This window comes from Xylanibacter sp. (assembly GCF_057607445.1).
Map to the genome: position 1 here is coordinate 57672 of NZ_DBLZAX010000001.1, position 57671 is coordinate 115342.

Here is a 57671-nt window from a genome sequence, read left to right on the forward strand (position 1 = left end):
GAGGGCACGCCGTCGATAATAAAGTGGCTCGGCCAGAAGCTCTCTTTCGTTTCGAGTCCTGTTGTGGGCATCGACGGCATGGTCAATTCAGAGGCTTCGGTGGCAGAGCTCATTGCCGGACTTAGGAATGAGGGCGGCATAACCGTAAGAACCAACTTTGATCCGCTCGGGCAGATATGGACCGACCGTCCGACGGTGCCGCAGAACAAGATAACAGTCCATCCGCTGGAGTATGCCGGAGAGTCGTGCGCCTCGAAACTGGAGCGCATACGCGCAATGCTGAAGGACATGAACGCCTGCGGAATGCTTGCCGCCGCGCTCGACGACATAGCCTGGACGCTCAACCTGCGAGGCTCTGATGTCCACTGCAATCCTGTGTTTGTGTCTTATCTGCTCATAACGTCACGCCATGCCACGCTGTTCGTTGACGGCGCCAAGCTCGACGACGGCGTGCGTGAGTATCTGAAGGGCGAGGGCGTAGACACCGCAGATTATAATAAGGTGAAAGATGCCCTGGCTGCATATTCTGAATATAATATACTGCTCGATCCGTGCGAGATAAACCATACGCTGTTCAGTGCCGTTAGATGCGAGAAGGTGGCGCAGCCGTCGCCCATACCATATATGAAGGCCGTCAAGAACAGTGCCGAGATAGAAGGCTTCCGCAGCGCTATGCTGCGCGACGGCGTTGCGCTGGTGAAGTTTCTGCGCTGGCTTAAGCCTGCCGTTGAGGCCGGCGGTGAGACCGAGATGAGCGTCGACCGCAAGCTGACATCGCTGCGCGCTGAGCAGAAGCTGTTTAAGGACATATCGTTCGACACCATTGCCGCCTATCAGGAGCACGGGGCCATTGTTCACTATGAGGCAACGCCCGAAACCGACGTGCCGCTGCGTCCCGAAGGACTTATTCTGATAGATTCGGGCGCGCAGTATCTCGACGGAACCACCGACATAACGCGCACCATAGCCCTGGGCGATGTAACCGAGGAGCAGAAACTCGTCTATACGCTTGTGCTGAAAGGCCACATACAGCTGGAGCTTTGCAAGTTTCCGCGCGGCGCCAGCGGCACACAGCTCGATGCGCTCGCCCGCAAAGACATGTGGCGCTACGGCTTCAACTACATGCACGGCACTGGCCACGGCGTAGGCTCATATCTCAATGTCCACGAAGGTCCTCACCAGATACGCATGGAATACAGGCCTGCACCGCTCGTTGAAGGCATGACCGTTACCGACGAGCCGGGCATATATCTTGCCGGACGCTTCGGCGTGAGGATAGAGAACACGCTGCTCACCGTGCCATATCGCGACACCGAGTTTGGCTCGTTCCTCGGCTTCGAGTCGCTTACGCTCTGTCCGATAGACCTCGCTCCGGTTAAGAAAGAGATGCTGCTGCCTGAAGAAAAAGAGTGGCTCAACGCATACCACCGCACCGTCTACGACCGCCTTTCGCCGCATCTCGAAGGCGAAGACCGCGAGTGGCTGGCATCGGCTTGTGCAGAAATCTGATGCCGTGAATCTTGCTCTTTATTGATTTACAGGCTAAAATATGTAACATAACACCTCATCGGCAGTTGTTTTCCTGTAACTTTATAAGCGGAAGTCGTCCTTTAAGGAATACCTTGGGCTACTTCCGCTTATTTTATTTTTACAAGATGTATGGCATAAGACAGACGCTCATGATCTGAAACATTGTCAGCTCATCAGGTATTTTGCCGCTCAAAGTGTCATCACAAAAATGTCATGATTTTCTGCCGAAATAGAAAACGGAGAGCGCTTTTATGGCTTGCATTGGTAAAGTATATTTACATTATCATGCAAAAGGCATGCTTTTGAAAAATTACTCGGCCACTTTTTAGTGGAAAAAGCACCGCTTTTAAGGCGGAAACAGGCCTGTTTTTTTATTGAAATAATAGCTTTTTTGTCCGAAATGGGACAAAAAATGTTGCATATATAGCCAGATTTTGCCGTAACACATTGTAACACACAGGATTACGTTTGCACGCGAGAATTGCCCGAATTTTCGTCCAACAGATTTTAATTTTCAAATATCTCAGTATGAGAGCGTCAAAGAAAATCAAAAAGGAAGCTAAGTCCGTTTTTATTCAGCAATGTGATTTGCTTAGGTTTTCTTCCTTCATGAAATATTATCTTCAGGTTGCTGCATGCTGATGCCGGCAAATAAAAAAATAAAGTGTTTAAAGTTTTGAAGAGACAAAAAATATTTTTATTTTTGTAAAATATTACTAAATCTGCAGTCGGAATCTGTCTTAAATGAAAATCTGAACCCGTGAACGATACCGGAATATCGCCCCATAAGAATGTCGAATGAGCAATGCTGAAGGGGAAAAGAGTGTGAAGAATGGTCTTTTTATACATTTATATAAATGCTGATTCTGTCAGACCATGTGTTCAGACTGCTGGTGTGGAATTTTAATCATTATAAAAATAGTATGAAAAAACTTTTTGCTTTAATTGCTGTTTTTCTTATGCCTCTGACGATGTTTGCGCAGCGTCAGGCAGGCGAATTTTCTTTGCAGCCAAAGATAGGACTAACTTTTTCAGATGTAAGCGGCATTGACAATACTGCGTATAAAGCCGGGATAAAGGCAGGAGTGGAGGCCGAATATATGGCTACAAAATGGCTCGGAGTAACTTTGGGGATTGATTATTCGGAGCGCGGATGCGGTTTCGACAAGTTTACTTGGGGGTATGCTTATCTTAAAGGGCCTTTGGAGGATCCCGGAACCGGACAAATAGACGATGGCATGTATGATAAAGAACTTAAATTCTGGCAAGAAGATGGAGACGGGCATAAAGTGAAGCTTTCTTACCTCAGTGTGCCTGTAATGGCTAACTTTTATATATATAAAGGTCTCGCCGTTAAAGCCGGAGTGCAGGTCGACTTCATGCTGAGCGCAAAATATCCAAGGGGATACAAAGAGATATTTGACGGACAACCATGGGACGGCAAATATACAGACATAAAAGACCGTTGCCGTAAGGTTGATGTTACCATACCTCTGGGACTCTCGTATGAATACAAACGTTTCGTACTTGATGCAAGATATGAAATTGGACTGCTCGACATAAAAGATGACGAGATTGTTGCGAAGAATCTTTCGACCGACGGAACCAGCTATTTTCTGGAGTATTACCTCCTTAACGGCAAATTGAAGCGTTCTTCGGCTTTCACGCTGACGTTAGGCTACAGACTGGGACTTTAACCCGGAGCTGTAGTCACAATTCACAATTCATAATTCATAATTTAAAATTCATAATTTATAATTGGCTACGCCGAACTACGTTTCATATGCTCAATAAAACGTTTTGCATGGGCAATTTAACCGCTGAAAGTCAGGCAGATGTGAAAAATAAATACTTTTTGCTTAAAAAGCCTCTGAATATTTGGAAGATAAAAAAATAAGATGTAATTTTGCAGCCGCTAATAATAGCATGAAATTAAAAAATAAGTTTAACATATAAAATTTTAAGACAAAAAATGATCATTGTACCAGTTAAAGATGGCGAGAACATCGAAAGAGCATTGAAGAAATTCAAGAGAAAATTTGAGAAGACAGGTGTCGTAAAAGAACTTCGTGCACGTCAGCAGTTCGATAAGCCGTCTGTCTTGAAGAGGCTCAAGATGGAACGCGCTATTTACGTACAGAAACTGAGAGCTACAGAGGAATAACCAATATTGAATGGGTATACCGCTTAGGCGTTAAAAAGTAATGATAAGGTCCTGCGAATATTTGCAGCCGATATGATGGTGCGTTCGCAGGACGATGTAATTTTGCCGATAGGCTATTGGGGGGATGTACACGGAGTGACTGTGCCACATCCTTTTTTTATATATAAAAATATGTAGCGTCTGTGTGCCGTTGAGGCATTGCTGTTTTCTTATGGCGCTTTCGTCGTATTTTTTTTGGAAAGCGATAATCAATCATGTTTTTTTGTTATTATTGTTGTTGTGTGTGTAACAGCTTCGGCTGTCTGCATCGTGCTTGTAAGCATCAGCATTGGCTTTTCTCCTGTGCATGCATCCGGAGGGTAGGGCTGTTGGCGTATATGGCTGTTGGGCTTGTTTCGGTATTGCCCTTTGACATCCGGCTCTTTATATGGCGTTTAAAAAATGTGTCGGCGATGTCAGATTTTGTTCAGACTGTCTTGTGGGGCGATTTAAAAAATGTGATTTTTATAAAGTTGGCGTTAAAAAAATAAAAGGGCTGTATTTTGAAATATAATTATTATCTTTGCATATATATGCATTTATGTTAAAGAGTGTAGTCAGGCTGGTATGGCTTACCTTTCTTGGCTATAATCTTTGCAGAGGCTTAAGCCCGAACCTCTTGCGGCAAACAAATTCTATATACCTTGAATATAGTCGGTTTGTAGGGATTGTAAAAACACATTAAACTTTACGCTATGAAAATTAACGGAATTATCAGAGAAATAGGTGATCTGAAAGGAAAACAGCTGGCAAGAACTGACAAGGTTTACACATAACGGATTTGCCGACAAATTGAAAACATTCATAATACATGACCAACTTATAAGTCGAAGTGGCGCAAAGCACGCTGATGCCGCTTGCTCGTGTTTTCCGCAAATATCTGATACAAATAAAAAATTAAACTATGAAACACTTTTTAGCCTTTATAATAGCACTGTTTGCATACACTGCGAATGCCCAGACAGGCAGCACTGTTACCGGACGTGTGACAGACGATGCCGGCAACGCCATAGAACGCGCCACTGTGACGATGACGCGGCTTGACGACGGAACAAAGCTGGCGCCTGTCATTACCGGCAACGACGGCACATTTATGATAGACAGTATATCCGAAGGACGCTACACTCTCGGCATAACGTGCGTGGGCTATGACAAATACAATAAAAAACTGCGCGTAAGCGGCCCTCTCGATTTGGGCGCGGTCGTTATGGGCGGTTCTGCAAAAATGCTCGACGAAGTGACGGTCATGGCGGATTACTCGAGCGTGAAGTCAAACGGCACCATAACGGTCAGGGTAAAAGGCAATCCGCTGGCTAAAGGCCTGACTCTGCTGGATTTTATGAAATTTATGCGCGGTGTCAGCGTGAGGGGTGAGGACGTCAGTGTCTACGGACGACAAAACACCTTGATATATCTTGAGGAGCAAGAAATTACACAGGAACAGATGAAGACCATCGACCCTTCGATGATTTCACACATAGATGTAATAACCAACCCTGATGCCTCTTATGGCTTGGGTATTGGCGGCGTGATAAAAATTTATCTGCGTGACGACGGCGGTGTGCTCGGCACGCTGACATTCAATGGCAGAGCCAGTCAGGATGGTCTTCTGCGTGCCTTGCCGGGGCTGAATCTTCTATATGCGCGAGGCAAGGTGAGGGTAAGCAACCTGCTGACAGGCAGCCTGCACGACAAGTCGGTGCGGTCGCAGGTGCAGAACGATGTGGCGGATAATGTGGAAACGCAAACCGAAACAAACAGCGTAACCAGGGGCAATGGCTATCTTATGGATAATCTTGCGCTGAGATATTCGCCTACTGATCTTGACAGAATCTATGTGTACGGAGGCGTGAGAATGAGTAACGGCGAAACGTCGACCAACAGCCATGACGGCACGGAACTCTTGAATATTAACAGTCTGTCGAAACCACGGTATTATAGTGCCGGACTGCAATACAAACACTTTTTCCGTAAAGACAGTGTCAGCTATTTCTTTTTCAGAGGAAGTTATTCAGGGCAGGATTACAGCGAAGGCTTAAGCTATGTCTTGAACTCCACTGCCGACAATGCCAGACTTGGCTATAATACGAATAACGTATGGATAGACCCGGTGTTGCATGTGGTGCTAAACAAAAAATCGAATTTAAATGCCGGCTTGGTTTACGGTTATATGTACGACAAGCACGACGACACGGGGACAACGCAGCTTGGATACATTCGTGACGGGCGCTATGTAAGCTCAGGCACCGACTATGGTGCATGGGTGGACTATAGCACGAAGATAGGCAAGTTCCTGTATGTGCAGGGAACGCTTAACTATCACGGGACAAAAAGCGTATTTCGTGACCGTATTGACAGTAAAAACAATGTAGATTTATGGGAAGACGGAATATATCCGAGTATCTTTGCGCAATGGAATCTCAGCAAGGAGGAAAATCCGTCGCCGGCAAAAGAATTTTATATTAACTTCAACTACCAGTATTATTACTCCTTGCCGAATTATAATTATACGCTGCCTACCGTTACATGGCAGGGACAAAATCAATACAGCATAGGTAACCCTGACTTGACAAAAGAAAATCGTCACGACTTTTATGTGTGGCTGGCATATCACAGAAAGTGGACCGTGTACTACGACTTCAACTATGGCGACAATTTGGTGAAGGTGATTATGCATGCTGACCCTGACCGTAAGGATACCTATTTTACAAGGCCGGAAAACGCCGGATGGCAGATACAGCACAAGCTGTCGGTGGCATATCAGACTAAAGTCTTTGACTTCTGGTACACCAACACCGAGATGATAGTCAGAAACAGGCGCGAGAGCATGCCGGGAAAGTCTGTCAGTCAGACTTCGTTATATTTTTCAACCAGTAACAATTTTAAAATAGCCAAAAACTATGGCATAACACTCGACTTTGCAGCTTCGACCAAGACAAAGACGCTGTCGTATGAATATGACGGCTGGTTCAACCTCAATGCCCAGGCATATATGTCGCTGTTGAAAAACAAGCTGAACGTAAACCTCAGCTACAATGGCGTGTTCTATAACAGGCCGAAAATGACTGTGTATGGCGACGGATGGATGCTGACGCGCAAGTATCTCAGCCACAACACATCTGTAAGTCTGAACGTGTCGTGGAATTTCAGTATTGGCAAGAAGATAAAAGATAACCGTGATATGCCGTCGATAGGCTCCGCTGGAAGAGCAATTCCTACTTTCTGATTTTAAGCACTACGGATTTATTATGGTCCGGCTCTGATGAAATGTTGACATATAAGGTTTCCTCAGTGCCGGATTTTTCTTTTTCCTGCTCATGATAGTTATTCCCTGTAAAGCGGAAAAGAATTTGGCGGAAAAATTTGGCGGTTCGGTTTTATTTTTGTAAATTCGTTGCCGAATAACATGGTTTGAGCAACTGTATTTATGATGATAAGAGAATTTTTGAACTACCTCCAGTTTGAGCGGAACTACTCCGCGAGAACCGTGAAGGAATACGGAGCAGACTTGAAAGAGTTTGAACTGTACTTCAAAAATTTGGATGCTCATCTCTCATGGGAGTCGGTCGACTCTGATGTCATCCGCGACTGGATGGAGAGTATGATGGATAAGGGAAACAGTGCGTCGTCGGTCAACAGGCGATTGAGCGCATTGCGTTCCTTTTTTCGTTTTGCCCTTTCCCGAAATCTTGTTTGCTCAGATCCGGCCCACGGTCTGACAGGCCCGAAGAAAAACAAACCATTGCCACAATTCGTCAAGGAAAGCGAGATGGACGAGCTGCTCAACGGCAGCATGTGGAATCTCTCTGACTATAAAGATGTGTGCGCGCGTACTATTATAATGACTTTTTATGAGACAGGGATGCGCGCTGCCGAACTTATAGGGCTTGACGATGCCATGGTTGACCTCGAAGCCTGCCAGCTGAAGGTTACTGGCAAAAGAAACAAACAGCGCGTCATTCCGTTTGGCCAAGGGCTGCGCGACGCGCTGTCGGCATATATGGAACTAAGAGACAAAGTCGTGACGAGGCTTGAGCCGGCGCTGTTTGTGTCGGCAAAGGGCCGCAGGCTCACTTATCCGCAAGTGAGAGTCTGCGTGTCGGACAATCTTGCGCGGGTGAGCTCGCTTAAAAAACGCAGCCCGCACGTGCTGCGCCATACGTTTGCTACAGCCATGCTTAATCATGGCGCCGGACTTGAGAGCGTTAAGAAGCTGTTGGGGCATCAGGAGCTGACAACTACTGAGATATATACTCATACCACGTTTGAACAGCTTAAGAAAGTTTACAAATCCGCCCATCCAAGGGCTTAACCCTTAAAATTACAAGGAGGTAACTATGGAAGTTAAAATTCAGTCAATCCATTTTGACGCTACTGAACAATTGAAGGCATTTATCGAAAAGAAAACTGCCAAGTTGGAAAAATCTTATGAGGATATTCAAACTGTAGAGGTTCAACTTAAAGTTGTTAAGCCTGCCACTGCCATGAATAAGGAAACAAGTATCACTGTAATGGTTCCCGGCTCACGTCTTTTTGTTGAAAAAGTGTGCGATACTTTTGAAGAGGGAATTGACCTCTGTGTGGACTCTTTGAAGGTTCAATTGGCGAAATTTAAAGAAAAATTGCGCAATAGATAAAAAAAATCGCGAAAAGTTTTGGAGATTAAAAAATAATGCCTATCTTTGCAGCCGTTTTAGGACACGTCCTTACAACAAGCGCCTAACGGCTGCTTAACGTTGCCTCTTTAGCTCAGTTGGCCAGAGCACGTGATTTGTAATCTCGGGGTCGTTGGTTCGAATCCGACAAGAGGCTCAAAAGAAAAGACGAGTTCTTAAACAAAGGGTGGTTACCAGAGTGGCCAAATGGGGCAGACTGTAAATCTGCTGTCTTTCGACTTCGGTGGTTCGAATCCATCACCACCCACTCAGTAGAAGTCTTGCGGAAATAGCTCAGTTGATAGAGCACTAGCCTTCCAAGCTGGGGGTCGCGGGTTTGAGTCCCGTTTTCCGCTCTCGCTGCTGTAATAGCTCAGTGGTAGAGCACTTCCTTGGTAAGGAAGAGGTCCCGAGTTCAAATCTCGGTTACAGCTCTACGACTTTCTAATTTTTTAAAAACAGAAAAAATACACGATTATTCATTAACAATAAATAAAAAGTAAAGCTATGGCTAAAGAGACATTCGTCCGTACCAAACCCCATGTAAACATTGGTACAATTGGTCACGTAGACCACGGTAAGACTACTCTGACTGCTGCTATCACAACAGTATTGGCAAAGAAAGGTCTTTCTGAAGTTAAGTCTTTTGACTCTATCGATAACGCTCCTGAGGAAAAAGAGCGTGGTATTACTATCAATACAGCACACGTAGAGTATGAAACAGAAAACCGTCACTATGCACACGTTGACTGCCCGGGACACGCTGACTATGTAAAGAACATGGTAACAGGTGCTGCTCAGATGGATGGTGCTATCATCGTTGTTGCTGCAACTGATGGTCCTATGCCTCAGACACGTGAGCACGTGCTTCTCGCTCGTCAGGTAAACGTTCCTCGTCTGGTTGTATTCCTGAACAAGTGCGATATGGTTGAGGATGAGGAAATGCTTGAGCTCGTTGAGATGGAAATGCGTGAGCTTCTCGATCAGTACGAGTATGATGGCGACAATACTCCTATTATCCGCGGTTCTGCTCTTGGTGCACTTAACGGTGTTGAGAAGTGGGAAGAGAAGGTAATGGAGCTGATGGCTGCTGTTGACGAGTGGATTCCGCTGCCTCCGCGTGACCTCGACAAACCGTTCCTGATGCCTGTTGAGGACGTATTCTCAATCACAGGTCGTGGTACTGTTGCTACAGGTCGTATCGAGACTGGTCGTGTTAAGGTTGGTGACGAAGTTGAGCTCCTCGGTCTTGGTGAAGACAAGAAGTCAGTTGTAACTGGTGTTGAGATGTTCCGTAAGATTCTTGACGAAGGTGAAGCTGGTGATAACGTAGGTCTGCTTCTCCGTGGTATCGACAAGAACGAAATCAAGCGTGGTATGGTACTCTGCCACCCGGGTCAGATCAAACCTTACAAGAAGTTCAAGGCTCAGATCTATGTACTGAAGAAAGAAGAAGGTGGGCGTCACACTCCGTTCGGAAACAAGTATCGTCCTCAGTTCTACCTCCGTACAATGGACTGTACAGGTGAAATCTCTCTGCCGGAAGGCGTAGAAATGGTAATGCCTGGTGATAACGTAACAATCACTGTTGAGCTTATCTACGCTGTTGCATTGAACGTAGGTCTGCGCTTCGCTATCCGTGAAGGTGGTCGTACAGTAGGTGCTGGTCAGATTACTGAAATCATCGATTAATCATTATCAATGATATAAGTTTTAGGTTCTCGTCTTCCGGCGAGAACCTATTTTACGGGAATAGCTCAGTTGGTAGAGCACTGGTCTCCAAAACCAGGTGTCGGGAGTTCGAGCCTCTCTTCCCGTGCCAAAATAAAGATAATATGTTTAAAAAATTCGCAAATTACTGCAAAGTTTGTTACGAAGAACTTGTGCATAAAACAACATGGCCGACACGTGCCGAACTTACTCATAGTGCAATGGTTGTATTATCTGCTTCCTTGATCATTGCAGTTGTAGTGTTCATTATGGATTCCGTGTTCCGGTTTGTTATGAGTACGATCTATCCTAATTAATCGTAAAAAGGAAAATGGCTGAATCAGGAAAAAAGTGGTATGTATTGCGTGCTGTCAGTGGTAAGGAGGCTAAGGTAAAAGAATATATCGATGCCGAACTTAAGCACAACACGCTTCTTTCAACTTATGTTTCTCAGGTACTTATACCTATGGAGAAGCATGCTTCTTTGCGTAATGGCAAGCGTGTGGTCAAAGAGAAGATTTCTCTCCCGGGCTATGTCCTCGTAGAGGCAGAACTGAAAGGAGACGTGGCACATACACTGCGCTTCATACCTAACGTACTTGGCTTCTTGGGCGGATTGGATAATCCTACCCCTGTTAAGCAGTCTGATATCAACCGTATCCTTGGAACGGCTGAAGAGTCAGTGCTGACGGAAGAAGTAAATATTCCGTTCTGTGTTGACGAGACAGTGAAGGTTACTGATGGACCGTTCAGCGGCTTTAGCGGTGTCATTGAAGAAGTGAATACCGAGAAGCACAAACTTAAGGTTATGGTTAAGATCTTTGGACGTAAAACTCCATTGGAATTAGGTTTTATGCAAGTTGCAAAAGAATAACGTGTTGTTACGGACACGTGTGTTCTTTTATAAAATCTCAAATTTTTTTAATTAACAAAAGAAATGGCTAAAGAAGTTGCTGGATTAATCAAATTACAGATTAAAGGTGGCGCTGCGAATCCTTCACCACCAGTTGGACCGGCTCTCGGTTCAAAGGGTATTAACATCATGGGATTCTGCAAGGAATTCAACGCCAGAACTCAGGATAAGGCTGGAAAAGTGCTTCCGGTTGTTATCACTTACTACACCGATAAGTCATACAGCTTCGAAATTAAGACTTCTCCTGCTGCTGTTCAGCTGCTGGAGGCAGCCAAGGTTAAGAGTGGTTCTGCCGAGCCTAACCGTAGAAAAGTGGCTTCTGTGACATGGGATCAGATCCGTGCCATTGCAGAAGACAAAATGGCTGATCTTAACTGCTTTACCGTAGAGTCTGCGATGAAGCTTGTTGCTGGTACGGCTAGAAGTATGGGCATCTCAGTTAAAGGGGACTTCCCTGGTAAATAATTTATAACTTCAAGAAAATGAGTAAACTGACAAAAAATCAAAAATCAGTAGCTGATAAGGTTGAAGCAGGGAAAGCATACTCTTTGAAAGAGGCTGCAGAGTTGGTTAAGGATATTACTACTACCAAGTTTGACGCTTCTCTTGATATTGATGTACGCTTGGGCGTTGACCCGCGTAAGGCTAACCAGATGGTAAGAGGCGTTGTGTCTCTGCCTAACGGAACTGGTAAGGTTACACGCGTGCTCTGCCTTTGTACTCCTGATGCTGAAGCTGCTGCAAAAGAAGCAGGTGCTGACTATGTAGGTCTTGACGAGTATATCGAAAAGATCAAAGGTGGATGGACAGATGTTGATGTTATCATCACAATGCCGTCATGCATGGGCAAGATTGGTCCTTTAGGACGTGTTCTTGGTCCGCGTGGCTTGATGCCTAACCCTAAGAGCGGTACTGTAACTATGGACGTTGCAAAGGCTGTCAAGGAGGTTAAGCAGGGTAAGATCGACTTCAAGGTTGACAAGGCCGGTATCATCCATGCATCAATTGGTAAGGTTTCTTTCACTCCGGAACAGATCTATCAGAATGCGAAAGAATTTATCGCTACTGTTATTAAACTGAAACCTTCTGCTGCTAAAGGTACATACATCAAGAGTATCTTTATTTCTAGCACTATGAGTAAGGGTATCAAGATTGATCCTAAATCAGTTGAATAACTCTAAAAGTTTTGTAAGATGAAGAAAGAAGTAAAAGATACTATAGTTGTTGAACTCGGTCAGAAGCTGAAAGAGTATTCTCATTTCTACCTCGTTGATGTAACTGGTATGAATGCTGGTGCTACAAGCAAGCTCCGTCGCGAGTGCTTCAAGAACGAAATCAAGATGGTCGTTGTAAAGAACACTCTTCTTCACAAGGCTTTCGAGGCTTCGGATGTTGATTATGAGCCTTTGTATGGCTGTCTGAAGGGTAACACTGCTGTTCTCTTCTGCAATACAGCTAACGTTCCAGCTAAAATGCTGAAAGGTTATGTAAAAGAGAGTATTCCTGCATTGAAGGCTGCTTATGCAGAGGAAAGCATCTATGTTGGTGCTGACAAGCTGGAAGAACTCGCAGCTCTCAAGAGCAAGGACGAAGTTATTGCAGACATTGTTGCATTGCTGCAGTCTCCTGCAAAGAACGTTGTTTCTGCTCTTCAGTCAGGCGCTCACACCATCCATGGTGTACTCAAAACTTTAGGCGAGCGTCCTGAGTAATTTTAACACCCAAACATTAATATTTAAAAACATTAAAATTTAAAATAAAATGGCAGATATTAAAGCTATTGCTGAAGAATTAGTAAATTTGACAGTTAAGGAAGTAAACGAGTTGGCAACAGTCCTGAAGGACGAGTATGGAATTGAGCCCGCTGCTGCAGCTGTTGCTGTTGCTGCTGGTCCTGCTGCAGGTGGTGCTGCAGCCGCAGCTGAGGAGAAGACATCTTTCGATGTTGTACTCGCTGAGGTTGGTGGTGCAAAACTGCAGGTAGTTAAGGCCGTTAAAGAGGCTTGTGGTCTTGGTCTGAAAGAGGCTAAGGATCTCGTAGACGGTGCTCCTTCTACATTGAAGGAAGGTCTGTCTAAGGACGAGGCTGAGAACCTGAAGAAGGCTATCGAAGAGGCTGGCGCTAAGGTTGAGCTCAAATAATTGAGACAATAAAAAATATTTCGGGTTAAGATTCTCCCAGTCGGAGAGTCTTAACCTTTTTGTGTCTTTTATTAATACCATGCAGTCAACCACCGCTGCAAGGTGTAGGTCAAGATTCATGACTTTGAAATCTGCGGCCATTTATTTTCAAGGTGGCATTTTTAACGGTAATAAAAATCTGTAATGGCTTCAAAAATTGTTGATAACAGAGTGAATTTTGCCAGCGTGAAGAATCCGATGCCGTATCCGGATTTCCTCGATGTGCAGTTAAAGTCTTTCAGAGACTTCTTACAGTTGGATACTCCGCCTGAGGAACGCAAGAATGACGGTTTGTATAAGGTCTTTGCTGAAAATTTCCCTATCACCGACACACGTAATAATTTCGTTCTTGAGTTCTTGGATTACTATATCGACCCGCCCCGTTACACCATCGACGAGTGTCTTGAGCGCGGACTTACATATAGCGTGCCCTTGAAGGCTAAGATGAAACTGTATTGTACAGACCCTGACCATGAGGACTTCGGTACTTTCATTCAGGATGTTTTCCTCGGCACTATTCCTTATATGACTGATAACGGCACATTTATCATAAATGGAGCCGAGCGTGTTGTTGTATCACAGTTGCACAGATCTCCCGGTGTGTTCTTCGGACAGGGCGTTCACGCCAACGGTACGGTGCTTTATTCTGCACGTATCATCCCGTTCAAGGGCTCATGGATTGAGTTTGCAACCGACATCAACAATGTGATGTATGCATACATTGACCGTAAGAAGAAGTTGCCTGTTACAACACTTTTGCGTGCTATCGGTTTCGAGACCGATAAGGATATTCTTCAGATATTCGACCTGGCTGAGGAAGTTAAGGTCAACAAGAAGAATATGAAGGATGCCATTGGCCGTAAGCTTGCTGCGAGGGTTCTGAAGAGCTGGAACGAGGACTTCGTTGATGAGGATACCGGTGAAGTTGTTTCTATCGAGCGTAACGAGGTTATCATGGAGCGTGAGACAGAAATCACAAAGGATAACATCGACGACATTATCGACAGTGGCGCTTCGACAGTTCTTCTCCACAAGGATATTGATTCTGCAAGCAAATATTCAATAATCTTCAACACATTACAGAAAGACCCGAGTAACTCTGAGAAGGAAGCCGTGCTCTACATCTACCGTCAGCTGCGTAATGCAGACCCTGCCGATGACGCAAGTGCACGTGAGGTTATCCAGAACCTGTTCTTCTCTGACAAACGTTATGACTTGGGTGATGTAGGCCGTTACCGTATCAACAAGAAGTTAGGTCTTGATACAGACATGGATGTCCGTATCCTGACTAAAGAAGATATAATCGAAATTATCAAATATCTTATACAGCTGGTTAACTCTAACGCCACTGTAGACGATATCGACCACCTCAGCAACCGCCGTGTACGTACAGTAGGCGAGCAGCTGAGCAACCAGTTCTCTATTGGTCTGGCACGTATGAGTCGTACCATCAGAGAGCGTATGAACGTTCGCGACAATGAGGTGTTCACTCCTACAGACCTTATCAACGCCAAGACAATATCGAGTGTTATCAACTCGTTCTTCGGTACCAACCCGTTGTCACAGTTCATGGACCAGACCAACCCGCTTGCCGAAGTAACTAACAAGCGCCGTCTGTCTGCCCTTGGTCCTGGTGGTCTGTCAAGAGAGCGTGCCGGTTTCGAGGTGCGTGACGTTCACTATACACACTACGGACGCCTTTGTCCTATTGAGAGCCCTGAAGGTCCTAACATCGGACTTATCTCGTCTCTTTGTGTTTACGCTAAAATCAATGAGTTGGGATTCATCGAGACTCCTTACCGCAAGGTTAAGGACGGAATTGTTGATCTCGACAATGACCATATACTTTATCTTACTGCTGAAGAGGAGGAAGACCATATCATCGGTCAGGGCAATGCTCCGCTGAACGATGACGGTACGTTTATCCGTGAAGTGGTTAAGTGCCGTCAGGATGCCGACTTCCCCGTAGTGCCTCCTTCGGAGGTTGACCTTATGGACGTATCTCCTCAGCAGATTGCATCTATTGCTGCCGGACTCATTCCTTTCTTGGAGCACGACGATGCTCACCGTGCGTTGATGGGTAGTAACATGATGCGCCAGGCAGTTCCTCTGCTTCACAATGAGGCTCCTATCGTAGGTACCGGTATTGAGAAGCAGGTATGCGTTGACTCACGTACTATGATCACAGCCGAAGGCGATGGCGTAATCGAGTATGTTGATGCAACTACAATACGTATCCTTTATGACAGAACTGAGGAAGAAGAGTTCGTAAGCTTTGAGCCTGCTCTCAAGGAGTACAGAATACCTAAGTTCCGCCGTACTAACCAGAACATGACCGTTGACCTCCGTCCTATTTGCGACAAGGGACAGCGTGTAAAGAAGGGCGACATCCTTACAGAAGGATATGCTACAGAGGACGGCGAGCTGGCACTCGGACGCAACTTGCTTGTTGCTTACATGCCTTGGAAGGGATACAACTATGAGGACGCTATCGTGCTCAACGAGCGTGTAGTGCGTGAGGATATTCTTACTTCAGTACATGTGGATGAATATTCGCTCGACGTTCGTGAGACAAAGCGCGGTATGGAAGAGTTCACAAGCGACATTCCTAACGTCAGCGAAGAGGCTACCAAAGACCTCGATGACAATGGTATAATCAGAGTTGGTGCTCGTGTAGAGCCGGGCGATATCCTTATCGGTAAGATTTCACCTAAGGGTGAGAGCGATCCTTCACCTGAGGAGAAACTGCTCCGCGCTATCTTCGGCGACAAGGCTGGCGACGTGAAGGATTCTTCACTTAAGGCCAATCCTTCTCTTACCGGTGTCGTTATCGACAAGAAACTGTTCTCACGTGCCGTTAAGACACGTTCTTCTAAGCAGCAGGACAAGATCGTTCTGGCTAAGATCGACGAAGAGTATGCTGCCAAGATAGACGACCTGAAGGATATTCTTGTTGACAAGCTCCTCACTCTTACAGACGACAAGACGTCTATGGGTATCAAGGATTATACCGGAGCTGAGATTATTACAAGGGGAAGCAAGTTCACAATGGCTCAGCTGAAGAACCTTGAATATGACGGAATACAGTCAAACAACTGGACTAACGACGAACATACTAATGAGCTGATACAGAAGCTGATTATGAACTTCATCAAGAAGTACAAGCTCCTGGACGCTGAACTCAAGCGCCGTAAGTTCGCAATTACAATCGGTGACGAGCTGCCCTCAGGCATCCTGCAGATGGCTAAGGTTTACGTTGCCAAGAAACGTAAGATCGGCGTAGGTGATAAGCTTGCCGGTCGCCACGGTAACAAGGGTATCGTTTCTAAGATTGTACGTCAGGAAGATATGCCGTTCCTCGAGGACGGACGTCCTGTAGACTTGGTTCTTAACCCGCTGGGTGTGCCTTCACGTATGAACCTCGGACAGATATTTGAGGCTATTCTCGGTGCAGCCGGTAAGCGTCTTGGCGTTAAGTTCGCAACACCTATCTTCGACGGTGCCAAACTTGACGACCTTCAGGAATGGACCGACAAGGCAGGTCTGCCGCGTCTCTGCTCAACACACCTCTATGACGGTGAGACAGGTGAGATGTTCGACCAGCCGGCAACGGTAGGTATCACATACTTCCTTAAACTCGGCCACATGGTTGAAGATAAGATGCACGCCCGCAGCATCGGTCCGTACTCTCTTATCACACAGCAGCCTCTTGGAGGTAAGGCACAGTTTGGTGGTCAGCGTTTTGGTGAGATGGAGGTTTGGGCCCTCGAGGCATTCGGTGCCAGCCATGTGCTTCAGGAAATCCTTACCATCAAGTCTGATGACGTAGTAGGCCGTTCAAAGGCTTACGAGGCTATCGTCAAGGGCGAGCCTATGCCTACACCGGGCATACCGGAGTCTCTCAACGTGCTGCTGCACGAGCTCCGTGGTCTTGGCTTAAGTGTTACCCTTGATTAATAACGAAACTCTTTACATAACAAATATAAACAAGAATTATGGCTTTCAAGAAAGATTCAAAGATAAAGAGTAATTTCACGAAGATTACTATCGGACTTGCATCACCGGAAGAAATCCTCGAAAGTTCTTTTGGCGAGGTTACCAAACCTGAGACCATAAACTATCGTACATATAAACCTGAGCGCGACGGACTTTTCTGCGAGCGCATATTTGGTCCGACAAAGGACTATGAGTGTGCCTGCGGTAAATATAAGCGCATCAGATATAAAGGCATTGTCTGCGACCGCTGCGGTGTAGAGGTTACAGAGAAGAAAGTGCGCCGTGAGCGCACCGGACATATCGAGCTTGTTGTGCCTGTTGCACACATCTGGTATTTCCGTTCATTGCCTAACAAAATAGGTTACCTGCTCGGTATACCGACAAAGAAACTCGATTCTGTAATTTATTACGAGAAGTATATCGTAATACAGCCGGGTGTAATGGAAGGCCGTACAGACTCTGAGGGCGTTGAAATCAACGGCTCTCACAAGATGGACTTCCTTACTGAAGACGAATATGTAAACATAATGGACAACCTGCCCGACGGCAACGAATATCTTGATGATACAGACCCGAATAAGTTCATCGCCAAGATGGGTGCCGAGGCAATCTATGATCTGTTGGTAAATATCGATCTCGACTCTCTTTCTTATGAGCTTCGCGACCGTGCCAACAGCGACTCTTCTCAGCAGAGAAAGACCGAAGCCCTCAAGCGTCTGCAGGTTGTAGAGGCATTCCGCGGAAGCCGCAACATAAACAAGCCCGAGTGGATGATCATGAAGATTATTCCTGTTACTCCTCCTGAGCTTCGTCCGTTGGTTCCGCTGGATGGTGGTCGTTTTGCAACATCTGACCTCAACGACCTTTATCGTCGTGTCATCATACGTAACAACCGTCTGAAGAGACTTATGGAGATTAAGGCTCCTGAGGTTATTCTCCGTAACGAGAAACGTATGTTGCAGGAGGCTGTCGACAGCTTGTTTGACAACTCACGCAAGAGCAGCGCCGTTAAGAGCGATTCTAACCGTCCGCTGAAGTCTCTGTCTGACTCACTGAAAGGTAAGCAGGGACGTTTCCGTCAGAACCTTCTCGGTAAGCGTGTCGACTATTCAGCACGTTCAGTTATCGTTGTAGGTCCTGAGTTGAAGATGGGCGAGTGCGGTCTGCCTAAGCTTATGGCTGCAGAGCTCTACAAGCCGTTTATCATCCGTAAGCTCATTGAGCGCGGTATCGTCAAGACTGTAAAGAGCGCAAAGAAGATTGTAGACCGCCGCGAGCCGGTTATCTGGGATATCCTCGAGAATGTGATGAAGGGACACCCTGTATTGCTCAACCGTGCGCCTACACTTCACCGTCTTGGTATTCAGGCATTCCAGCCTAAACTTATCGAAGGTAAGGCTATTCAGCTCCATCCGTTGGCATGTACTGCATTCAACGCCGACTTCGACGGTGACCAGATGGCTGTTCACCTTCCGTTGAGCAATGAGGCAGTGCTCGAGGCACAGATTCTGATGCTTCAGAGCCACAACATCCTTAACCCTGCCAACGGTGCGCCTATCACAGTGCCTTCACAGGATATGGTGCTCGGACTTTACTATATTACAAAAATCCGTCCGGGTGCAAAGGGTGAGGGACTTACGTTCTATGGTCCGGAAGAGGCAATCATTGCGCACAATGAAGGCAAGTGTGACCTCCATGCTCAGGTAAAGGTTGTAGTGAAAGACCTTGATGCAGACGGAAAACTTGTTGACAAGATGGTTGAGACTTCTGTCGGCCGTGTTATTGTCAACGGCATCATACCTGAAGAAGTTGGTTATGTAAATAAGATTATCTCTAAGAAGAGTCTTCGCGATATTATTGCCGATGTAATTAAGGCTGTGGGCTTTGCCCGTGCCTGCGAGTTCCTCGACGGTATCAAGAACCTTGGTTATCGTATGGCATATCTGGCTGGTCTGTCGTTCAACCTTGACGATATCATCATTCCGAAGGAGAAGGCCGACCTCGTTGCAAAAGGTAATGAGGAAGTGCGTCAGATTACCGACAACTATAACATGGGATTCATCACAGACAACGAGCGTTACAACCAGGTAATTGACGCCTGGACACACGTAAATAACGAGTTGGGTGACGTCCTGATGAAGGAGATGACTGAGGCTGACCAGGGATTCAACGCCGTCTACATGATGCTTGACTCTGGAGCCCGTGGTTCTAAAGACCAGATTCGTCAGTTGGCAGGTATGCGTGGACTTATGGCAAAACCGCAGAAGGCAGGAGCTGAAGGTGCTCAGATTATTGAGAACCCGATTCTTTCTAACTTCAAGGAAGGTATGAGCGTGCTCGAGTACTTCATCTCTACCCACGGTGCCCGTAAGGGTCTTGCGGATACCGCTATGAAGACTGCCGATGCCGGATATCTTACACGTCGTCTTGTTGACGTTTCTCATGACGTTATCATTACAGAGGAAGACTGTGGAACTCTGCGCGGACTTGTATGTACAGCATTGAAGAATGGCGATGAGGTTATTTCTTCTCTGTATGAGCGTATCCTCGGCCGTGTGTCAGTTCACGATATTATACATCCTAACACAGGCGAGCTTATCGTTGCTGCCGGTGAGGAAATTACAGAGCCTATAGCTCAGATTATAGAAGACAGCCCGATCGAGAGCGTTGAAATCCGTTCTGTGCTTACTTGTGAGAGCAAGAAGGGTGTCTGCATGAAGTGTTACGGCCGTAACCTTGCCACAAGCCGCATGGTGCAGAAGGGCGAGGCTGTCGGAGTCATCGCAGCTCAGGCTATCGGTGAGCCGGGTACACAGCTTACACTTCGTACGTTCCACGCCGGTGGTGTGGCTGCCAATGCTGCAGCCAATGCATCTATTGTTGCCAAGAACGACAGCCGCATCGAGTTCGACGAGCTTCGTACCGTGCCGTTTGTTGAAGAAGGTGACAATGGCGAGGTTCAGTGTGAGATGGTCGTAAGCCGTCTGGCCGAAATCCGTTTCGTTGATCCTAACACAAACATCGTGCTTTCTACCCTGAACGTTCCTTACGGAAGCTCACTCTACTTCAAGGGCGGCTCTATCGTTAAGAAGGGTGATATGATTGCACGTTGGGACCCGTTCAACGCTGTTATCGTAACCGAGTATGCCGGTACGCTGAAGTTCCGCGACGTTATCGACGGTGTTACGTTCCACTCTGAGACCGACGATACAACAGGTCTTACCGAAAAGATTATCACTGAGTCTAAGGATAAGAGCAAGGTGCCTACCTGTGATATCGTAGATAAGAACGGCGATGTTGTCGGTACATACAACTTCCCTGTGGGTGGTCACGTTGTTGTTGAAGATGGTCAGACCGTCAAGACCGGTGCAACCCTCGTTAAGATTCCTCGTACAGTTGGTAAGGCTGGTGACATCACCGGAGGTCTTCCACGTGTAACAGAGCTCTTCGAGGCCCGCAACCCGTCTAACCCTGCCGTAGTGAGTGAAATCGACGGTGAGGTTACAATGGGTAAGGTTAAGCGTGGTAACCGTGAGATTATCGTTACCTCAAAGACAGGCGAGCAGCGCAAGTATCTCGTTTCTCTGTCAAAGCAGATCCTGGTTCAGGAGCACGATGCCGTTCGTGCCGGAACTCCTCTGTCAGACGGTGTTATTACGCCTAACGACATCCTTTCAATCAAGGGTCCTACCGCCGTTCAGGAGTATATCGTAAACGAAGTACAGGACGTATACCGTCTGCAGGGTGTGAAGATCAACGACAAGCACTTTGAGATCATTGTTCGTCAGATGATGCGCAAGGTACAGATCAATGATCCGGGTGACACAACATTCCTTGAGCAGGAGATTGTCGACAAACTCGACTTCGCTGAGGAGAACGACCGTATATGGGGTAAGAAAGTTGTTACCGACGCCGGCGACAGTGAGACTCTTAAGAAGGGTCAGATTATCTCAGCCCGCAAGCTGCGTGATGAGAACTCAACCCTGAAGCGCCGCGACCTTAAGACTGTTCAGGTGCGTGATGCCGTTCCTGCAACATCGACTCAGATCCTGCAGGGTATCACACGTGCTGCTCTCCAAACTAAGAGCTTCATGTCTGCTGCATCATTCCAGGAGACAACCAAGGTGCTTAACGAGGCTGCTATCCGCGGAAAGGTAGACTATCTGGAAGGCATGAAAGAGAACGTTATCTGCGGACACCTTATCCCGGCCGGTACAGGTCTGCGTGAATTCGAAAAGATTATTGTAGGTTCACGTGAGGATTATGACCGTATACAGGCAAACCGCAAGAATGTGATTGACTATAGCGAAAAGCAGACAGCTGAGAAAGAATAATTTCAAGGCTAAAACTATATAAGCAAAACGGCGATGCAATGTTAACATGCATCGCCGTTTTGCTTATATGTTATATCCAAATTAAAGAAATTTATTTATTTTCTTTTAAAAAATTTGTTTGCATTATAAAATTTCATATATTTGTGGAATTAAAAATATTATTGAAATCCTTGTTAATCTCTGAAAGAGATAGTCTTGCGTTTATTGCAAACCAAAATCTTTGGATATTTAAATTAAAGGCTTATGAAAAATAACACAGCAGATATATACTTTATTCTAGATGGATAGCAGTATGGCTATTCCCAATATTATAATGTAAAGCTGTTGGATGTTTTGAGTAATGTCAGCCTTATATCAATTTTGATTTATATAATTATTGAATTATTGATGTTTAATTTAAAATAATTGCGTTATGATTAAAAGATTACTTTCTTTGGTAACCGCTTTTGTTGCGTTTTGCTGTATAGCAAATGCACAGGCATTTCAGCGGAATGAGGCCGGTTTAGGACTCAAGTATAATAAGATTGAGAAAATGGCACCGACTCGTGCTGCTGCCGAGGGGGCGCTTTTTACTTATGCTCAGGGTGATGGTTATACTGGCGTAGGAGCGAAAGCAAAACATTATGATTGTGCAATCTTTATACCAAGAAAGTTCGCTGGTAATAAAATCGACCAGATGGGTTTTTACCTTATTGACCATAAAGTAGTAAATAATGTAAAGTGCTGGATTGCAAAAGAACTGCCAAGTAGCATCACTTCTTCAGAATGTGAGTTTTTTAAAGATATCACTCCAACGACTTCAATTAGTGTTGACGGAAAACCTGAAATCGTAACCGTTGAAAACTATACAATTCCTGCAGAGGGCTGTTATGTCGGTTATTCGTTTGATGTTACATCACTCACTTCACAGGCTGGTCTATATCCTATAGCCTTTGATGGTTCTAGCTATTGTGATGAATACGGAGGATACGTTTGCCTGCAGGGTAAATGGGACAGTATGGCAAGCTATGGCTTTGGAAACTTGTTGACATTTGTTTCAATGTCAGGTGACAATTTCCTCGGTAATGCCGCTTCATTTGTTTCAGACAATATAGGTCGAGTAATAACAATGAAAAACGGTAATGTTAATATTTCTGCAATGATCAAAAATGATGGTGTAACACCAATGACTTCTGTGGCTTATACAGTTAAGGATGTTGCAACAGGAGAAACTTCTGCAGAAAACACAGTAAACATTGATAATCTTCAGATTAATAATGTTTGTGTGATTGATATTCCATTGACAGCCGGTAATGATGCTAAAGAGGCAGAAAAGGAATTTGTCATAACTAAGGTAAACGGACAGCCCAACGAAACAGCCAATGCTACATGCAAAGGTTCTTTAATTGCTCTCACAAATGCTATTAAGCGCAGATCTGTTGTAGAGGAATTTACAGCTACAGGTTGTGGATATTGTACTCGCGGATATGCAGGTATGGCTGCATTGGCAGACACATATCCTGAGTCGTTCATCGGTATTGCCGTACACGGAAAGATGAACTATGACGACCCGATGAGAATTACTGACTATAATTCTGTCATGGCAATGGTTAAGGGTTACCCGTCTGCATTCATAAACAGAGGTCCTTCTATTGACCCATATTTCGGCACATCACAAAGTAAACTGCTTGGCGTACTTGACGATTTTGAAGCAAGTCTTACTTTGACAGAAGCTGAAATGTCTGTATGGCCGGAGTGGAACGAAAGTCAGACTGAAATAAATGTAATCACCGACATACAGTTCTTCTACAGCAGCAATAATGCTCCTTATGCTTTGGCTTATGTTCTGCTTGCTGACGGTTTGCAGGGCAGCGAGAGCAACTGGTGGCAGACTAACTACTATTCTGGAGCAACTGGTGCTGAGAATGAACCTTATATTTACGAGTATACACAAAAAGGTGAGCAGATAAAGGATATGGTTTATGATCATGTAGCCATTATGGCCAAGGATGTAGCTGAAGGTATCAAGGGTTCAATAGCTGCTCCCCTTGTAGCAGATGCAGTTCAGCGTCATGAAACAACTTTCGATCTCTCTAATGGCGTTACTTCTGCCAGCAAGTTCAACCTCTTGCAGGATAAGTCAAAGCTGAAGGTTGTTGCTATGCTTATCAACACAGAGACTGGTGAGATTGTAAATGCTGCAGAGAGAGCCGTTGGTACATTTGGTACAGGTATCAGCGTTGTTGATCCTTCAGAGAAGGAAGTTAAGGAAGTTGCCCGCTATACTATTGACGGCGTGCAGCTCAGCGCTCCTGCAAAGGGCATCAATATCGTTAAGATGTCTGACGGAACAACAAGAAAGGTTGTTGTAAAGCAGTAATTGAATAATTCTGAATTTTAAGAATTCAGAGTAGAATAAGATTTTGGCCATTAGAAAATATTAGGGCTGTGTATGAGGCTTCTGATAATTTTCTGATGGCCATTATTGTTTTATTATATTTGGTCTGTTCTTGAGTGCATTGCCGTATGTTTGATGGTTTACCCCAAATATGCCATTATACTGCACATGGCTTTATCTATTTCGTGCTTTCATGCCTTCGGCCCCTCTTTTTGTTCCTATTGAGCGAATCTTAATAATCGATTTTGGTTTAACTCCAACTTGCCATTATGTTCCTGCCTTTTTGCCTTTTGTTATTTGCTGCCATGACCGGATTGCCTAAGGAATATGTTGACTGCACGGTAGCAACAGAAAAAAGAAAGACGGATAAGACTGCAATGAACCAGGCGGAATAAGTCTTATATGGTTAATGATTTGGGGTTGATCGTAACGTATCTGCGATGTGCCTTAATATGCATTTTGCCGGTTTGGGATAGCTAATATAAGATAATCCCTAACCGGCAAAATGTTGATGAAAGAATAGGCTGGTTAAAGCCTATAAAGGTGTGTTACTGATCTTTCTTAGATTTTATCCGGATGCAGCCGGCCGTTACTTGTTTTCATTCTTGCTCTCTTCCTGCTTTCTGTGCTGATAGAGCTGATAAGAGTTTATCACGTTGTGCCATATGCTGTAGAAGCCGCCTGCTACTGCCGTTATCGGTGTGAAGAAGGTGTATCCCATCCATATTGCCAGCACGGTGTTCTTTTGTCCAAGCGACTGTCCTGCCGTAATCTTGTCGTTGTATAACGCACCTACCTTGCGTCCGAGCCAGAACTGGAGCAGACAGCTGATAAGCGATGCAACCACTAGGCCGAGTTCGGTGGCAATGGCCACGTCGGCATGAACAATGGTGCGTGTCGTGACGGTCATGGCCAGCGTAAGCGCAACAGCCCAAAGATAGAAGCTCAGGTCGCTGTAGTGTGATATCGTGAAGTGGAGTCTTGGCGAAAGATATCTCAGCAGGATGGCAGCCAGCAGGGGCAGAAGCAGCAATGGGAACACCTTGCCGAGTATCAGCATTGCCGAGTTAAGTATGCCGAGCTCCGGATTGGGATGTACATACGGCACAAGTGCCGGTATGAATGCCGCCGTAATGATGTTTATCAGTATGGTGTATGTGGTTATGTGGTTCACATTTCCGCCAAGTTTTTTTGTTATCACCGCACCGGCCGTGGCCGTAGGACATATCAGGCATATCATGGCACCCTCGAGCACAATGCGCAGTCCGCTGTGCGGCATGAGCATAAGCGCCACGGCTATGGCTGTGAACGTGCCGGCCTGAAAGAGCAGCAGCCACGGATGCCACTTGCACAGGCGGAGCTTCTTGGGGTTCACCTTGCAGAAAGTGATAAACAGCATGGCAAATATCAGCATGGGCTGCAGCAGCTCGATGGCTTTGAGGGCAAAGTGGTGAGTAGGTTGCAGTGCGGGTATTGCCGTGTAGACAAAATAGGCAGCAATGCCGGTAATGATGGCGATGATAAGCGTCCAGTCTTTTAAGAATTTGATGATTTTCATTTTGTATTTTCTTTCAGTCAGGCAAACTTACTACTTTTTCCGCAATCTTGTCAATATTTTTTGCTTTTTGTTTATATCTTAGGTGCCATATTCCTTTATATATGTTCCGGCAGTATAATCTAGGCATACTTTTGTTCGTTTATTTCGGCGTTATTTCTTAAATTTGTGCCAAATTGAAGATATACAGAAAAGTCAGATGGATAGATTAGATGATTATATATTAAGTTTTCTCCGCCACACAGCCGGTGTGTCCGAGAGTGTTTTGTCGTGGGTATATCCGCTCACGGCCCTGTTTGCCATAGGTCTTGTTTCGTATCTCTGCACGGCGCTGTTCCGCTATGTTGTCATGCCGGCAGTGCAGAAGCTTACCGAGCGCACCAAGGCCACATGGGACGACTATCTGTTCAACGACCGTGTGATGAAAGCCTTCCGCCGCATCATACCTCCCGTGTTGTGGTATGTCCTGCTGCCGTTTGCCTTTGCTGCCGACAGCAGTGTGCTGCCCGTGCTGCTCAAGGCCTGCAACATCTACCTCGTGGTGGTGTCGCTGTTCTTTATAAGCGAGTTTCTCCATTCGCTCTACGAGATATCCAGCGAGCACCAGAAGCTGCGCAACCGGCCGCTGAAGGGCATCTATCAGATGTTCAACCTCATGGCCGTTGTGGTGGGCTTCATCCTCGTGGTGAGCATCATCGTCAACAAGAGTGCCGGCACCGTGCTTGCCGGTCTTGGCGCTTCTGCCGCCATCATCATGCTGATCTTCAAGGACACCATCCTCGGTCTTGTGGCCGGCGTACAGCTTACGGCCAACGACATGCTGCGTCCGGGCGACTGGATAACCATGAACAAGTATGGTGCCAACGGATATGTAAGGGAAGTGTCGCTCACCACTGTCAAGGTGCAGAACTTCGACAAGACCATCACCACCATACCGCCTTATCTGCTCGTGAGCGACTCGTTTCAGAACTGGCGCGGCATGCGCGAGGCGGGCGGACGCCGACTGAAGCTGTCGGTCAACATCGACGCCAACACCGTACACTTCTGTTCGCCTGACGAACTGCGCAGCTACGAAGAGAAAGGATATATAGTCAAAGGCCAGTATGACTCTGCTGACAGGCCCGTTGCCAACACTCAGGTGTACCGCAACTTTATGATGGACTTCATGTCGCGCCACCCCAACGTCAACAAAGACCTTATGATAATGGCACGCATGCTTCAGCCCACGCCCGAGGGCCTGCCTCTCGAGCTTTACTGCTTCTCGGTGTTCCCCGACTGGAAACCCTTCGAGCTGTTTCAGGGGGAGGTGCTCGACTATGCCATCGTTATGGCGTCAGAGTTCGGCCTGCGCATCTTCCAGCGTCCTGCCGGCAGCGATTTTGGCTCGCCTGTAGCCTGATGCCGTTCTGATGTGCCGTGGCTTGTGCCTGAGGCAGATGCCGGTGCCGTGTTGTTATGTCATCTCATCTCATTGCACCGCAACCCTTTCATAGTGTCATCTGCATTATGTTCAGAAAAATAGCTGAAACAGCCGCAATGCATCTCCTGATCATGGCTGATGTCGTGCCGAATAGGGCGTGTGGTGCGGCGCTTATGGTGCATTCGCACCAAAACCCTGCCTTTTCCAGTGCGTAAAAGGCAGGGTTTTGTATGCTCAAAGGCCGTCTTCTGTTTGCTAAAAGACTACGTTTTGCATTGCCGTTTGCCGTGTTTTACATTGTAGCCTGCCGCCCGGCATTGCACACATTTGCCACTTTGCCCCGTAAAACGCTGTAATAATGTGCTTTCTCTTTGCACACATTTTCAGACCATATTTGCGCATAAAGTATTTTATTTTCTGAAAACCGCAGAATGAGAGCCTCACGCCAAATCAATGTGTAAGCCTTGTCCTTGTTTTATGTTGCATTTGTCAAGACTGCAGCTCAATCGCTCCGGCCGTGCATCCCAATCGCACATATTGCGGCCGTGCTTGCCAAGTTTTTCGTGTTAAATAGCTGATTTTCAGAAAAAATGTGTAAGTTTGCACTTTATAAATAGCAATAAAAAAGAAAAATAGACAATGGGAAAGATAATACTTACCGGCGACCGCCCTACCGGAAAACTTCATTTGGGCCACTATGTTGGCTCGTTGCGCCGCAGGGTGGAGCTGCAGAATGAAGGCGACTTCGACCGCATGTTTGTGTTCATTGCCGATGTTCAGGCACTTACCGACAATGCCGACAACCCCGAAAAGGTCAGACAGAACATCATCGAGGTGGCTCTCGACTATCTTTCGGCAGGACTCGACCCCGAAAAGGTTACGCTCTTTGTGCAGTCGATGATACCCGAGCTGGCCGAGCTGACGGTGTATTACATGAACCTTGTCACCGTGTCGCGCCTTCAGCGCAACCCTACGGTGAAGACCGAGATACAGATGCGCAACTTCGAGACGAGCATCCCCGTGGGCTTCTTCACATATCCCATAAGCCAGGCTGCCGACATTACGGCCTTCAAGGCCACTACGGTGCCTGCCGGCGAAGACCAGGAGCCTATGCTCGAGCAGACGCGCGAGATAGTGAAGCGCTTCAACAATATATACGGCGACGTGCTTGTTGAGCCTAAGATAATGCTGCCCACCAACTCGGTGTGCTGCCGCCTGCCGGGAACCGACGGCAAGGCCAAGATGAGCAAGAGCCTCGGCAACTGCATCTATCTGTCTGACACGCCCAAGGACATGCAGCAGAAGGTGAAGAGCATGTATACCGACCCGGGACACCTGCGCGTGGAAGACCCCGGAAAGGTTGAGGGCAACACGGTGTTTACATACCTCGAGGCGTTCAGCACGCCCGACGACTTTGCCGAATACTGGCCTGAGTACAAGAGCCTCGACGAACTGAAAGACCACTACCGCCGCGGCGGACTGGGCGACATGAAGTGCAAGAAGTTCCTCATAAAGGTGCTCGACCGCCAGCTTGAGCCTATCCGTCAGCGCCGCCATGAGTTTGAACAGGACATCCCGGAGGTTTACAACATCCTGAAGAAAGGCTCAGAGGCTGCCCGCGAGGTGGCTGCGCAGACTCTGCACGACGTGCGCGAGGCCATGCGCATCAACTATTTTGACGACCTCGACCTTATCAAGGAGCAGGCTGCCAAGTATAAGGCAGGCGAGTAGGAGGCCGGTGTAGCATATAATACATACGTTAGTATAAATGACGGGCCGCATATCCTGACAATGGGGATATGCGGCCCTGCGTGATATATAAGGACTTTTATTGTAGGTGTCAGCGGTTGATTACCTTCCTGGCTGTTCCGTCGCTCATGCGTATTATGTTTATTCCGCGTGCGGGTTTTGCCAGCTTTCTTCCGTCAATGCCGTAGCGTGCCGTCTCTGTTGCGCCGGCTGCTGTCTCGCTTTCTATGCCCGACGTCTCGCTCTCCTTTATCATAAACTCCTTCCATACGTCGGCCTTTTCATATTCGGCCTTGGCTCCTTGCGGCACATACAGCAGGCAGTCCTGCGGCACGTCGCTGTCCCATCCGGCAAATGACGTGTTGTCGCATGCCGGCGGTGTGACGGCCTTGCAGTCTACTTCTGTCAGCATGTTGTATGCAAATGCCGCATAGCCTATCGACTCGAGCGTAGACGGCAGCGTCAGCTTCGTCAGGCTTTCGCAGTTGATGAATGCCATCTGGTCGATAGTCTTCGTTCCTTCGCCTATTGTCAGTTCCTCAAGATACACCATGTAAGAGAACGCGTTGCGCGGTATCGTGGTGATAGAGCCGGGCAGAGACATCACTACCACGCCCTCGCATCCGTCGAATGCCCCTTCGCCTATGGTCTTTACGGTTTCGGGCAGGTTGATGTTCTCCATTGTGTAGCAGCTCGAAAAGGCATTTTCGCCTATGCTCTCAAGACCTTCCGGGAACACTACGTCGAGCAGTCTCATGTTGTTCTGGAATGCGTTGTCGCCTATTGTCTTCACTCCTTCTGGTATGTTCACTCTTTCAAGGTTAGAGCATCTGTCGAACATATAGTCGGGTATGGATGTCAGACCTTCGGGCAGAATTGCAGATTTTAGTGCCGTGCAGTTGGAGAAGCATCCCTCCAGCTCTGTAACCGAGTTAGGTATCTCTATGGTTTCGAGCTTGTCGCAGTAAGAGAATGCCGAACCCTCTATGCTCTGCAGGCCGTCGTTCAGACTGACGGATGCAAGACTGCTGCACATAAAGAACGCCGACTCATCTATCTCTTTCAGCGTTGCCGGACATTCGAGGCTGGTCAGCATGCAGCTGCTGAATGCCTCTTTGCCTATTTTTACGAGATTTTTCGGCAGCGTTATTTCTGTTATTGCTGTGCCCGAGAAGGCGTTTGCCGGTATCTCTTCGCATTCTTCAGGAAGAGTTACCGAAGTCAGCTTGCCGCAGTTTCTGAACATGCCTTTGGCCGGTATGATGCCGTTGACAAAGCTGAACGATGCAATTTGCGTCTCTGAAAAGGCATAGCTGCGTATCTCTTTCAGACCGTCGGGCAGTGTTATCTCGCTCAGGGCGGTGCATCTCATGAATGCGCTGTCGCCCACAACCGTTGTTCCTGCCGGAAGGCTAAGGCTTTCCAGCTTGTCGCAGCTGTAGAATATGCAGTTGCCCATCTCGTTGTCGCTGGTATAAAATTCCTTGTTGTTCACATAGTCGGTGTAGTAGGCTTCGCCTCCTGCCACAACCTTAGCCTCGCTCAGGTCGAGCGTTGCCAGCTTGCCTTCAGTGGGCACGTTGTCGAGGTCGATGCCTGCCATGTCGCGCAGCAGTATGAAGTCAGTTCCGTTCAGGTTTCCGGTTATCTTGAGCGATGTGATGGTGTATTTGTCGTTGCCTATCTGTTCCGACAGAGTGCCTGCCGTCTCAACATTCACTGTGGTCTGTTGCGCCTGTGATATGGCCGCGATTGCTGCCATGCAGACTGTAAGTAGTAAAGCTCTTTTCATGGTTAAATCGTTTTTAGGGTCATACAATTTTATTCTTGTTCTCGTTTATCTCACGACAACCTTTCTGGCGGTTGTCTTTCCGTTGCTTAGTGTGGTGCGTATTATGTTTACGCCTCTGCCGGCCTTGCTCACCTTGCTTCCCGTTATGCTGAATATCTCTTCGCTGACAGGGCTGCCGTATTCGTCGGTCGTGGCTGCGTCTATGCCGGTGCCAGTTTCGGGTGTAACCTTCTGCATGAATATTGAGGTTGTGCCGTTGCGCTCCTCGTCCCAGCTTGTCAGGAAGTATTTTCCGTCTATCATGGCCGATGATTTCAGGTTGACTTTCTTTGTCGGAGTCTCTGTAAACTGAATTGTTTCGCAGGTCTTGTTGCCGCCGGCATCATATATGTCGAGCAGTGAGTTCACCGCCTTTGTTGCGCCGTCGAGTTTCTGATAGAACAGGGCAGCGTTGCCGTTGCCGGCGTCCTGCACGCTGTAGAACGAGTACATGTCGCCGTTCTGCATGGCGGCCACCTCTATGTTGCCTTCCGGCAGTGCCTGTCCGTCGGTGGTGTATCTTTTCATGTAGAGTCCCTGAGTGTTTGAGTTATTTTTGTCAAACTGCTGGTATGCGCAAGCGAAGGTGTTGTCGCTGCTGATGTATGCCACGGCTGGCTGTGCTCCGCCATAGTTGCCGTCGTTGAGGATTATGCCTCCGGGCTTGCCGTCGAAAGCCGTTTTTCCGTTACTCCTGACATAGACAAACGCACTGTTGAAGTTTGCGTCCATGCATGTTATCAGTGCTCCGTTGTCGGGTCCGGGCACAATCTTTAGCACTTCCCATGGCTTAGGCGATGCCAGTCCGCCGTTGAACACCGTCTCGTCCTCTTCCGTAAGGCTTTCCCCGTTGCCGTCAATGAGCTTGGTCTTCAGCGAGCTGCTCTCATATATATAGGTAAGAAGGGCGTTGTCGCCGTCGCTTTTTGTCACAAAGGGGTAGGGGGTGCTCTTGTAGGTAGTCTCCACGGCTGTCTTCTGCCATATAGAGTTGCCGTCCTTGTCGAGTCTTTCAATGGCTATGCAGTCTTTTTGTGCGTTGTCGTCGCGATACATGTAGGCGCATATGCATCCGCCGTCGTCGAGCGCACACATGCTTAGTCCGACCTGTGTGGCAAAACCCTTGCCGCTGTTGAGCACGGTTCCGTCCCATAGCTGCCGGCCGTCTGGCGCATATTTATATATGGTGTATGTATTCAGCTTGCTGTCAGGAGCAGTTCTGAAGTCCTGCACGCCGACAAACGCCTGTCCGTCTTTGTCGAGAGCCAGATGCTGGTTGTAGGCCGACCACACTTTGTTGGCTTCCTGTGAGATTATTTTTCCGCCCCTCTCCATAACCTTGTTGCCGTCTTTATCTATTATTTGCAGGCGCATGCCCAGGGTTCCGTTCATGTTTGTGATGAAGAAGACATAGGTTACTCCGTCCTTGTTCGTGGCCACTTCGTTTTCGTCAAAGGCCAGTCCTGTCGGCGTAATCTGAGTGTTCTTGCCTAAGTCGGTTGTCCATTGGGCGCGTGTCATGCCCGCTATGAATATTATTACTGCAGTAAGGAGTATTATTCTTTTTTTCATGACAGATGGTTTTAAGGGTTATACATAATAAAGTTATCTAAAAACAAAAGTAATACTTGTTTCATATATAGTGGCTGACGTAGAGGTCTTTCGCAAATATACGCCTAATAATGTTTTTGTGCAATAGCCGGATGCTCCAAATGTTTGCTATTTCATGAAATAACAAAAGAAATGCTTTAAATTTGCCTGCGTATGCCCGGATTTTGATTATAATTCTTATATTTGCCGATACAAAAAGTCTCAGTTATGAATATTATCGCCGTCATTGCAGCTGCCTTGCTGCTGATTATTCCTTGTTCCGGTAGCCTTGCTGCCGGAAACAGCCGTGCTGCAGAGATTGCAGAGACGGCGCAGAAGGATTATTATTCAGGCGAATATTTTGATGCTCTCGAAGGATTCATAACCGGCCTGAAGGTTGCACGCGACGAGAAGGACAGTCTGTCGCTCATGATATGCACCGGATATATAAGCAACATATACAATTGCTTCAACGACTACAGCAGCAGTCTGGCTTATCTGCTTGAGGGATACGAGGTTGCCCGGATGTGCAACAATGAGAATATGAATGCCCGCTTCCTTTCAAACATTGTAAGTACGTGCTGCCGGTTGGGCGATGTTAAGAGCGCGGAGAAATATTATGCCCTTGAAGAGAAGGTCGCTATGAATGACCGGGACGAGAACGACTATTATCTCCTTTATAATAAGGCACGCATCATGCAGGCCGGAGGGAGATTCAATGAGGCCTTGCAGATGCATCACAGACTGTTGGACATGGCTAAGAGACGCGGCATGGCTGAGTTGTATTCACTTATTCAGTATAGCGAGATAGGCAATGTGCTTGTCAGGCTTGGCCGGTATTCAGAGGCACGCAAATATGGCGAGATGTGCATGAGCCTGTCGGGAAGACTTGGCGACGACGACCTAAAGATTAATGCGTATAATATTATGGCAGGAGCCTGCAAGGGACTTGGGCAGGCTGACCAATATGTCTTGTATCATTCTAAGGCGCTGGCTCTTACTGATTCTGTATTTAATCCTAAACGTTTCTATATGGTGCGCAACCGTCTTGACGTTTATCGCGACAGTGTGGCCGGCGAGCGTATAACGATGCTGAACGGTATAGTTACACGGCAGTCGGATGCGATGTTCCTGCTTATTCTTCTTGTTGTTGTTATGTTTGCTGTGTCTGGTGCGGTGTGGTATGCTTACCGCAGACAGGCAAAAACTAAGGGCGCTTTGCCTGAAAAGGCTGCTGCTGCCGACTGTTACATGCTTCCTGGTGATTGTATGCCCGTAGAGTCGGTGTTGCTGACTGTAGAGGCTGCTGCACCTGTACAACTATCAGAAACTGATTCTGCTGTTGAAGAGCAGTGCCTTATGAGTCGTGAGCAGGCCGAGGCTTTATATGAGAAAATAGAACAGGCATTTAATGATGTTGCAGTTATATCAGAACCCGAATTCAGTTTGGGCACCTTGTCGCAGTTGGTAGGCTCTAATATGAAATATGTGTCGTGGGTGATAAACAGTTTTTATGGTAAAAACTTTAAGACTATCCTTAATGAGTGTCGTGTGCGTGAGGCATGTATCAGACTGGGCGACACAGAGCGTTATGGCAACATCACTATTCAGGGAATATATGAAAGTCTGGGATACCGCAGTGCATCAAGTTTTAACCGGGCTTTCAGACAAGTTACCGGCATGTCGCCATCAGCCTTTCTTAAGCAGGCCCAGGTAGAAAAGGTGTAGCGGGGCAGAGGCAAATGCTGTTTTGTGCGACTTCATATTGCTGATGTTGTCTTTCTGTTGTGAGCGCGATGACCGGCAGTTGTGTTTTATTATATGTAGACGGACGTCGGGCGTTAGGTTAAAATGGCGCTGTCTGATCGTGATTTATTTAACGCTTAATGCACATTCCTGATCTTTTGCTAATGTCTTTTTTGTGTTGTGTTTGCAGTCTCCTTCCTTAATTGTTTATGCCGTTTATGAATGTGATTTTTGGCCGGTGCTGGCTTTATGTATGCCATGTGGTATGTTGAAAATTTATGACTTTGTTGCGCAGAATATTTATTTTAATGTTTTTGTTACCAAAAATATATCTGTTATTGCTTGTTTTTCTGCCAAAAAGGTTTATCTTTGCATTACTTTCTATCAGGCTCCGTGCTGAGCATAAGTAAGGCTGCATGCTTGTGGCTGTAATGCTTTGAATAACGTATGCCGGTATTCTAAAAATTTAATCCGGTTAAATAGGCGGCTGTAGATGCTGTCTTAAAATTCAGGCGAAGATGCTGGCTGATGGCTACAGGTGATGAGCTGTATGCCGAGAAACAGAGATATGAAACTTTATATATTAATATAATAATACAAAGAAATGGAAAACAAAAATAACAATCAGGGTCAGTTTCAAGTAGATCTGCCCGCAGATGTATCACAGGGACAATACGCAAACTTTGCTATTATAACACACTCTAGTTCTGATTTTGTGCTCGACTTTGCCCGCATCCTTCCCGGTGTACCCAAGGCAACAGTTAAGTCACGTGTGATTCTTGCTCCTGAGCATGCAAAGCGTCTGCTTATGGCTCTTCAGGACAATATCGTAAGATATGAGAATGCTTTCGGTCAGATAAAGATTCCGCAGCAGGAAAAAGGCACTATTGCACCTTTCCACATTAATAAGGGTGAAGCCTAATTTTTCATCTTAGAAGAATTGATAAGTGTCTGCAAGTGCATTTAAATAAGCATATTGTAGTTAATTTATTTTAATAAAGCCTATATTGTGCAAATTTTATGCCGATATAGGCTTTTTGGATTCTTTATAATTATGTAATTTAAAGAATTATTCTTACCTTTGCAGCCCAAATCGGTCTATGTTCTATTGGCCGTATTACAATAATAAGAAAATAACAAAACAAAATATATAACTAAAAATTTAACAACAATGCCTACAATTCAACAATTGGTAAGAAAAGGTAGAAAGGCGCTTGTTGACAAGAGCAAATCACCGGCTTTGGATTCATGTCCTCAGCGTCGTGGCGTTTGTGTTCGTGTTTACACAACAACCCCTAAGAAACCTAATTCGGCAATGCGTAAAGTTGCCCGTGTTCGTTTGACAAACCAGAAGGAAGTTAACTCTTACATACCGGGAGAGGGACACAACCTTCAGGAGCACTCTATCGTACTCGTACGTGGCGGTCGTGTAAAGGACCTTCCTGGTGTACGTTATCACATCGTTCGTGGTACTCTTGATACAGCTGGTGTAGCAAACCGTACACAGCGTCGTTCTAAGTATGGCGCAAAGCGTCCTAAGGCTAAGAAATAATCGTTAAAAGCCAGTTTTTAGGACATAATTGACATTTTATTAACGTTTTGCTGGAGAATTGTTATAAAGGTTGAGTAAGCAGTTCTGGTGAGAACGCTGAAGAACAAGAGAACAGCCCCATGCAGAATTAATTTCAAAACAAAGAAATGAGAAAAGCAAAACCAAAGAAGCGCGTGGTCCTTCCGGATCCCGTTTACAATGACCAGAAAGTCTCAAAATTCGTTAACCATCTGATGTATGATGGAAAGAAAAATACTTCTTATGAGATTTTCTACAAAGCATTAGACACAGTAAAAGAGAAAATGGCTAGCGAGGAAAAGTCTGCTCTTGAAATATGGAAGGCAGCCCTCGACAATATTACTCCTCAGGTTGAGGTTAAGAGCCGTCGTATCGGTGGTGCTACATTCCAGGTTCCTACAGAAATCCGTCCTGACCGTAAGGAGAGCATCTCTATGAAGAATATGATTAACTATGCACGCAAGCGCGGCGGTAAGACAATGGCCGACAAGCTCGCTGCTGAAATCATGGATGCTTATAACAATCAGGGTGGCGCATTCAAGCGTAAGGAAGATATGCACCGCATGGCTGAGGCTAACCGTGCATTCGCTCACTTCAGATTTTAATAATACAGACAGGTAAAAAGAATCATGGCAAAGCAAGATTTACATTTGACCCGTAATATCGGTATTATGGCTCACATCGATGCCGGTAAGACAACAACTTCTGAGCGTATCCTTTTCTATACAGGTAAAACTCATAAGATTGGTGAGGTTCACGATGGTGCTGCTACAATGGACTGGATGGCTCAGGAGCAGGAGCGTGGTATTACTATCACATCTGCTGCCACCACTTGCTACTGGCACTATGACAACAAGCAGTTCAAGATTAACCTGATTGACACTCCGGGACACGTTGACTTCACTGCTGAGGTTGAGCGTTCTCTGCGTGTTCTTGACGGAGCTGTTGCTACATATTGCGCTGTAGGCGGTGTACAGCCTCAGTCTGAAACTGTATGGCGCCAGGCTGACAAATATAATGTTCCCCGTCTCGGCTATGTAAACAAGATGGACCGTTCTGGCGCTGACTATTTTGACGTTCTGCGTCAGATGAAGGAAGTGCTTGGCGCTAATCCTGTTTCTCTCGTTGTTCCTATCGGAAGTGAGGAGACTTTCAAAGGTATCGTAGATCTTATCAAGATGAAGGCTATCCTTTGGCACGATGAGACTATGGGTGCTGAATTTGAGGTTGCTGAGATTCCTGCTGACCTTAAGGACGAAGCTGAAGAGTGGAGAGGAAAACTCCTTGAAAGCGCAGCTGAGTTCGATGAGTCTTTGATGGAAAAATACTTTGAGGATCCTAACTCAATAACAGAAGAGGAAATCATTGCTGCTATCCGTAAGGGTACTCTGGCTATGGAATGTACTCCTGTTATCTGTGGTTCTTCATTCAAGAATAAGGGTGTTCAGACCCTGCTCGACTATGTATGTGCATTCCTGCCTTCTCCTGTCGATACTCCTAACATCGTTGGTACTAACCCGACAACAGGTGAGGAAGAAGACCGTAAACCGTCTGAGGATGCGCCTACTTCAGCTCTTGCGTTCAAGATTGCTACTGACCCGTATGTTGGCCGTCTCGTATTCTTCCGCGTTTACTCTGGTAAGGTTGAGGCTGGTTCTTATGTTTACAACACACGTTCAGGCAAGAAGGAGCGCGTAAGCCGTCTGTTCCAGATGAACTCAAACAAGCAGGTTCCTATGGACGCTATCGATGCCGGTGATATCGGTGCTGGTGTTGGTTTCAAGGATATCCGTACAGGTGATACTCTTTGCGATGAGGCACATCCTATCGTACTCGAGTCTATGACATTCCCTGATCCTGTTATTGGTATCGCTGTTGAGCCGAAGAGCCAGGCTGACGTTGATAAGCTCGGTATCGGTCTTGCTAAGCTTGCTGAGGAAGACCCGACCTTCACTGTTCATACAGACGAGCAGAGCGGTCAGACAGTTATCTCTGGTATGGGTGAGCTTCACCTCGACATCATCCTTGACCGTCTGAAGAGAGAGTTCAAGGTTGAATGTAATCAGGGTAAGCCTCAGGTTAACTACAAAGAGGCTATCACCAAGACTGTCAACCTGCGTGAGGTTTACAAGAAGCAGAGTGGTGGTCGCGGTAAGTTCGCTGATATCATCGTTAATGTTGGTCCGGTAGACGAGGATTACAAGCAGGGCGGTCTGCAGTTCATCAATGAAGTTAAGGGTGGTAACATTCCTAAGGAATTCATTCCTTCAGTACAGAAAGGTTTCGAGTCTGCAATGAAGAATGGTGTACTTGGCGGTTATCCTATGGACAGCCTGAAGGTTACTCTTATCGATGGTTCTTTCCACCCGGTAGACTCTGACCAGTTGTCATTCGAGGTTGCAGCTATCAACGCTTACAAGAACGCTTGCGTTAAGGCAGGTCCGGTTCTGATGGAGCCTATCATGAAGCTCGAGGTTGTAACACCTGAAGAGAACATGGGTGACGTTATCGGTGACTTGAACAAGCGTCGTGGTCAGGTTGAAGGTATGGATGAGACTCGTAGCGGTGCACGTATCATCAGAGCTATGGTTCCGCTGGCAGAGATGTTCGGTTATGTAACAGCTCTCCGTACAATCACTTCTGGTCGTGCTACAAGCTCAATGGAGTATGATCACCATGCTCCTCTGTCAAGCACAATTGCTAAGGCTGTGCTTGAGGAAATAAAGGGACGTACAGATCTCGTATAATCACTAAGCTGATTAAAAATACAAAAGAGAATGAGGCGTCTTGTTAGCGAATGACTCTTAACAGGCGTACCTCTTCTCTTCTTTGAAATTAATATCAATATTAATAAGATAAAATAATGAGTCAGAAAATTAGAATTAAGCTGAAGTCTTATGACCACAAATTGGTAGACAAGTCAGCAGAGAAAATTGTAAAGGCTGTGAAGGCTACAGGCGCTATCGTAAGCGGTCCTATTCCATTGCCTACTCACAAGCGTATTTTCACAGTTAACCGAAGCACATTCGTAAACAAGAAATCACGTGAGCAGTTCCAGCTCAGCGATTACAAGCGTCTTATTGACATCTACAGCTCAACAGCTAAGACCGTTGACGCTCTGATGAAGCTCGAATTGCCCAGCGGTGTTGAAGTAGAAATCAAAGTATAGTTTAATTTTTAATATCAATTGAAATGCCAGGATTAATAGGAAGAAAAATCGGAATGACATCCGTTTTCAGTGCCGACGGTAAGAATGTACCGTGCACTGTTATCGAAGCTGGTCCTTGTGTTGTTACTCAGGTAAAGACTGTTGAAAAAGATGGTTACAAAGCAGTTCAGTTAGGCTTTGGTGAGGCTAAGGAAAAGAACACCTCTAAACCTCTTATGGGAACTTTCAAAAAGGCTGGTACAACACCTAAGAGACACTTGGCCGAGTTCAAGTTTGATGAGGAATATAACCTCGGAGACGTTATCACGGTTGAAATTTTCAACGACGCAAACTTTGTTGACGTTGTTGGTACATCAAAAGGTAAAGGTTTCCAGGGTGTAATGAAGCGTCACGGATTCGGTGGTGTAGGACAGAGCACACACGGTCAGGACGACCGCGCACGCAAGCCGGGATCTATCGGTGCTTGTTCTTATCCTGCTAAAGTGTTCAAAGGAATGCGCATGGCCGGACAGATGGGTGGTGACAGAGTTACAACTCAAAACCTCAAAGTGTTAAAAGTAATACCGGAGCATAACCTCATCTTGGTGAAGGGTAGTGTTGCTGGTTGCAAAGGTTCAACCGTTTTAATTCAGAAATAATGGAAATTAACGTATTAAATATCAAAGGTGAAAACACTGGAAGAAAGGTTACGTTAAACGAATCTATCTTCGGAATTGAACCCAACGACCACGTTCTTTATCTCGACGTTAAGCGCTATATGGCTGCACAGCGTCAGGGAACAGCTAAGGCTAAAGAAAGAAGTGAGCATGCAGGTTCAACCCGCAAGCTTGGCCGTCAGAAGGGTGGCGGTGGCGCTCGTCGCGGTGACATCAATTCTCCGGTGCTCGTAGGTGGTGGTCGCGTATTTGGTCCTAAGCCACGTGACTACAGCTTCAAACTGAACCTCAAAGTTAAGGCTTTGGCTCGTAAGAGCGCTCTGTCTTACAAGGCTCAGGAGAATGCAATAGTAGTAGTAGAAGATTTCAATTTTGACGCTCCGAAGACTAAAGATTTTGTAAATATTACTAAAAATCTTAAAGTTGACGGCAAGAAGTTGCTTTTGGTTTTGCCGGAAGTAAATAAAAACGTATATTTGTCAGCTCGTAATTTGCAGGGCACAGAAGTTATGCTCGCATCAACAATCAATTCTTACAAAGTTTTGAATGCTGATGTTCTTGTCATGACAGAAAATTCGTTGAAGACTATCGATGAAATCTTAAATAAATAAAGGAGAAAGATAATATGGCATTTATAATAAAACCATTGGTCACTGAGAAGATGACCAAGATTACAGACAAGCAGCCTAACCGCTACGGCTTCGTTGTTCGTCCAGAGGCTGACAAACTCCAAATTAAGAAAGAAGTCGAGAGTCTGTATAATGTTACAGTAGTTGACGTGAACACTGCCCGCTATGCCGGAAAGCGCTTGAGCCGCTATACAAAGGCCGGTTTGATTAAGGGACAGAAGAACGCGTTCAAAAAAGCAATCGTTACTCTTAAAGAAGGCGAAACAATTGATTTTTACAGCAATATTTAAATAAAAAATGGCAGTACGTAAATTTAAACCGGTAACTCCGGGTCAAAGACACAAGATTATTGGTACGTTCGAGGAGATTACTGCATCCGTACCAGAGAAGTCTCTCGTTTACGGTAAACGTTCTACCGGTGGTCGAAACAATACAGGTAAGATGACTGTACGCTATATGGGCGGCGGTCATAAGAGAAAATACCGTTTGATCGACTTCAAGCGTGAGAAAGATGGTGTTCCAGCTGTAGTTAAGACAATTGAATACGATCCGAACCGTTCGGCTCGTATTGCATTGTTGTATTATGCTGATGGTGAAAAACGTTACATTATTGCTCCTAACGGACTGCAGGTAGGTGCAACTCTGATGTCAGGAAAGGACGCAGCGCCTGAGATTGGTAATACGCTTCCTTTGGCTAACATCCCCGTAGGTACTGTAATTCACAACATTGAGTTACGTCCGGGTCAGGGTGCACTGCTCGTTCGCTCGGCTGGTAATTTTGCTCAGTTGACTTCTCGTGAAGGCAGTTATTGTGTTATTAAGCTCCCTTCAGGTGAGACTCGTAAAATTCTTAGCGCATGTAAGGCTACTATTGGTAGCGTAGGTAACTCAGACCACGCTCTTGAACAGTCTGGTAAGGCTGGACGTTCACGCTGGTTGGGTCGTCGTCCTCACAACCGTGGTGTTGTTATGAACCCGCATGATCACCCGATGGGTGGTGGTGAAGGACGTCAGTCTGGAGGTCATCCACGTTCACGTAAGGGCTTGTATGCTAAGGGTCTCAAGACAAGAGCTCCGAAGAAGCTTTCTAACAAGTATATTATTGAAAGAGCTAATAAATAATCAAGTTAACTAGAGTAAATTATGAGTCGTTCATTAAAAAAAGGTCCATACATTAACGTATCGCTCGAGAAGAAAATTCTTGCCATGAACGAAAGCGGCAAGAAGAGTGTCGTTAAGACTTGGGCTAGAGCTTCAGTGATTTCTCCTGATTTCGTGGGTCACACTGTTGCAGTTCATAACGGAAACAAATTTATCCCTGTTTATATTACCGAGAATATGGTAGGTCACAAGCTTGGTGAGTTCTCACCTACACGTAGATTTGGTGGCCATGCCGGTAACAAGAAGTAAACAGGCTAACCATTGAAAATAAAATAATAAGATAATGGGAGCAAGAAAAAAAATAGCGGCTGAAAAAAGAAAAGAAGCCCTTAAAACAATGTATTTCGCAAAGCTCAGAGGCGTACCTTCTTCTCCGCGTAAAATGCGTTATGTCGTAGACATGATCCGCGGAATGGAAGTTAACCGTGCGCTCGGCGTTCTGAGGTTCTCTAAGAAAGCTGCTGCTGCAGATGTAGAGAAGTTACTTCGTTCTGCTATCGCTAACTGGGAAACAAAAAATGACCGCAAGGCTGAAGACGGTGAGCTTTATGTATCAAAAGTATTCGTTGACGAAGGCGTTACAATGAAGCGTATGAGACCGGCACCCCAGGGTCGTGGCTATAGAATCCGTAAGCGTAGCAACCATGTTACTCTGTTTGTTGATGCTAAAACTAATGACGAAAAATAATTAATAGAATGGGACAGAAAGTTAATCCAATAAGCAACCGTCTCGGTATTATCAGGGGTTGGGATTCAAATTGGTTCGGTGGAAAGAAATTTGGTGACAACCTCGTTGAGGATATGAAAATCCGTAAATACCTTAACGAGCGTCTTGCAAAAGCAAGTGTATCTCGCATTGTTATCGAGCGTACATTGAAACTTGTTACCATAACTATTTGCACTGCCCGTCCGGGTATCGTCATTGGTAAAGGCGGACAAGATGTTGACAAGTTGAAGGAAGAGTTGAAGAAACTCTACGATAAGGAGATTCAGATCAATATTTTCGAGGTAAAGAAGCCGGAGCTCGATGCGTCTATTGTAGCTAATAACATTGCACGCCAGGTTGAGGGTAAGATTGCTTATCGTCGTGCAATTAAGATGGCTGTAGCTAACACGATGCGTGCTGGAGCTGAGGGAATCAAAGTGCAGATTACAGGTCGTCTGAACGGTGCTGAAATGGCACGTAAGGAAATGTATAAAGAAGGTCGTACTCCTTTGCATACATTCCGTGCAGATATCGACTATTGTCAGGCAGAGGCCCTCACAAAGGTTGGTCTGTTAGGTATTAAGGTTTGGATTTGCCGTGGTGAGGTTTATGGTAAGCGTGACCTCTCTCCTAACTTTGCTCAGGAAAAGCAGAGCGGACGTTCAAACGGCAAGACAAGAGTTAATCGTAAGAGAAACAATAACCGTTAAAGAAACAAGCTATCATGTTACAGCCAAAAAGAGTAAAATATAGAAGACCTCAAGACGGCCGCGGCAGAAAAGGCAACGCCCACAGAGGTACACAACTGGCTTTCGGATCATTCGGCATCAAGACTCTTGAAGCAAAATGGTTGGATAGCCGCCAGATAGAGGCAGCGCGTGTTGCTGTCAATCGTTATATGCAGCGTGAGGGTCAGGTCTGGATCCGCATATTCCCGGATAAACCTATTACACGTAAGCCTGCTGACGTACGTATGGGTAAAGGTAAGGGAGATCCCGCAGGATGGGTTGCTCCTGTTACTCCGGGACGTATCCTCTTTGAAGTTGAAGGTGTTTCTTTTGATGTTGCTAAGGAAGCATTGCGCCTTGCAGCACAGAAATTGCCTGTAAAGACAAAATTTGTTGTTAGACGTGATTACGATAAAAATGCTTAATTATGAAGATTAAAGAAGTCAGAGAACTCGAAACCAAAGACTTGGCAGAGAGATTAGAGGCCGAGATTGCTAAATATAACCAAATGAAGTTGAATCATGCAATCACACCGCTGGAGAATCCATCTCAAATTAAGGCTACTCGTCGTGATATAGCACGTATGAAAACAGAACTTCATCAGAGAGAACTTAATAAATAACAATGGTCCAGATGGAAACAAGAAATTTAAGAAAAACAAGAACGGGTGTCGTTATCAGCAACAAGATGGATAAAACCATTGTTATTGCGTCTAAGTTCAAGGAGATGCACCCGATATATGGTAAGTTTGTTCAGAAGACAAAGAAATACCATGCACATGATGAGAATAATGAGGCAAATGTAGGTGATACAGTGCTCATTATGGAGACACGTCCTTTGAGTAAGACAAAGAGATGGAGATTAGTTCAAATAATTGAAAAAGCTAAGTAATTATGATACAAGCAGAATCAAGACTTACTGTATGTGATAACAGCGGAGCTCGTGAGGCCCTTTGCATCCGTGTTTTGGGTGGAACACGCCGCCGTTATGCAAGTGTTGGTGACGTTATTGTCGTTGCTGTCAAGAACGTTATCCCGTCAAGTGATATGAAAAAGGGTGCAGTATCAAAGGCTTTGGTTGTTCGCACAAAGAAAGAAATACGTCGTGCTGACGGCTCATATATCCGTTTCGACGACAATGCTTGTGTTTTGCTGAACAATGCTGGTGAACTTCGTGGCAGCCGTATCTTCGGCCCTGTAGCTCGCGAACTCCGTGCAGTTAATATGAAAGTCGTTTCTTTGGCACCTGAGGTTCTTTAACATAAAAAGGAAAAAGTAATGAATAAGTTACATATAAAGAAAAACGATACAGTTATTGTCTTGGCCGGTGAGGACAAAGGCAAGACTGGCAAGGTGCTTAAAGTTTTAGTTGAAAAACAGCGTGCCATTGTTGAGGGTATCAACATCGTGTCTAAGAGCACAAAACCGAGTGCTAAGAATCCTCAGGGAGGAATCGTTAAGCAGGAGGCTCCGATACATATCTCAAATCTGAGTCTGATTGACCCCAAGAGCGGCAAGGCTACACGTATTTCAATTAAGAAGACAGAAGACGGTAAGAAGATCCGTATTGCTAAAAAATCAGGGGAGGAAATCAAATAATGAATACAGCTGAATTAAAGAAGGTATATGCAGAGAGCATCGCTCCTGCACTGCAGAAACAGTTTAACTATTCTTCTAAGATGCAGATTCCTGTCCTGAAGAAGATTGTAGTTAACCAGGGTCTTGGAGATGCAACTCAGGATAGAAAGATCATCGAGGTTGCAATCAACGAGATTTCTACAATTACGGGTCAGAAAGCAGTTGCTACATATTCAAAGAAGGATATCGCAAACTTCAAACTCCGTAAGAAGATGCCTATCGGCGTTATGGTAACTCTTCGTCGCGAGCGTATGTATGAATTCCTCGAGAGACTCATACGTATTGCATTGCCACGTATCCGTGACTTCAAGGGTATTGAGAGCAAATTCGACGGTCGCGGAAACTATACACTTGGTATTCAGGAGCAGATTATCTTCCCTGAAATCAACATCGATTCAATCGATCGTATTCAGGGTATGAACATCACCTTCGTAACAACTGCCAAGACAGACGAGGAAGGTTATGCTCTTCTCAAAGCATTTGGTCTACCTTTCAAAAACGCTAAAAACGATTAATAGATATGGCAAAAGAATCAATGAAAGCCCGCGAGGTTAAACGTGCTAAACTCGTTGCCCGTTATGCTGAAAAACGTGCGGCTTTGAAAAAAATTATAGCTACAACAGACGATCCTGCAGAGGCTTATGAGGCTGCAAGAAAGTTGCAGAGCATTCCCCGCAATGCTAATCCTATCCGTCTGCACAACCGTTGCAAGATTACAGGTCGTCCAAAGGGTTACATCCGTCAGTTTGGCCTTTCTCGTATTCAGTTCCGTGAGATGGCTTCTGCCGGTCTTATCCCTGGAGTAAAGAAGGCAAGCTGGTAATTTAGGAGATTTAGTTTTTTTATTTAATATTGTCGGGGCAGTCCCGATTAATTAAACAATTATTTTATGACAGATCCAATAGCAGATTATCTGACGAGGTTGAGAAACGCAATCATGGCTCATCACCGTGTTGTTGAAGTACCAGCTTCAAACTTGAAGAAAGAGATTACAAAGATCCTCTTCGAGAAAGGTTACATCCTTAACTACAAGTTCATTGAGGATGGACCTCAGGGTACAATTAAGGTTGCATTGAAGTATGACCCTGCAACCAAGACAAACGCAATCAAGTGTTTGAAGAGAGTGTCTACTCCAGGTTTGCGTAAGTATACTGGATACAAGGACATGCCGAGAGTTATTAACGGATTAGGTATTGCTATTTTATCTACATCCAAAGGTGTAATGACAAACAAAGAGGCTGCTGACCTTAAGATCGGTGGTGAGGTTCTTTGCTACGTTTATTAATGGAGGAAATTAGATTATGTCAAGAATTGGAAAATTGCCTATCAGCATTCCTTCAGGCGTTACAGTAACTCTCAACAATGGCGTAGTTAATGTAAAAGGTCCCAAGGGAGAACTTTCTCAGAAGGTAGACTCTTCTATCAAAGTTAAGATTGAAGATAATCATGTAATATTTGAAATTGATGAGAATAGTCCTGTAAACTACAAGCAGAAGCAGGCATTCCATGGCCTTTATCGTGCTTTGGTCAACAACATGGTTGTTGGCGTAAGCGAGGGCTATAAGAAGGAGCTTGAGCTTGTCGGTGTGGGCTATCGTGTTTCTAATCAGGGAAACATCATCGAATTCGCTTTAGGATATACACACCCGATTTTCATCCAGTTGCCTAAGGAAGTTAAGGTTGAGACAAAGTCTGAAAGAAATCAGAACCCTGTTATTATTTTGGAATCTTGCGATAAGGAATTGCTCGGACTTATTTGCGCCAAGATACGTTCGTTCCGTATGCCTGAGCCTTACAAAGGAAAAGGTATATTGTTCAAAGGCGAAGTCATCCGCAGAAAGTCTGGTAAGACTGCTGCTGCTAAGTAACTTTAATATTTTACGATCATGACAACAAAGAAAATAGAAAGACGAATAAAGATAAAGTTCAGAATTCGCAAAAGTGTAAACGGAACAGCTGAACGTCCTCGTATGAGTGTATTCCGCAGCAACAAGCAGATATATGTTCAGATTATCAATGATGTAACAGGTACAACTCTTGTTTCTGCTTCTTCACTTGGCCTTGAGACAATGCCAAAGTGCGAGCAGGCAGCCAAAGTTGGTGAACTGATAGCAAAGAAGGCTGTAGAGGCTGGAATCTCTAAGGTTGTTTTCGACCGTAACGGATACCTCTACCATGGACGTGTTAAGGAACTTGCTGATGCAGCTCGTAAAGGTGGACTTAATTTTTAATCGATTATGGCAATGAACAAAGTTAAAATAAATAGTGACGTTGAATTAAAAGACAGATTGGTTGCTATTAACCGTGTTACTAAGGTAACAAAAGGTGGTCGTACCTTCACATTTGCTGCTATTGTTGTAGTTGGTGACGGCAACGGAGTAATCGGTTGGGGTCTTGGAAAGGCAGGAGAAGTTACCGCTGCAATTTCTAAAGGTGTTGAGTCTGCAAAGAAGAATCTTGTTAAGGTTCCTGTACTTAAGGGTACAATACCTCATGAGATTGAGGCAACATTCGGTGGAGCTCAGGTTTTCTTGAAGCCTGCAGCAGCCGGTACTGGTCTTGTAGCCGGTGGTGCTATGCGTGCTGTGCTTGAGAGTGTTGGTGTTAAGGATGTCCTTGCTAAGTCAAAGGGCTCTTCTAACCCTCACAACCTTGTTAAGGCTACTATCGTGGCTCTGACACAGTTGCGCGATGCTTATACCATTGCCAAGACACGTGGAATCAGTTTGGAAAAAGTATTTAGAGGATAGGAGATAATAATATGGCAACAATAAAGATCAAGCAGATTAAAAGTAAAATTGGTGCTCCGCTAGACCAGAAACGTACACTTGCGGCTCTTGGTTTACGTAAAATATCTCAGGTCGTAGAGCGTGAAGATAGTCCTACCCTTCGCGGTATGATAAGGAAGGTTCACCATCTGGTAACCGTTATTGAATAATAACTCACATTAAAAAAGAAACGATTATGAAACTAAATAATTTGAAACCAGCTGCAGGTTCTACTCATTCACGCCGCCGTATCGGCCGTGGACCAGGTTCTGGCCTTGGTGGAACGTCTACACGTGGTCACAAGGGTGCTAAGGCACGTTCTGGTTATAAGAGAAAGATTGGATTCGAAGGTGGTCAGATGCCTTTGCAGCGTCGTATACCGAAGGCTGGATTCAAGAATATTAACCATAAGGAGTATTTTGCTGTAAACCTTTCTACGCTTCAGGAGATTTCTGAGGCAAAGAATCTTACAAAGATCGGCATTCAGGAACTGAAGGCTGCTGGTCTTACCAATGGTAAAGAGTTGGTTAAGATTCTCGGAAATGGTGAATTGAAAGCAAAATTGGAAGTGGAAGCTCATGCTTTCTCTAAGACTGCTGAAGAGGCTATCAAGGCAGTTGGTGGTAACACAACAATAATCTAAGTAAATGAAAAAGTTTATTGAGACACTGAAGAACTGTTGGAAGATTGAGGATTTGCGTCAGCGAATCCTCATCACCATAGCATTTGTTGCAATTTATCGTTTTGGATCATTTGTTGTTTTGCCAGGAATTGATCCATCAATGTTGCAGAAATTGCAGTCGCAGACAAGTGGCGGTCTTATGTCGCTGCTTGACATGTTCTCCGGTGGTGCTTTCTCCAATGCTTCTATCTTTGCATTGGGAATAATGCCTTACATCTCAGCTTCTATCGTAATGCAGCTGCTTGCAGTTGTAGTGCCGTATTTCCAGAAGATGCAGCGTGAGGGCGAGAGTGGACGTAAGAAGATCAATTGGTATACACGTGTGCTTACCGTTGCAATTCTTTTGTTCCAGGCTCCTTCTTACTTGATGAACCTGAAGATTCAGGCCTATGGTGCTTTGTCATCAGGCATTGACTGGTCAGTGTTCATGATACCCGCAACAATTATTCTTGCTGCAGGTAGTATGTTCGTTTTATGGCTCGGTGAGCGTATTACGGATAAAGGCATTGGAAATGGTATCTCATTGATCATTATGATAGGAATCATCGCCCGTCTGCCGCAGGCATTTATACAGGAGGTCAGCTCTCGCTTTACGGCAATCACTGGCGGTGGTCTCGTTATGTTTATTGTTGAGATACTTATACTTTATGCTGTCGTTTGTGCATCTTTGCTCTTGGTTCAGGGCACTCGCAAAATACCAGTACAGTATGCTAAGCGTATTGTCGGTAACAAGCAGTACGGTGGTGCACGCCAGTATGTTCCGTTGAAGCTCTTCGCTGCTAACGTTATGCCTATCATCTTTGCTCAGGCATTGATGTTCATTCCGTTGGCAATCGTTCAGTATTCAACAGACCAGAGCGGTTACATTATCCGTTCTTTGATGGATCACAGAAGCTTGTTGTATAATATTGTGTTTGCAGCACTTATAATTGCTTTCACATATTTTTATACAGCATTGACTCTGAACGCGACACAGATGGCTGAAGACATGAAGCGTAATAATGGCTTTATACCCGGCATCAAGCCAGGTAAAGACACCGCTGATTATATCGATACAGTTATGTCTCGTATAACATTCCCCGGTTCACTCTTTATTGCGTTTATCGCTGTAATGCCTGCTCTTGCTGGATTGCTGAATGTTCAGGATGCTTTCTCTCAGTTCTTTGGTGGAACATCTCTCCTCATTCTCGTAGGTGTTGTTATAGACACACTCCAGCAGATCGAAAGTCATTTGATGATGAGACATTACGATGGCTTGCTCAATTCAGGTCGAATTAGAGGCCGTAATGGCGGCGTTTCTGCATATTAGAGTATTTCTTACTGAATGAAGATATTTCTCAAGACAGAAGATGAAATAGAACTGATGCGAAAAGCCAACCAGTTAGTTGGAAACACTTTGGGCGAGATAGCAAAGCATATCAAGCCCGGTGTTACAACTTTACAGTTGGATAAAATAGCAGAAAGTTACATCAGGGACAATGGGGCAATACCAACCTTCAAAAATTACCCTAACCCTTTTGGTCAACCTTTTCCGGCAAGCATCTGTACTTCTGTAAATGATGTAGTTGTTCACGGAATACCAGACAACAAGACTGTGCTTCGTGACGGCGATATAATATCTGTTGACTGTGGTGCTCTTTTAAACGGTTTTAATGGTGATTCTTGTTATACTTTTTGTGTAGGTGAAGTTTCGGCTGAAGTGAAGCAGTTGCTTCTGACTACCAAGGAGGCTCTTTATTTGGGTATCGAGAATGCCGTTGCCGGAAAACATATTGGTGATATCGGTCATGCCGTGCAGGCTCATTGCGAATCGCGAGGATATGGAGTTGTCAGAGAACTGACAGGACATGGTATAGGACGCGAGATGCACGAAGATCCATCTGTACCAAACTATGGCACTAGTGGTTCGGGAGTATTGCTTAAAGCAGGCATGTGTATTGCGATAGAACCGATGATAACGATGGGCGACAGATCCCTTTGCATGATGCCCGACCGTTGGACGATAAAGACATGTGACGGGAAACCTGCTGCACATTTTGAACATACAGTAGCGATATATCGGGGTAAGGCAGAAATTTTATCTTCTTTTGAGGAAGTTGAACGATTAGAAAGAAATTAATTTTAAATATGGCAAAACAAGACGCAATAGAGCAGGACGGAACAATCGTAGAGGCATTGTCAAATGCAATGTTCCGTGTAGAGTTGGAGAATGGCTGTCCTATAACGGCTCACATTTCGGGTAAGATGAGAATGCATTATATTAAGATTCTTCCCGGAGATAAAGTAAAAGTTGAGATGAGTCCTTATGATTTGACAAAGGGCAGAATCGTATTCAGATACAAATAATTTTATAGAGATATATGAAGACAAGAGCATCATTAAAGAAACGTACTCCCGATTGCAAAATCGTTCGTCGTAAGGGTCGTCTGTACGTTATTAACAAGAAAAACCCTAAGTACAAATTACGTCAGGGCTAAAACATTAAATTTTTTAATTAATTAACAAAAATGGCAATAAGAATTGTTGGAGTAGATTTGCCCCAGAATAAGCGTGGCGAAATCGCATTGACTTATATTTATGGTATAGGTCGAAGTAGTTCAGCAAAGATATTGGATAAAGCAGGCGTAAGCCGTGACCTGAAGGTCTGCGATTGGACAGACGATCAGGCAGCTAAGATCCGTGAAATAATCGGCGCTGAATTCAAAGTAGAAGGTGATCTCCGTTCAGAGATCCAAATGAATATCAAGCGACTGATGGATATTGGTTGCTATCGTGGAATTCGTCATCGTAACGGTCTTCCGGTTCGCGGTCAGAGTACAAAGAATAATGCTCGTACCCGTAAAGGTAAGAAGAAGACTGTTGCTAATAAGAAAAAGGCTACTAAATAATAATTAGTTATGGCAAAGAAAACAGCAACATCTAGAAAAAGAAATGTAAAGGTTGACGCTATGGGCCAGCTTCACGTTCATAGCTCTTTCAACAATATCATTGTATCTTTGGCTAACAGCGAGGGCCAGATTATTTCATGGTCTTCAGCCGGAAAGATGGGTTTCCGCGGCTCAAAGAAGAATACTCCTTATGCAGCTCAGATGGCTGCCGAGGATTGTGCAAAAGTAGCTTATGACCTTGGTCTCCGTAAGGTAAAGGCATATGTTAAGGGTCCGGGTAACGGCCGTGAGTCAGCTATCCGTGCCGTACACGGTGCCGGAATCGAAGTTACAGAGATTATCGACGTAACACCGTTACCCCACAACGGTTGCCGTCCTCCAAAGAGAAGAAGAGTTTAATCAAGTACACAAATCCGCCATCCTGCGTTGTGCAGGATGGCACAATAAAACAAAGTATTTTAAATTATTATGGCTAGATATACAGGTCCGAAATCAAAAATTGCGCGTCGTTTTGGTGAACCCATTTTCGGCGCTGACAAAGTTTTGTCTAGGAGAAACTTCCCTCCTGGACAGCATGGCAATAATCGTCGCAGAAAGATGTCTGAGTATGGTGTCATGTTGGCAGAGAAGCAGAAAGCTAAATACACTTATGGTGTGCTTGAGCGTCAGTTCCGTAATCTGTTCGAGAAGGCAGCAAAGGCAGACGGTATTACCGGTGAGGTATTGCTCCAGAGCCTTGAGTGCCGTCTTGACAACGTAGTGTTCCGCCTTGGAATTGCTCCTACACGTGCTGCAGCTCGTCAGCTGGTTAGTCATAAGCATATTGTTGTTGACGGTAAGGTAGTTAACATTCCTTCATATTCAGTTGCTCCCGGTCAGGTAGTAGGTGTTCGTGAGAAGGCTAAGTCTCTTGAGGTTATTGAAGCAGCTTTGGCTGGTTTCAATCACAGCAAGTATCCTTGGTTGGAGTGGGATGAAAACACAAAGAGCGGCAAGCTTCTGCACAAGCCGGAGCGTGCTGACATACCGGAGAACATTAAGGAACAGTTAATCGTTGAGTTGTACTCTAAATAAATCATTAAATTAATGGCGATATTAGCATTTCAAAAACCTGATAAAGTTGTAATGTTGGAGGCGACAGACAAATTCGGCAAGTTCGAATTTCGTCCTTTGGAGCCAGGCTTTGGCGTTACCATCGGTAACTCATTGCGCCGCATTCTTCTTTCATCGCTTGAGGGTTATGCTATCAACACAATCCGTATTTCGGGTGTTGAGCATGAGTTTTCCTCTGTACCTGGCGTAAAGGAGGATGTTACCAACATTATCTTGAATTTGAAACAAGTAAGATTCAAGCAAGTAGTAGAAGAATTCGAGAACGAAAAAGTTAGTGTCACCGTAGAGAATTCAACAGAGTTCAAAGCAGGTGATATAGGTAAGTATCTGACTGGATTTGAAGTGTTAAACCCTGATTTGGTGATTTGTCATTTAGATGCCAAAGCTTCAATGCAGATTGATCTCACTATAAACAAAGGACGCGGATACGTTCCTGCTGACGAGAACCGTGAGTTCTGCACTGACGTCAACGTTATTCCAATCGATTCTATTTACACTCCGATCCGTAACGTGAAATATTCAGTTGAGCCGTATCGTGTTGAACAGAAAACCGACTACGACAAGCTGGTTATTGAAGTTACGACGGACGGTTCCATTCACCCGAAGGACGCTCTTAAGGAGGCTGCCAAGATTCTTATTTACCACTTCATGCTGTTCTCTGACGAGAAGATTACTCTTGAGAACAATGATGTAGACGGTGATCAGGAATTCGACGAAGAGATACTCCACATGCGCCAGCTGCTCAAGACAAAGCTCATAGACATGAATCTTTCTGTTCGTGCGCTTAACTGTCTTAAGGCTGCTGATGTTGAGACTCTTGGCGATTTGGTTCAGTACAACAAGACCGACCTCCTCAAGTTCCGCAACTTCGGTAAGAAATCGCTTTCAGAGCTTGATGATTTGCTCGAGAGTCTGAATCTGTCGTTTGGTACCGATATTTCTAAGTACAAATTAGATAAAGAGTAACCGTGCATAATCCGGCGCATGGCTGATACCTGCGCCGGGCATGCCGATTTATCGCAAAAGAAAAACAAAAATGAGACATAATAAGAAATTCAACCATCTGAGTCGTACTGCATCTCACCGTAAGGCTATGCTTGCTAACATGGCTGTATCGTTGATAATGCACAAAAGAATCACTACGACTCTCGCTAAGGCTAAGGCCTTGAAAAAATATGTAGAACCTCTGATAACACGTTCTAAGAATGACACAACAACATCTCGCCGTGTAGTTTTCCGCTATCTGCAGAACAAGTATGCCGTTACAGAGCTGTTCAAAGAGATTTCTACTAAGGTGGCTGACCGTCCGGGCGGATACACCAGAATCATAAAGCTGGGCTTCCGTCAAGGTGACGCTGCTGAAATGTGCTTCATAGAGCTCGTTGATTATGATGAGAACATGGCTAAGGCTCCCAAGGCTGCCAAGAAGACTCGTCGTAGCCGCCGCTCTAAGGCTGCTGAAGCTGCTGAAACTCCTGCAACTGAGACTGCAGCAGAGGAAACAGCTACAGAAGAAGCTAAGGCAGAATAATAACGTCGAATATATCTCTACAATAGCGCTTTTTCCCGTGAGGGAAAAGGCGCTTTTTTTATATCATTATTTTCTCAATAATGAAGAGGCTATGCTGGATCAATGGCGCGTGCGCAATATTATATCAGTTAGGCGCACTTTCTTATATTTCCAGATGAATCAGAAAAGCAGGGGGCAGGTCCATAATTTTATTTTGACCAACATGCCAATAATTTAATTTTCGCCCCGTGCAGTTATTGCTGGATTTGCAAAAGCTGTTATGTTTATTTTCCAATTATTGAGCCAACAACAATAACAGTTATAGGTTTAGCCAGAGTCAACTTTAATCAGGTAAAAGACAGTTAGAAGTCAACCAAAATCAGAAAAGGTAACTAATATAATGAAATATAAAGTTTTTATTAAAAACTTGTCACTCGTCACATTCTTGTCTAATGCCTTGAGCAACAATATTTTATGGCGTGATGAGTTGCAGGGTAAACTCATCACGCCGGTATGCCGCTGTGCCGTTGTGATGTTTCCTTAATACGACTCGTCACACCATAATGTGTTGATATCCTGTGAGTTAGGTGCAGATGTGATGAGTGACGAGTTTTTTTATAAAACAATTTTTACTTTCCACACGCTGTCCTTCTGTATAACTTGTGCCCTTTCAGCTTGTGAAAAGCCATGTTTTATAGGGTAAAAGCATACCTTTTGTGTTGCCGTTCAGCACCTTTTGCATCGTGTATGTTAGCAGGTGATTATGCTTTTAGCGCTTCCATGGCAGACAGCAGATTGTCTTATATTGTATGGTTAAATGTTTATTGCGGATAAGACTGACTGTGACTCTATTCAACAGGTATACCGATGTCTTCATCCGCTTATTTGTTCTTGTGGTATTATTGTCGTCATTCTTTTTCTGACGTAGTCTGCTATGACTTAAAATGGCAAACTATAGTCTGCTCAATATAAAATGATAATCCGGCAGAATCATGGTGAGCGATTATGATAAAATCGCGCAAAGTGTAAAAACGGAAACTCAGATTAATCAGAGTTGGAATATTTTTCGTATCTTTATAGCCGTAAACTTATGGTGATGACCGTATGCCAACGAGTGAATGAAGAGAAACCTTTTATGACCTTAAACGTTTTTTACAGAGATTAAATACAGGCGAATATGATCTACGATGAAATACCCGCAACGGCTATCCTTATATTCGACGGCTTGCAGGTCTGTTGCATTTGCATAATATCATGTAGCTGTTGCGTGACTGCGATGCACCTTGGCCGTCTATTTGTCTGCCTGGCGGGTACGCCTTGAAATGGATTTGCATCAATTTTGGTAAAACATAAATCTATACGAAAATGAAGAAGACGATATTTATTCTTGTTATTGCGTTCTTTGCACATCTGTCAGTGATGTCGCAGAATGATGGAAGCCCTCCGCAGTTATCAACAAATAAAGCCGATCATGGTGTGCGGTTCAGCATAGAGTTAGGCTTAAACATGTCGAAGCTTACGGGTGATATCACAAACGAGAAATATTCTTTGCAATATAATGCCGGAGCCTATGTACACATCCCGATAATAAGGAGCCTTTATGTAAAGACCGGACTGCAATATACAGCCAAGGGTGTAAAAGGAAAGGGTAGGGAGAACAACAGAATAGACGCAAACTATATAGAGCTGCCTTTGTTGCTCTCTTACAGATATGACTTTAACCGCAATACCCAGTTGCAGGTAAACGTAGGTCCATACTTTGCATATGGCATATCGGGCGAAATAATGGGTGATTTTGATACATTCGGAGACAACGGAGTGCTTGAGCGTTATGACGCCGGCTTGCATATGGGAGTAGGTCTTATTGCCGCCAAGAACGCTTATGTAGGTTTCGGCTATGAAATTGGCCTGAAAAACATCAACAAGACAGAAGATGATATCAGCCTGAAGAACAGTAACTTTTTTGTGAATCTAGGATATGTTTTTTAGTGTGTCTGTGTCGGACATGAGCATCATTGCTTGAGATGCCTTGGCATTCGGACAGAAACATTATATCTCAGACGGGCTGATAAATTATCTGATGAAGCAAGGAACGTGTTGTATTGAATGCCGAGTTTGATGGGCAGAATTGGGTCTGTGTACAATACGCACCTTGCTTCAGCAATTAGTCAGACTTCTTGTTTTTCAATCTGTATTCAGTAGGCGATATGCTCACTTGCCTTTTGAAGAATTTACAGAATGCCGCCTGATCCGAGAAACCTAGTTTTTCGGATATAAGTCCTATGGTCATTCTGTCGTCGTCGAGCAGCGCCATAGCCTCGTGTGTTATCTCGTCGCAGATAACCGTATGAGGCGTCCTGCCCATTGTGTTCTTTATTATTCTTGTAAGATGCTTTGCCGACATGTTCAGAGCCTGGGCGTAAAAGTCTATGTTATGTTGCCTGGTGAAATATTTTGTCACGAGCTTGGTGAAGTCGAGCGCCACGGCCTCGCTGCGCCTGCAACCCTGCTGCATGTCGTCAATGGTTGTTTCGTTCGACATTATTGCGTTGCCCAGTTCCAGACACATGCTCTTGTAGAACACGGCAGCCAGTTCGTTATGATAATAATGATTCTTTGCGGCAATGGCATCAGCCAGAAAACTTAGCTGTGTGTCCACTCGCGATATTGCTTCTTTTGTGAAAGAGTGTATGGGTATGTCCTGTGTCTGCAGCAGTTTCTCAATAGGCACGGGCTTGAAGTTTTTCAGCGAGTTTCGTGCAAAGGTGTATGTAACCAGCATGCACCATGCCCTTGCATCTTTTTCACATTTCTCTATTCGTATGGTCACAGTGTCAAGGCTGTCTATGCACGAGCAACTTTCTATGTGGCACCTTTTTCCGTTAAGAATTATGTCAATACTGCCTTCGCTCACAACAATGAATACCCTGCTGCTGTCAATGTCGATACCTTCAAGTCGGTGAAACTCGTTCGGATTGACCAGCAATATCTGCTCCTTGATATAGCACGAAGGCGGAAACTTAGGCATTAGTTCGTGAATGTTCATACGGTAGTTTTTTATGTATTTGAGGCAGACTGCCGTGGCGCTTTTGTCATATTGCCTGTATTTGCCGGATCTGCCGATGAAGATGTGCTTGCAAATATACTTATTAAGTGTCCTTTTTAGACAATTTTTAGCGCAAAATAGACATAGCGTTTGCAAATTAGTCTTAACGATGTCTGTAATGAACAAATTCTTACTCCAAATTTACAAAAGAGCAAGCGTTTTGTCAGGATAATTTTGTGCCCGAAACATCAAAGAATAAAAAATGAGTATGAGATTAAGACATGTTTTTATTTTATGTTGCCTGTCTATTTTGTTCGGGTGTAACAACAAGTCCGGACAGCAGGCAGCCGGCGGCGACTATCCGATGATGACTCTGAAGGCCGAGGACAGAACCCTGTCGCTTAAATATTCAGCAGTAACCGAAGGCCGCCAGGATGTGGAGGTGCGTCCGCAGATTTCAGGAAAGATAACTCAGGTATGCGTAAAGGAAGGTGCCTATGTGCGCAAGGGCCAGGTGCTGTTCGTCATCGACCAGGTGCCATACCGTGCGGCTGTAGCCAAGGCACGCGCGTCCGTGGCCACGGCAGAAGCCAATGAGGCAACTGCAAAGCAGACACTTGCCGGCAAGCAGTCGTTGTATGCCGACAAGGTGATATCCGATTTTGAGTTGCGCACGGCTCAGAACAGTTATAAGAGTGCGGTGGCAGCCCTTAGTCAGGCCCGTGCCGAACTTACCGATGCGCTCAACAACCTGTCTTACACAGAGGTGAAAAGTCCCGTTGACGGCTATGCCGGCATGACGTCGTTTCGTGTAGGCGCGCTGGTTGACGCATCAATGACGGAGCCGCTGATACACGTATCCGACAATTCGGTGATATATGCCTACTTCTCTCTGTCCGACAAGCAGGTGCTCTCGTTAACCTCACAGTATGGTTCACTTGACGAGGCCGTCAAGTCGTTTCCCGAGGTGTCGCTTGAGCTGAGCGACGGTTCGGTGTATGAGAAAAAAGGTAAGGTAGACGTGCTCAGCGGCATTGTCGACAAGACAACAGGAACCGTCAGCGTGCGTGCCGTGTTCGACAACAGCTCGCGCAGGATAATGAGCGGAAGCCAGGCCAATGTGGTGGTGCCTTACGAGTGTAAAGACTGTGTGGTGATACCACAGGGAGCAACCTACGAGCTTCAGGACAAGGTGTTTGCCTATCGTGTAATCAACGGTCGTGCCGTGTCTACGCCCATTGAGGTGTTCGAGATAAACGACGGCAAGGAATATATCGTAAAGTCGGGCCTTCGCAAGGGCGACGTGATAGTGTCAGAGGGAGCCGGCCTGCTTAAAGACGGTACGGTGGTGGCGTCATCCGGAACAAAAAAGGAGAAATAGCCTATGAAACTGCAGAAGTTTATCGACCGTCCCATCCTGTCGATGGTGATATCCGTTGTGATACTTGTTGCCGGACTTATAGGTCTGTATGCCCTTTCCGTAGAGCAGTATCCCGACATAGCCCCGCCAACCATCCGCGTGTCGACCACTTACAGCGGAGCCAATGCCGAGGCTGTGCAGAAGAGCGTCATCGTGCCCTTGGAGGAAGCCATCAACGGCGTGGAAAACATGACCTAT

60 protein-coding genes and 5 tRNA genes (2 of these 65 cut by a window edge) are annotated in these 57671 nt (G+C 45.4%); 61 read left to right on the top strand and 4 right to left on the bottom strand.

The window, feature by feature from the left end:
- The 21 genes from ACZMIG_RS00180 to ACZMIG_RS00280 form a co-directional block, all read left to right on the top strand.
- A protein-coding gene (locus tag ACZMIG_RS00180; protein ID WP_487888815.1) for an aminopeptidase P family protein crosses the window boundary here: on the top strand, positions 1–1509 show its 3' portion. The gene continues 279 nt to the left of window position 1, outside the view; only the last 1509 of its 1788 coding nucleotides appear in the window; its start codon lies beyond the left edge, outside the window; the stop codon is at positions 1507–1509.
- A 944-nt stretch (positions 1510–2453) separates the two neighbouring features.
- A complete protein-coding gene (locus ACZMIG_RS00185; protein ID WP_487888816.1) occupies positions 2454–3227 on the top strand; it encodes a porin family protein in 774 nt (257 codons plus the stop codon).
- Positions 3228–3502: 275 nt separating this feature from the next.
- Complete coding sequence (gene rpsU / locus ACZMIG_RS00190; RefSeq protein ID WP_021853559.1) at positions 3503–3694, top strand: 30S ribosomal protein S21; 192 nt, start codon at positions 3503–3505, stop codon at positions 3692–3694.
- 943 nt (positions 3695–4637) lie between these two features.
- A complete protein-coding gene (locus ACZMIG_RS00195; RefSeq protein WP_487888817.1) occupies positions 4638–6959 on the top strand; it encodes a TonB-dependent receptor in 2322 nt (773 codons plus the stop codon).
- A gap of 201 nt (positions 6960–7160) precedes the next feature.
- On the top strand, positions 7161–8045 hold the full coding sequence (locus ACZMIG_RS00200; RefSeq protein WP_021853556.1) for a tyrosine-type recombinase/integrase: 885 nt from the start codon (positions 7161–7163) through the stop codon (positions 8043–8045).
- A 25-nt stretch (positions 8046–8070) separates the two neighbouring features.
- Positions 8071–8370, top strand: coding sequence for a ribosome hibernation-promoting factor, HPF/YfiA family (hpf, locus tag ACZMIG_RS00205; protein ID WP_021853555.1), 300 nt, complete (start codon positions 8071–8073; stop codon positions 8368–8370).
- A 101-nt stretch (positions 8371–8471) separates the two neighbouring features.
- Positions 8472–8545: transfer RNA gene (locus tag ACZMIG_RS00210), tRNA-Thr, on the top strand.
- A 28-nt stretch (positions 8546–8573) separates the two neighbouring features.
- Positions 8574–8656, top strand: a tRNA-Tyr gene (locus tag ACZMIG_RS00215).
- Between the two features lie 15 nt (positions 8657–8671).
- Positions 8672–8744: transfer RNA gene (locus ACZMIG_RS00220), tRNA-Gly, on the top strand.
- 6 nt (positions 8745–8750) lie between these two features.
- Positions 8751–8822: transfer RNA gene (locus tag ACZMIG_RS00225), tRNA-Thr, on the top strand.
- A gap of 73 nt (positions 8823–8895) precedes the next feature.
- Positions 8896–10080: an elongation factor Tu gene (gene tuf, locus ACZMIG_RS00230; protein ID WP_053398703.1), complete on the top strand. Its 1185-nt coding sequence runs from the start codon at positions 8896–8898 to the stop codon at positions 10078–10080.
- 54 nt (positions 10081–10134) lie between these two features.
- Positions 10135–10210, top strand: a tRNA-Trp gene (locus tag ACZMIG_RS00235).
- Between the two features lie 13 nt (positions 10211–10223).
- Positions 10224–10415, top strand: coding sequence for a preprotein translocase subunit SecE (gene secE / locus ACZMIG_RS00240; RefSeq protein ID WP_082335246.1), 192 nt, complete (start codon positions 10224–10226; stop codon positions 10413–10415).
- 14 nt (positions 10416–10429) lie between these two features.
- Positions 10430–10972 carry a transcription termination/antitermination protein NusG gene (gene nusG, locus ACZMIG_RS00245; RefSeq protein ID WP_021855148.1) on the top strand — a complete coding sequence of 181 codons (543 nt, stop codon included), beginning with the start codon at positions 10430–10432 and terminating at the stop codon, positions 10970–10972.
- A gap of 63 nt (positions 10973–11035) precedes the next feature.
- Positions 11036–11476, top strand: coding sequence for a 50S ribosomal protein L11 (gene rplK, locus ACZMIG_RS00250; RefSeq protein ID WP_021855149.1), 441 nt, complete (start codon positions 11036–11038; stop codon positions 11474–11476).
- Between the two features lie 17 nt (positions 11477–11493).
- Entirely contained in the window at positions 11494–12186 is a 693-nt protein-coding gene (rplA, locus tag ACZMIG_RS00255) for a 50S ribosomal protein L1 (protein WP_021855150.1), read from the top strand.
- A gap of 18 nt (positions 12187–12204) precedes the next feature.
- Positions 12205–12723 (top strand): 50S ribosomal protein L10, encoded by a 519-nt coding sequence (gene rplJ, locus ACZMIG_RS00260; RefSeq protein ID WP_021855151.1) that lies wholly within the window; start codon positions 12205–12207, stop codon positions 12721–12723.
- Positions 12724–12772: 49 nt separating this feature from the next.
- Positions 12773–13153 carry a 50S ribosomal protein L7/L12 gene (rplL, locus tag ACZMIG_RS00265; protein ID WP_021855152.1) on the top strand — a complete coding sequence of 127 codons (381 nt, stop codon included), beginning with the start codon at positions 12773–12775 and terminating at the stop codon, positions 13151–13153.
- A 183-nt stretch (positions 13154–13336) separates the two neighbouring features.
- A complete protein-coding gene (gene rpoB, locus ACZMIG_RS00270) occupies positions 13337–17149 on the top strand; it encodes a DNA-directed RNA polymerase subunit beta (protein ID WP_487888818.1) in 3813 nt (1270 codons plus the stop codon).
- 38 nt (positions 17150–17187) lie between these two features.
- Positions 17188–21522, top strand: a complete 4335-nt coding sequence (gene rpoC / locus ACZMIG_RS00275; protein WP_021855154.1) for a DNA-directed RNA polymerase subunit beta' — start codon at positions 17188–17190, stop codon at positions 21520–21522.
- A 532-nt stretch (positions 21523–22054) separates the two neighbouring features.
- Complete coding sequence (locus ACZMIG_RS00280; protein ID WP_487888819.1) at positions 22055–23881, top strand: hypothetical protein; 1827 nt, start codon at positions 22055–22057, stop codon at positions 23879–23881.
- A gap of 607 nt (positions 23882–24488) precedes the next feature.
- On the opposite strand, the gene ACZMIG_RS00285 is transcribed toward ACZMIG_RS00280, so the two are convergent.
- Complete coding sequence (locus tag ACZMIG_RS00285; protein WP_487888820.1) at positions 24489–25457, bottom strand: transporter; 969 nt, start codon at positions 25455–25457, stop codon at positions 24489–24491.
- 196 nt (positions 25458–25653) lie between these two features.
- Between ACZMIG_RS00285 and ACZMIG_RS00290 the strand changes: the two genes are divergently transcribed.
- Complete coding sequence (locus ACZMIG_RS00290; protein ID WP_487888821.1) at positions 25654–26853, top strand: mechanosensitive ion channel family protein; 1200 nt, start codon at positions 25654–25656, stop codon at positions 26851–26853.
- A gap of 660 nt (positions 26854–27513) precedes the next feature.
- A complete protein-coding gene (trpS, locus tag ACZMIG_RS00295; protein WP_021855160.1) occupies positions 27514–28605 on the top strand; it encodes a tryptophan--tRNA ligase in 1092 nt (363 codons plus the stop codon).
- A 109-nt stretch (positions 28606–28714) separates the two neighbouring features.
- Here trpS and ACZMIG_RS00300 read toward each other — a convergent pair whose 3' ends face one another.
- Together ACZMIG_RS00300 and ACZMIG_RS00305 are read right to left on the bottom strand one after the other, a co-directional pair.
- Positions 28715–30415: a leucine-rich repeat domain-containing protein gene (locus ACZMIG_RS00300; RefSeq protein WP_418874588.1), complete on the bottom strand. Its 1701-nt coding sequence runs from the start codon at positions 30413–30415 to the stop codon at positions 28715–28717.
- A gap of 45 nt (positions 30416–30460) precedes the next feature.
- Positions 30461–32026 (bottom strand): hypothetical protein, encoded by a 1566-nt coding sequence (locus tag ACZMIG_RS00305; protein ID WP_418874587.1) that lies wholly within the window; start codon positions 32024–32026, stop codon positions 30461–30463.
- 246 nt (positions 32027–32272) lie between these two features.
- Between ACZMIG_RS00305 and ACZMIG_RS00310 the strand changes: the two genes are divergently transcribed.
- From ACZMIG_RS00310 to ACZMIG_RS00485, 36 genes are all read left to right on the top strand, one after another.
- Positions 32273–33772, top strand: coding sequence for a helix-turn-helix domain-containing protein (locus tag ACZMIG_RS00310; RefSeq protein ID WP_418874586.1), 1500 nt, complete (start codon positions 32273–32275; stop codon positions 33770–33772).
- 622 nt (positions 33773–34394) lie between these two features.
- Entirely contained in the window at positions 34395–34712 is a 318-nt protein-coding gene (locus ACZMIG_RS00315; RefSeq protein WP_021855164.1) for a DUF3467 domain-containing protein, read from the top strand.
- Between the two features lie 249 nt (positions 34713–34961).
- Complete coding sequence (gene rpsL, locus ACZMIG_RS00320; protein ID WP_021851960.1) at positions 34962–35342, top strand: 30S ribosomal protein S12; 381 nt, start codon at positions 34962–34964, stop codon at positions 35340–35342.
- Positions 35343–35488: 146 nt separating this feature from the next.
- Complete coding sequence (gene rpsG, locus ACZMIG_RS00325; RefSeq protein WP_021855165.1) at positions 35489–35965, top strand: 30S ribosomal protein S7; 477 nt, start codon at positions 35489–35491, stop codon at positions 35963–35965.
- A gap of 24 nt (positions 35966–35989) precedes the next feature.
- Entirely contained in the window at positions 35990–38107 is a 2118-nt protein-coding gene (fusA, locus tag ACZMIG_RS00330) for an elongation factor G (RefSeq protein ID WP_021855166.1), read from the top strand.
- Positions 38108–38223: 116 nt separating this feature from the next.
- The gene (gene rpsJ / locus ACZMIG_RS00335; protein WP_009228666.1) at positions 38224–38529 is read left to right on the top strand and encodes a 30S ribosomal protein S10; all 306 of its coding nucleotides are present in this window, start codon (positions 38224–38226) and stop codon (positions 38527–38529) included.
- 23 nt (positions 38530–38552) lie between these two features.
- On the top strand, positions 38553–39167 hold the full coding sequence (gene rplC / locus ACZMIG_RS00340) for a 50S ribosomal protein L3 (protein WP_053398844.1): 615 nt from the start codon (positions 38553–38555) through the stop codon (positions 39165–39167).
- Entirely contained in the window at positions 39167–39796 is a 630-nt protein-coding gene (rplD, locus tag ACZMIG_RS00345) for a 50S ribosomal protein L4 (RefSeq protein ID WP_021855168.1), read from the top strand. Before rplC ends, rplD begins: the two co-directional genes overlap by 1 nt.
- Positions 39797–39810: 14 nt before the next feature.
- Positions 39811–40104, top strand: coding sequence for a 50S ribosomal protein L23 (rplW, locus tag ACZMIG_RS00350; RefSeq protein WP_021855169.1), 294 nt, complete (start codon positions 39811–39813; stop codon positions 40102–40104).
- Positions 40105–40111: 7 nt separating this feature from the next.
- Positions 40112–40936, top strand: coding sequence for a 50S ribosomal protein L2 (gene rplB, locus ACZMIG_RS00355; RefSeq protein WP_021855170.1), 825 nt, complete (start codon positions 40112–40114; stop codon positions 40934–40936).
- A gap of 21 nt (positions 40937–40957) precedes the next feature.
- Positions 40958–41224, top strand: coding sequence for a 30S ribosomal protein S19 (rpsS, locus tag ACZMIG_RS00360; RefSeq protein WP_021855171.1), 267 nt, complete (start codon positions 40958–40960; stop codon positions 41222–41224).
- Positions 41225–41258: 34 nt separating this feature from the next.
- The gene (gene rplV, locus ACZMIG_RS00365; RefSeq protein WP_021855172.1) at positions 41259–41663 is read left to right on the top strand and encodes a 50S ribosomal protein L22; all 405 of its coding nucleotides are present in this window, start codon (positions 41259–41261) and stop codon (positions 41661–41663) included.
- An 8-nt stretch (positions 41664–41671) separates the two neighbouring features.
- Positions 41672–42391, top strand: a complete 720-nt coding sequence (rpsC, locus tag ACZMIG_RS00370; protein ID WP_021855173.1) for a 30S ribosomal protein S3 — start codon at positions 41672–41674, stop codon at positions 42389–42391.
- A 14-nt stretch (positions 42392–42405) separates the two neighbouring features.
- A complete protein-coding gene (gene rplP, locus ACZMIG_RS00375) occupies positions 42406–42834 on the top strand; it encodes a 50S ribosomal protein L16 (RefSeq protein WP_021855174.1) in 429 nt (142 codons plus the stop codon).
- Positions 42835–42836: 2 nt separating this feature from the next.
- The gene (gene rpmC / locus ACZMIG_RS00380) at positions 42837–43031 is read left to right on the top strand and encodes a 50S ribosomal protein L29 (RefSeq protein ID WP_021855175.1); all 195 of its coding nucleotides are present in this window, start codon (positions 42837–42839) and stop codon (positions 43029–43031) included.
- Positions 43032–43033: 2 nt separating this feature from the next.
- Complete coding sequence (gene rpsQ, locus ACZMIG_RS00385) at positions 43034–43300, top strand: 30S ribosomal protein S17 (RefSeq protein WP_082335262.1); 267 nt, start codon at positions 43034–43036, stop codon at positions 43298–43300.
- Positions 43301–43302: 2 nt separating this feature from the next.
- Positions 43303–43668 carry a 50S ribosomal protein L14 gene (rplN, locus tag ACZMIG_RS00390; RefSeq protein ID WP_021855177.1) on the top strand — a complete coding sequence of 122 codons (366 nt, stop codon included), beginning with the start codon at positions 43303–43305 and terminating at the stop codon, positions 43666–43668.
- A gap of 18 nt (positions 43669–43686) precedes the next feature.
- Entirely contained in the window at positions 43687–44007 is a 321-nt protein-coding gene (rplX, locus tag ACZMIG_RS00395; protein WP_021855178.1) for a 50S ribosomal protein L24, read from the top strand.
- On the top strand, positions 44007–44561 hold the full coding sequence (gene rplE, locus ACZMIG_RS00400) for a 50S ribosomal protein L5 (RefSeq protein WP_021855179.1): 555 nt from the start codon (positions 44007–44009) through the stop codon (positions 44559–44561). The genes rplX and rplE overlap by 1 nt, the downstream gene beginning before the upstream one ends.
- Positions 44562–44566: 5 nt before the next feature.
- On the top strand, positions 44567–44869 hold the full coding sequence (rpsN, locus tag ACZMIG_RS00405) for a 30S ribosomal protein S14 (protein WP_021855180.1): 303 nt from the start codon (positions 44567–44569) through the stop codon (positions 44867–44869).
- A gap of 66 nt (positions 44870–44935) precedes the next feature.
- A complete protein-coding gene (rpsH, locus tag ACZMIG_RS00410; RefSeq protein ID WP_021855181.1) occupies positions 44936–45331 on the top strand; it encodes a 30S ribosomal protein S8 in 396 nt (131 codons plus the stop codon).
- A 16-nt stretch (positions 45332–45347) separates the two neighbouring features.
- Positions 45348–45914 carry a 50S ribosomal protein L6 gene (gene rplF, locus ACZMIG_RS00415; protein ID WP_021855182.1) on the top strand — a complete coding sequence of 189 codons (567 nt, stop codon included), beginning with the start codon at positions 45348–45350 and terminating at the stop codon, positions 45912–45914.
- A gap of 18 nt (positions 45915–45932) precedes the next feature.
- Complete coding sequence (gene rplR, locus ACZMIG_RS00420) at positions 45933–46277, top strand: 50S ribosomal protein L18 (protein ID WP_021855183.1); 345 nt, start codon at positions 45933–45935, stop codon at positions 46275–46277.
- 6 nt (positions 46278–46283) lie between these two features.
- Positions 46284–46796 carry a 30S ribosomal protein S5 gene (gene rpsE, locus ACZMIG_RS00425; RefSeq protein ID WP_053398841.1) on the top strand — a complete coding sequence of 171 codons (513 nt, stop codon included), beginning with the start codon at positions 46284–46286 and terminating at the stop codon, positions 46794–46796.
- Positions 46797–46807: 11 nt separating this feature from the next.
- Positions 46808–46984, top strand: a complete 177-nt coding sequence (rpmD, locus tag ACZMIG_RS00430) for a 50S ribosomal protein L30 (RefSeq protein WP_021855185.1) — start codon at positions 46808–46810, stop codon at positions 46982–46984.
- Positions 46985–47010: 26 nt separating this feature from the next.
- The gene (gene rplO / locus ACZMIG_RS00435; RefSeq protein ID WP_487888822.1) at positions 47011–47457 is read left to right on the top strand and encodes a 50S ribosomal protein L15; all 447 of its coding nucleotides are present in this window, start codon (positions 47011–47013) and stop codon (positions 47455–47457) included.
- A 4-nt stretch (positions 47458–47461) separates the two neighbouring features.
- Positions 47462–48805 carry a preprotein translocase subunit SecY gene (secY, locus tag ACZMIG_RS00440; RefSeq protein WP_021855187.1) on the top strand — a complete coding sequence of 448 codons (1344 nt, stop codon included), beginning with the start codon at positions 47462–47464 and terminating at the stop codon, positions 48803–48805.
- A 15-nt stretch (positions 48806–48820) separates the two neighbouring features.
- A complete protein-coding gene (gene map, locus ACZMIG_RS00445; protein WP_125105469.1) occupies positions 48821–49615 on the top strand; it encodes a type I methionyl aminopeptidase in 795 nt (264 codons plus the stop codon).
- Between the two features lie 8 nt (positions 49616–49623).
- Entirely contained in the window at positions 49624–49842 is a 219-nt protein-coding gene (gene infA / locus ACZMIG_RS00450; RefSeq protein WP_021855189.1) for a translation initiation factor IF-1, read from the top strand.
- A gap of 14 nt (positions 49843–49856) precedes the next feature.
- On the top strand, positions 49857–49973 hold the full coding sequence (gene ykgO, locus ACZMIG_RS00455) for a type B 50S ribosomal protein L36 (protein WP_021855190.1): 117 nt from the start codon (positions 49857–49859) through the stop codon (positions 49971–49973).
- Between the two features lie 30 nt (positions 49974–50003).
- Complete coding sequence (gene rpsM, locus ACZMIG_RS00460) at positions 50004–50384, top strand: 30S ribosomal protein S13 (RefSeq protein WP_021855191.1); 381 nt, start codon at positions 50004–50006, stop codon at positions 50382–50384.
- A gap of 9 nt (positions 50385–50393) precedes the next feature.
- On the top strand, positions 50394–50783 hold the full coding sequence (rpsK, locus tag ACZMIG_RS00465) for a 30S ribosomal protein S11 (protein ID WP_021855192.1): 390 nt from the start codon (positions 50394–50396) through the stop codon (positions 50781–50783).
- A 69-nt stretch (positions 50784–50852) separates the two neighbouring features.
- On the top strand, positions 50853–51458 hold the full coding sequence (gene rpsD / locus ACZMIG_RS00470) for a 30S ribosomal protein S4 (RefSeq protein WP_021855193.1): 606 nt from the start codon (positions 50853–50855) through the stop codon (positions 51456–51458).
- Positions 51459–51470: 12 nt separating this feature from the next.
- Entirely contained in the window at positions 51471–52463 is a 993-nt protein-coding gene (locus ACZMIG_RS00475) for a DNA-directed RNA polymerase subunit alpha (RefSeq protein ID WP_487888823.1), read from the top strand.
- A 70-nt stretch (positions 52464–52533) separates the two neighbouring features.
- Positions 52534–53028: a 50S ribosomal protein L17 gene (gene rplQ, locus ACZMIG_RS00480; RefSeq protein WP_053398839.1), complete on the top strand. Its 495-nt coding sequence runs from the start codon at positions 52534–52536 to the stop codon at positions 53026–53028.
- A gap of 1344 nt (positions 53029–54372) precedes the next feature.
- Complete coding sequence (locus ACZMIG_RS00485; protein WP_487888824.1) at positions 54373–54996, top strand: porin family protein; 624 nt, start codon at positions 54373–54375, stop codon at positions 54994–54996.
- Positions 54997–55171: 175 nt separating this feature from the next.
- Here the strand turns inward: ACZMIG_RS00485 and ACZMIG_RS00490 are convergent, their stop codons facing one another.
- The gene (locus tag ACZMIG_RS00490; protein WP_303053494.1) at positions 55172–56053 is read right to left on the bottom strand and encodes a helix-turn-helix domain-containing protein; all 882 of its coding nucleotides are present in this window, start codon (positions 56051–56053) and stop codon (positions 55172–55174) included.
- A gap of 268 nt (positions 56054–56321) precedes the next feature.
- On the opposite strand from ACZMIG_RS00490, the gene ACZMIG_RS00495 reads away from it, so the two are divergent.
- Together ACZMIG_RS00495 and ACZMIG_RS00500 are read left to right on the top strand one after the other, a co-directional pair.
- Positions 56322–57434, top strand: coding sequence for an efflux RND transporter periplasmic adaptor subunit (locus ACZMIG_RS00495; RefSeq protein WP_021855200.1), 1113 nt, complete (start codon positions 56322–56324; stop codon positions 57432–57434).
- Between the two features lie 3 nt (positions 57435–57437).
- A protein-coding gene (locus ACZMIG_RS00500; RefSeq protein WP_288948221.1) for an efflux RND transporter permease subunit crosses the window boundary here: on the top strand, positions 57438–57671 show its 5' portion. 2907 nt of this gene lie beyond the right edge of the window; only the first 234 of its 3141 coding nucleotides appear in the window; its start codon is at positions 57438–57440; the stop codon falls past the right edge of the window.

Coding starts and splice junctions, on each gene's coding strand:
- ACZMIG_RS00185 (WP_487888816.1), top strand. CDS start 2,454: ATGAAAAAACTTTTTGCTTTAATTGCTGTTTTTCTTATGCCTCTGACG.
- rpsU (WP_021853559.1), top strand. CDS start 3,503: ATGATCATTGTACCAGTTAAAGATGGCGAGAACATCGAAAGAGCATTG.
- ACZMIG_RS00195 (WP_487888817.1), top strand. CDS start 4,638: ATGAAACACTTTTTAGCCTTTATAATAGCACTGTTTGCATACACTGCG.
- ACZMIG_RS00200 (WP_021853556.1), top strand. CDS start 7,161: ATGATGATAAGAGAATTTTTGAACTACCTCCAGTTTGAGCGGAACTAC.
- hpf (WP_021853555.1), top strand. CDS start 8,071: ATGGAAGTTAAAATTCAGTCAATCCATTTTGACGCTACTGAACAATTG.
- tuf (WP_053398703.1), top strand. CDS start 8,896: ATGGCTAAAGAGACATTCGTCCGTACCAAACCCCATGTAAACATTGGT.
- secE (WP_082335246.1), top strand. CDS start 10,224: ATGTTTAAAAAATTCGCAAATTACTGCAAAGTTTGTTACGAAGAACTT.
- nusG (WP_021855148.1), top strand. CDS start 10,430: ATGGCTGAATCAGGAAAAAAGTGGTATGTATTGCGTGCTGTCAGTGGT.
- rplK (WP_021855149.1), top strand. CDS start 11,036: ATGGCTAAAGAAGTTGCTGGATTAATCAAATTACAGATTAAAGGTGGC.
- rplA (WP_021855150.1), top strand. CDS start 11,494: ATGAGTAAACTGACAAAAAATCAAAAATCAGTAGCTGATAAGGTTGAA.
- rplJ (WP_021855151.1), top strand. CDS start 12,205: ATGAAGAAAGAAGTAAAAGATACTATAGTTGTTGAACTCGGTCAGAAG.
- rplL (WP_021855152.1), top strand. CDS start 12,773: ATGGCAGATATTAAAGCTATTGCTGAAGAATTAGTAAATTTGACAGTT.
- rpoB (WP_487888818.1), top strand. CDS start 13,337: ATGGCTTCAAAAATTGTTGATAACAGAGTGAATTTTGCCAGCGTGAAG.
- rpoC (WP_021855154.1), top strand. CDS start 17,188: ATGGCTTTCAAGAAAGATTCAAAGATAAAGAGTAATTTCACGAAGATT.
- ACZMIG_RS00280 (WP_487888819.1), top strand. CDS start 22,055: ATGGCACCGACTCGTGCTGCTGCCGAGGGGGCGCTTTTTACTTATGCT.
- ACZMIG_RS00285 (WP_487888820.1), bottom strand. CDS start 25,457: ATGAAAATCATCAAATTCTTAAAAGACTGGACGCTTATCATCGCCATC.
- ACZMIG_RS00290 (WP_487888821.1), top strand. CDS start 25,654: ATGGATAGATTAGATGATTATATATTAAGTTTTCTCCGCCACACAGCC.
- trpS (WP_021855160.1), top strand. CDS start 27,514: ATGGGAAAGATAATACTTACCGGCGACCGCCCTACCGGAAAACTTCAT.
- ACZMIG_RS00300 (WP_418874588.1), bottom strand. CDS start 30,415: ATGAAAAGAGCTTTACTACTTACAGTCTGCATGGCAGCAATCGCGGCC.
- ACZMIG_RS00305 (WP_418874587.1), bottom strand. CDS start 32,026: ATGAAAAAAAGAATAATACTCCTTACTGCAGTAATAATATTCATAGCG.
- ACZMIG_RS00310 (WP_418874586.1), top strand. CDS start 32,273: ATGAATATTATCGCCGTCATTGCAGCTGCCTTGCTGCTGATTATTCCT.
- ACZMIG_RS00315 (WP_021855164.1), top strand. CDS start 34,395: ATGGAAAACAAAAATAACAATCAGGGTCAGTTTCAAGTAGATCTGCCC.
- rpsL (WP_021851960.1), top strand. CDS start 34,962: ATGCCTACAATTCAACAATTGGTAAGAAAAGGTAGAAAGGCGCTTGTT.
- rpsG (WP_021855165.1), top strand. CDS start 35,489: ATGAGAAAAGCAAAACCAAAGAAGCGCGTGGTCCTTCCGGATCCCGTT.
- fusA (WP_021855166.1), top strand. CDS start 35,990: ATGGCAAAGCAAGATTTACATTTGACCCGTAATATCGGTATTATGGCT.
- rpsJ (WP_009228666.1), top strand. CDS start 38,224: ATGAGTCAGAAAATTAGAATTAAGCTGAAGTCTTATGACCACAAATTG.
- rplC (WP_053398844.1), top strand. CDS start 38,553: ATGCCAGGATTAATAGGAAGAAAAATCGGAATGACATCCGTTTTCAGT.
- rplD (WP_021855168.1), top strand. CDS start 39,167: ATGGAAATTAACGTATTAAATATCAAAGGTGAAAACACTGGAAGAAAG.
- rplW (WP_021855169.1), top strand. CDS start 39,811: ATGGCATTTATAATAAAACCATTGGTCACTGAGAAGATGACCAAGATT.
- rplB (WP_021855170.1), top strand. CDS start 40,112: ATGGCAGTACGTAAATTTAAACCGGTAACTCCGGGTCAAAGACACAAG.
- rpsS (WP_021855171.1), top strand. CDS start 40,958: ATGAGTCGTTCATTAAAAAAAGGTCCATACATTAACGTATCGCTCGAG.
- rplV (WP_021855172.1), top strand. CDS start 41,259: ATGGGAGCAAGAAAAAAAATAGCGGCTGAAAAAAGAAAAGAAGCCCTT.
- rpsC (WP_021855173.1), top strand. CDS start 41,672: ATGGGACAGAAAGTTAATCCAATAAGCAACCGTCTCGGTATTATCAGG.
- rplP (WP_021855174.1), top strand. CDS start 42,406: ATGTTACAGCCAAAAAGAGTAAAATATAGAAGACCTCAAGACGGCCGC.
- rpmC (WP_021855175.1), top strand. CDS start 42,837: ATGAAGATTAAAGAAGTCAGAGAACTCGAAACCAAAGACTTGGCAGAG.
- rpsQ (WP_082335262.1), top strand. CDS start 43,034: ATGGTCCAGATGGAAACAAGAAATTTAAGAAAAACAAGAACGGGTGTC.
- rplN (WP_021855177.1), top strand. CDS start 43,303: ATGATACAAGCAGAATCAAGACTTACTGTATGTGATAACAGCGGAGCT.
- rplX (WP_021855178.1), top strand. CDS start 43,687: ATGAATAAGTTACATATAAAGAAAAACGATACAGTTATTGTCTTGGCC.
- rplE (WP_021855179.1), top strand. CDS start 44,007: ATGAATACAGCTGAATTAAAGAAGGTATATGCAGAGAGCATCGCTCCT.
- rpsN (WP_021855180.1), top strand. CDS start 44,567: ATGGCAAAAGAATCAATGAAAGCCCGCGAGGTTAAACGTGCTAAACTC.
- rpsH (WP_021855181.1), top strand. CDS start 44,936: ATGACAGATCCAATAGCAGATTATCTGACGAGGTTGAGAAACGCAATC.
- rplF (WP_021855182.1), top strand. CDS start 45,348: ATGTCAAGAATTGGAAAATTGCCTATCAGCATTCCTTCAGGCGTTACA.
- rplR (WP_021855183.1), top strand. CDS start 45,933: ATGACAACAAAGAAAATAGAAAGACGAATAAAGATAAAGTTCAGAATT.
- rpsE (WP_053398841.1), top strand. CDS start 46,284: ATGGCAATGAACAAAGTTAAAATAAATAGTGACGTTGAATTAAAAGAC.
- rpmD (WP_021855185.1), top strand. CDS start 46,808: ATGGCAACAATAAAGATCAAGCAGATTAAAAGTAAAATTGGTGCTCCG.
- rplO (WP_487888822.1), top strand. CDS start 47,011: ATGAAACTAAATAATTTGAAACCAGCTGCAGGTTCTACTCATTCACGC.
- secY (WP_021855187.1), top strand. CDS start 47,462: ATGAAAAAGTTTATTGAGACACTGAAGAACTGTTGGAAGATTGAGGAT.
- map (WP_125105469.1), top strand. CDS start 48,821: ATGAAGATATTTCTCAAGACAGAAGATGAAATAGAACTGATGCGAAAA.
- infA (WP_021855189.1), top strand. CDS start 49,624: ATGGCAAAACAAGACGCAATAGAGCAGGACGGAACAATCGTAGAGGCA.
- ykgO (WP_021855190.1), top strand. CDS start 49,857: ATGAAGACAAGAGCATCATTAAAGAAACGTACTCCCGATTGCAAAATC.
- rpsM (WP_021855191.1), top strand. CDS start 50,004: ATGGCAATAAGAATTGTTGGAGTAGATTTGCCCCAGAATAAGCGTGGC.
- rpsK (WP_021855192.1), top strand. CDS start 50,394: ATGGCAAAGAAAACAGCAACATCTAGAAAAAGAAATGTAAAGGTTGAC.
- rpsD (WP_021855193.1), top strand. CDS start 50,853: ATGGCTAGATATACAGGTCCGAAATCAAAAATTGCGCGTCGTTTTGGT.
- ACZMIG_RS00475 (WP_487888823.1), top strand. CDS start 51,471: ATGGCGATATTAGCATTTCAAAAACCTGATAAAGTTGTAATGTTGGAG.
- rplQ (WP_053398839.1), top strand. CDS start 52,534: ATGAGACATAATAAGAAATTCAACCATCTGAGTCGTACTGCATCTCAC.
- ACZMIG_RS00485 (WP_487888824.1), top strand. CDS start 54,373: ATGAAGAAGACGATATTTATTCTTGTTATTGCGTTCTTTGCACATCTG.
- ACZMIG_RS00490 (WP_303053494.1), bottom strand. CDS start 56,053: ATGAACATTCACGAACTAATGCCTAAGTTTCCGCCTTCGTGCTATATC.
- ACZMIG_RS00495 (WP_021855200.1), top strand. CDS start 56,322: ATGAGATTAAGACATGTTTTTATTTTATGTTGCCTGTCTATTTTGTTC.